This window comes from Micromonospora sp. WMMD812 (genome assembly GCF_027497215.1).
In the GTDB taxonomy this organism is placed as follows: domain Bacteria; phylum Actinomycetota; class Actinomycetes; order Mycobacteriales; family Micromonosporaceae; genus Micromonospora.
In genome coordinates this window covers 746417-804087 of sequence record NZ_CP114904.1, presented here as the reverse complement: position 1 = coordinate 804087, position 57671 = coordinate 746417, and the positions used below count along the sequence as shown (strand labels likewise).

Here is a 57671-nt window from a genome sequence, read left to right as displayed (position 1 = left end):
GCTGGGCGTAGAGGGCCGCTTCGGCCAGCGTGCTGCGCGATATCTGCCGGTCCTCGTCCGGGCCGCAGTACGCGGTGCGGAACCCGGCCGGCGAGCTGCGCAGGAGTGCGGCCACCGCTTCGGCGCAGCCGGAGCCGGCGGCCGGACCCCGGTACACCAGCGCCAACGGCCCGTCCCCGGAGACCGCCGACACCCCGGCCCACCCGAGGGCGGCCAGGGTGCCGGCGGCGCCGACGCCCACGAGGAGTCGCCGCCGACGGATGCGGGGCGCGTCGCCGATCAGCACGTGCACCTGCCCTGCCTCATGTCGCTCCCCTCCTGCTCGGTCGCGGCGTCATCCCGTCGGTGACGGCTCGACCGGGCGTTCGCCCGCGCGGGCCACCCGGCGAATACATCGACATCCCCACTCGGCCGCGGCTGCGCCGGCCGTTCCAGGTCGCCAGCCGACGAGCGCCGCGGGACAGCGCCGTCACGAGCCCTTCCAGTGGGCCCCGGCCAGCGGTGGCCCACCACGCGGCCGCGACCACCACGAAGACCACGACCTGTACGAGGAACCCGGTCACCGGCGTGGAGGAGTCGAGGTCCGAGTTGATGAACACGATGTGCGCGGTGTAGAGCGTCAGGGTCATGCCGCCGGCCGCCGCCAGGGGCACCAGCAGCACGGAGATCACCCGCCGCGGAAGGCTCCGTGCCACGCGGCCGGCGAGCAGCATGACGGCGATCAGGGCGATCGCGCTCCCGGTCGTGCCGAGCAGGTCGAGCGGCGTGCCGGTGTGCGGCGCGTCGACGGCGAGCCACCACCAGGTCGAGGTGGGCGTGGTGCCGTCCCCGCCGAGGGTGAGGAGCTCGGCTGTCCCCGCGGCGTCGAGTCCGCTCTTCGCCTGGGTGAGGGCGATCTGCTCCGCACCCCCGAAGCGGTCGAGCAGGACCCAGGACGCCACCGGCGCCGCGGCGGCGAGCGCGATTCCGGCGGTCAGCAGCCCGACGAGGACTCTCCTCCTGGTCAGCGTCAGCCGCCCGATGACCAGCCCGGCGCACAGGTACGCCAGCCACGTCACGGCCGGAAACTCCCCCGTGAGCGACAGTTCGGTGAGCAGCGGGACCGGATCGTCGACGAGCTGCGCGAAGGCCGCGTTGTCGTAGCTCGGTTCCGGCAGCTGCGGCAGGACGTGTAGGAGGGCGGACGCACCGGCGGCCACGACCACGCCGGTGAACGCCACCAGCCAGGTCGGCAGGAACACCAACGGGATCGCCAGCACGAACATCACCGCGTAGTAGGGCAGGATCACCGACGCCAGCGACCCGTCGGTGTAGCCCAGCGCCAACCCGATCGCGCCGATGGCCAGCGCCCGGACGACCAGCGCCGCCACCAGGCCCGAGCCGGCAGCCGGTCGGACCCGGCGACGGTCGGTCAAGAACGCGATACCGAGCCCGGCCAGCACCGCGAACAGGGCGGACGCCCGCCCGCCGAAGGCCGTGAACCACCAGGTGGGCCGCCCCGCAGCGTCGGACTCGGGCAACGAGTGCACGGCGATCATGCCGATCAACGCGACGCCGCGGGCGGCGTCCACGCCGAGCAGCCGGCTTCGCCCGACCGGCAGGTCCCGCGTCGGGGGTGCGCCTTCGGCGCCCCGGGCCACGGCGGCGCGCCTGTTCGCCTCGGCCGCTCGGTCCAGATCCTCCCACGTGAGGTTCGCTGTCTGGGTCATGGCCTCATCACGGTGTCAATCAGGTCGTGGCCGAGGTCCGCGCCGAGCCGATCGGCGGCGCGCAGCCCGGCGTCGATGTACCAGTCGTCGGTGGCTTCGGGGTGGGGGCCGACGACGCCGACCCGGCCCGCACCAAGGCGGGTGACCATCGCCGCGATCGTCCCGTTCGGGTACGTCGCGATGATGTCGGCTTCGGCGTTCGGCTGCAGCAGGAAGTGCGGGCCGTCCTGGAAGAAGAGCGTCCGCCGCCGGCCGCGCCAGGAGACCTGGACGACCGTGTTCTTCGCCGAGTCGACGCTGGCGGCGAACGAGGCGATGTACTGGTTGGTGTCTCCGGGCAGGAGGGCGAAGCCGGGGGTGGCCCCGGCGAGGTAGCCACCCAGGCAGATCCCCAGGTACCGCCCGCCGGACTTGACGAACTGCCGGATCTCGTCGCGGTGGCCCTTCAGGTGCCGGTAGCCCCGCCGGAGGGTGCCGCCACCGGGCTGGGCGTAGAGCGCGGCGCCGGCGAGCGCCCGATGGCTCAGCGGCACGTCCTCGTCCGGCCCGACGTACCGCACGTCGAAGCCCCACCGGCTGGACTTGAGCAGCGCCGCGACCGCCTCCGGGCAGCCGGGCAGTGTCGCCGGTCCTCGGTAGACCAGCGCCAACGGTGGTTCGGTTCGCTCGGGCAGCGGTGAACGGACCGTCAGGCCGTGGCCGGCGAGTGCCCTCCCGCCGGCGGCGAGGAGGCGACCGAATGGTCCCGACGCCATCACGATCTCGTCGGGAGTGGGTTGTCGAGGGTCAGCGCGGTGCAGCGCACCCCACCCCCGCCCTTGGCCAGTTCGGTCGTGTCGAGTTCGACGACCTGCAGGCCGCGGACGCGCAGCGCGGCGGCCAGCCGCGGCGCTCCCTTGGTCATGGTCACGGTGGCGCCGTCGCTGATCAGGTTGAGCGCGAAGCGGGACGCCTCCTCGACGGAGACCTCGATCAGGTCCAAGCCGAGTCCGCGCAGCCGTCGGCGGCTCGACTGATCGAGGGCCTCCGGGCAGTAGGCGAGTACCCGCCCGGGCTCGACGACGGCTACCGCCAGGTCGAGGTCGTACCACCGGGGGCTCACCGTCTGCAGTGGTACCACCTCGTAGTCCAACGCTCGCGCGAGAACCTGGTGCATCCTCCGGTCGGTCCGCTGGCCGTGGCCGGCCAGCAGCAGGTCGCCGCAGGCCAGAGCGTCGCCCTGACCGCTGAACGGGTACGGCGCCTCCACGACGTCGAAGTCGTGGTTGATCAGCCAGTCCTGGAAATAGGGCAGCTCGGCCTTGCGCTCCGGGGGCGGTGCGCCCAGAACCGCCCGGTCACCCCGCACCAGCGCGGCGTTCGCGGTGAACACCATGTCCGGGCACTCCGGCGCCGACGGCAGGTACTCGATGTGGCGGCCCGCCGCCCGGTGCGCGACGACGATGTTCAGATGCTCGACGACGGCGGCCGCGTGATCCGGCTGCACATCGGTGTGCATGTACGGGTTGATTTCGTAGTCGACCCGGAAGTAGGCGGCGTCGGAGACCAGGAGTGCCTTGTTCATTGAGCGGTTGTTCCTCTCGTGGATGGAGAATGACTGAATCGGTTGCGATCACGCGGCGTCAGGCCGCCCGTTGGTCGACGGGGCCGCGGGTGAGCACCCCTTGGGCGGGGATGCCGCGCCATCGGGTCCCGGGCGTGAGGTGCTCGCCCTTCATCAGCAGCGACAGCGACCCCAGGAAGACGTCGTGGCCGACAACGGCGTCGTAGAGCACGATCGCGCGGGTTCCGATGGTGGCGCCGGCGCCGACGGTGACGACGGACATCTTCATCACCCGGTCCTCGAACAGATGGGTCTGCAACGACACCTCGGCACCGACGGTCGCGTCGTCACCGATCTCGACCAGGTCGAACTCGGTGAGATAGGTGGTCCCGATCCAGGTGCGTCTGCCGACCCGGACTCCGAACCAGCGCAGTACCGGCGGCAGGAACGGCGTGCCGACGAGCAGCCCCACGCCGACGGGGACCGCCGCGGCCTCGAAGAGCCCCGTGACGAACTCGGTGCGCCGGACGAACGGGCTCCACAGCGGCTCGACCCGGGGTCGGTACTTGCCGATGATGTTCCGCTTGGTCGCCGCGCAGAAGAGGATCACTCCGACGCTCGACGCGATCGCGACGAAGGGCGACACCAGCGCCGGCACGAGCAGGCCTCGGCCGTTGGCGAGCCAGGACAGCGCCAGGAGGTAGAGGTAGAAGCTGACGCCGAGCACCGATGCGGGCAGGGTGGCACGGAAGAATTCGACGAACAACCGATGAGCCACCACCCTGCGCGGCGGGCGGAAGGTCTGCTCCTCCGAGAAGGATCCGCTGCTCTGGCGCACTGGCAGGTGGATCGCCGGTGAGCCCAACCAGGAGGTGCCCTCCGGGACCTGCTTGTCGGGCGGCAGCGTGCTGACGCCGAGCAGGCAACCGTCGCCCAGCACCGTGCCGGCCGGTACGAACGCGGCGTTGCCGACGAACGCCCGACTGCCGACCGTGGTGGGCAGGAACGCCACACGTCCGTTGGCGAACGTCGCGGCGCCGAGGCTGGCCATGTCGGCGACGAAACTCCCCGGGCCCAGGGTGAGCAGGTCGGGGTCCAGGTGCGCGGCGGTGGAGACCTCGGCGCCGGGACCCACACGGGCGCCGAGCATGCGCAGCCAGGGACCGGTGTAGAGGGTCGCGTAGAGCGAGTTGGTGTAGATCAGGCTGAACTCGAGCAGCTTGTCGACGATCCACTTGCGCACGCCGAGCATCGAGTGCACCCGGTGGTGGAAGCCGACGGGCGCCCGCGGCAGTACGAGACGCTTGCCGATGGCGACCACCGCGCAGACGGTGAGGACGTAGACGACCCCGGCGGGGATGGTCGCGACGAGTCCCGCCAGCAGACCCCGGGTCAACAGCACCCACCAGACCAGCGCCACGCTGGGCAGGACCATCGCGATGGCCCCCATTTCCAGGCCGAGCAGGCCGACCAGGGCGGCGACGGCGTGGTGCGGGCGCCAGCCGTGACGCAGCGGGCGGGAGGAGAGCAGGGATTCGACGGTGTCGGTGAGTCGGCTGGTCGGAGCCGGCGGTGAGCCGGCCCAACGCGCTCCGGCCGGCACCGCCTCGCCGTGCACCAGGACGGACTGCTCGCCGACGGCGGCATACGACCCGACGGAGGCGCCCGGTTCGAGAACCGCGTTCGCGCCGACGAAGGCGCCCCGGCCGATGGTGATCGGTCCGACGACGACCCAGCCGTCCTCCGCCCGCCACGCGCGCAGCGAGACGCCGTACCCGACCGAGGTGTCCCGCCCGACGGAGATCAGTGTCGGGAGGCTGATCGCGCTGGTCGCGATCACGGTGCGGCCGCCGATCCGGGCGCCGAGCAGGCGCAGGTAGGTCGCCATCAGCGGAGAGCCGCTGAGCACGGGCAGCGGGCCGATCGTCATCAGCGTGCTCAATGCCCAGAGCCGGACGTAGGTGAGGCCCCAGAGACGATATCGGCCGGGGCGGATACCCGCGGCCAACGGCCGGGCCAGCAGCACCGGCAGCACCCACCGCACGCCGAGGTAGCTGAGCAGGATCGCGACCATCAGTTCCGCGAGGACCCGCACGGACACGAAACCGTCGTTCCGGGTGTAGACGTAGGAGACGGGAATGGTGACGGCCAGCAACAGCAGGTAGATCACCGCGCCCTGGCCGAACCCGGCCAGCGCGATTCGGCGGCTGCGGTGCCGTAGCGGTTCGGGTCGCGGCGGCGCGGTCGGCCCGCCGACCCGGTCGGCGGCACCAAGGTGGACGGCCATGCCGCGGACGGTCGGGTGGGCGTACAGGTCCCGGACCGCGGGGTTCACGCCGACCTCGCGCGCGCGCAGCAGGGACACCACCCGCGCCGCGAGCAGCGAGTGTCCCCCGAGGTCGGTGAAGAAGTCTGCCTCGACCGAGAGCGCTTCGGGTTCGAGGCCGAACGCTTCCGCCCACGCCGCGCGTACCCGCTCCTCCAGCTCGCTCTCGGCGGCCACGAGCGGGCCGGTGTCGCGGGTGAGCCGGCGGACCGGCGCGGGTAGCCGTTTCCGGTCGACCTTTCCGCTGGGCATGGTCGGCAGTTCGGCGACGACGTCCAGGAAGGAGGGCACCATGTAGCCGGGCAGTCGAGTCTGCAGGGTCTGGCAGAGCCGGCCGCTCAGCTCCTCCCAGCCGTCCTCCGCGCCGTCGTGAGGAACGAGGTAGGCCGCCAGCTCACGGGGGGCGTCGGGGCCGTCGGCGACAGGGACGAGCGCCGCCACGGCCTCGGCCACGCCGTCGTCCTCCAGCAGCACGCTCTCGATCTCGCCGAGGTCCACTCGGTGCCCACGGATCTTGACCTCGGAGTCCGCCCGGCCGAGATACTCGATCTCGCCGTCGTCGGTGAGCCGGCCCAGGTCCCCGGTGCGGTAGAGCCGGCTGCCGGGCGGCGCCAACGGGTGCTCGATGAACCGGTCGGCGGTCAGTTCGGGGCGTCCGACGTAGCCGCGCGCCACCCCCGGACCGCCGATGCAGATCTCGCCGACCTCGCCGTCGGCGACCGGCTGCCGCTGCTCGTCCAGCAGCACCACCGAGTAGGTCGGCAGGGGACGTCCGATGGTGACGATCCGCCCGGGGCGCAGTTCGCCCCAGGTCGCCGTGACCGTGGCCTCGGTCGGCCCGTAGGTGTTGAGGATCCGCCGACCGGGCCGGCTCCACCGTTCGACGAGTTGTCCCGGGCACGCCTCACCGCCGACGAGCAGGTTTCGGATCCGGGGCAGATCGCGGGGAATCGTGGCAAGCAGGGTGGGGACGCAGTAGAAGACGGTGATGCCCGCCTCGTCCAGGAAGTCCGCCAGTTCCGCGCCGAGGCGGCGGGAGTCGGTCGGACCGGCCACCAGCGTCGCGCCGACCGACCAGGTCGGCCAGATCTCCTCGATCGCGAAGTCGAACGCGATCGTCATGCCCTGGTAGACCCGGTCGCCCGGGCGCACGTCGTACAGGCCGGGCACCACGTCGAGAAAATTGCAGATGCTCGACTGCGCGACCTCGACGCCCTTGGGCCGACCGCTGGATCCGGAGGTGTAGATCACGTAGGCGCTGGGGTCGTCGGCGCCGTCGAAGCCGAGCACCGGCCGGTCGGCGGGTGCCGTGGCGAGCTCGGCGACGCTTTCGTCGATGACGAGGGAGCGCTGGCCGCCCACCCGGTCGGCGAGTGCCGACGAGGTCAACACCAGGTCGACGTCCGAGTCCTCGGCGATGTAGGCGACCCGGTCGGCCGGAGACTCGGGGTCGATCGGCACGAAGGCCGCGCCGGCCTTTCCCACGCCCAGCAACGCCACGTACGTGTCGACCGAACGCTGGAGCAGGATGGCCACCCGAGCGCCGCCCGCGACGCCGAGGGCATGCAGGTGGTGGGCCAGCTGGTTCGCGCGCTCGTCCAGCTCTCGGTAGGTCAGCCGCTCGTTGCCGCACTCGAGCGCGATGGCCGACGGGTCGCGGTCACAGGCGGATTCGAACACGTGGTGCAGGCGCCGGGGCCGCGAACCGCCGCCCTCTTGCTGCGGCCCGCCCACCTGATCGACGATCGGCGAGCCGATGATGACGCGTGCCTCCGCATCCGGACGTCGCTCCGGTCGCAGGGGCTGTGTGGACGCACCGATGTACCCGACCTGCTCCACGGAAACGCGAACCTCCTGCGCTGACCACGCTCGAACCACCCGTGCCATGTGGCGACACCGTGTCGGACCTCGGGTCGACTGCCAGGAAGGCGGCACCGAGAGATCCGGCGGAGCGATGATCGCGGCATATATCGACAATGCGGTGTTTATGCCGTAACCCCGACAAGGCTTCACGAAGCTAGCAAAGCTCCCCGACCGGCATGGCCCGAACCGCCGAGATCCGCGCAAATCTGCTGACTGATGCAGCAGTCAGGTGACTGATCGGTCGATCAGCTGATCGGCGAGACAGTCAGACAGCAACCCGGACGCCGCGCCGTCGTTGCCTGTAAGGGCGTTCGTCGCCGCCCGGCTCGCGCGTCCCCTGGCGAAGGCTCGCGCGAGCGGCGGTCAGCGGCCACCGAGCAGGTCGTCGCGGGCAGCGGTGAACTCCTCGTCAGTCAACTCGCCGCGTTGGTGCTTCCGGATCAGCAGCGCCAGTTCGGCTGCCGGTCCGTCCGTCGGCGGGGCCGGCGCGGCGGCCGCACCGACCCACGCGCTCGACTCGGTCGTGCCGATCGGGATGGTCGGGGCCGTCCGGGCGGCCGAGGCCTGGGCGACGGTCAGCTCCACGAACGGGCGGAAGAAGCGGTTGGCCGCGGGGCGCGCGAGCAGCACGGCGACGACGATCAGGGCGAGCATCGCGGCGAGGCCCACGGCGGTGCTGAGGTGGCGGTAGGCCGGCGGGTACGCGTCCGGCAACGACTGGGCGAAGGTGAAGGTCCCGGACTCGTCGCTGCTGTAGGCGGACACCCGGGCGATGCCGCTGAAGGCGACCGTACCGGACGAGCCGAGGGCACCGAGGCCGCACACCAGGGACAGTCCCGTCGTGACCCACGCGAAGATGCGGCCCACGAAACTTCCCGCCCGCACCCACAACGCGACACCCAGGAGGATCACCGCCGCCACGGCGGTGATCCCCGCCGCGCCGTACGGCAGCACCGAGACCAGCGGTCGGAGCACCTCGACCGCGCGTGGGTCGATCTCTGCGGCGATCATGGCGTCGCGTACCCGGTCCGGATAAGCGGAGGCGCCGCTGAGGATCGCCGCCGCGTCGACCAGATACCCGACGGACACGATGGCCATCAGCGCCACGGCGACCGTCACCGACCGAGGCCGCCGCCCGAACTCCGCCCGATCCACCATCGACGCCCCCGATCCGGGTAGGTGCCGGCGACGCTAGCGGCACTTGTCAATCGCGGCGATCGGTCGAATCCCGTCGACCGGCGCCCACCGGCCGTCGAGGCCCGGCTACGCCACCGAGTTGGCGATCGCGATCGCCTCTCGCTGGGTGAGGTCGCCTTCGAGCCGGTAGCTCACGCCGGCCCTCTCCCAGATCAGGGTCGAGGTGGCGAGCCGCGCGGTCTCCGTGCGGGCCCGGCCGCTGCGATCGACGTACGTCAGGGTGTGGGGGCCGGCGACCCAGACCGCGAAGCCTGCGTCGACCTGGACCATTTCCGTACCTGGTCCGCTGGCCTGCTTCTGGAAGACCGGGTCGAGTCGGCCGTCGAAGGCGTCGATGCGCAGCGCTCCCCCGCGGTAGAGGAGGGTGGCCACCCGGTAGGCGCCCGCGTCGTCCGGGTCGGCCACCTCGATCCGCTCGGCCGGGCCCAGCCGCGCGGGGGTGAGGATCGGGAACAGCACCATCCGCTGCGCCTCGTGCAGGGCGACGGCCTGCTGCGACGGCAGCGGCGACGGCGTGCTGGTGGGCGGCGCCGGCGTGGGCGAGGTCGTGATGGTGACACCGGCGAACCGCAGCAGCCCGGCCACGACGTCGGCCACCGCGGCCCGCCCGGGCGGCAGCACCGCGACGACCAGCGCGACGAGCGTCGCGCCGAGGTAGTACCGCCATCGCCGCCGCCGCGGCGCCGGGCCGGCGGTCCGGAGGCGCCGCGGCATCGGGGCCGCGATCCGGGCGCGTACCCGGGCGGTGATCTCCGGCGGCTCGGGTGTCTCCAGCCACGAGGACAGGTCGCGCAGCTCGCGCTCGAGGTCATCCACCGTGGACCTCCTGGCGGTCGAGCAGGCCCCGCAGCTTCGCCAGCGCCCGGGACGTCCGCGACTTCACCGTCCCCCGGGGCCAGCCCAGCATCGTCACCGTCTCGTCCTCGCTGAGATCGAGGAAGAACCGGCACACGATGACCTCGCGGTCCTTCACCGGTAGCAGGCGCAGCGCCCGGACCAGCATGGCGCGACGTTCCGCGGCCAGCACGGCGCCGACGGCGCCGTCGTCGATGAACTCCGGGTCCGGGTTCACCGCCGCGGCCCGCAGGACGAGGCCGTCCCGCCGACCGCGCGACCGGTGCAGGTTGCGGGTCTCGTTCGCCACGATCGCGAGGATCCAGGAGCGGAAGGACGACTCGCCCCGGTAGCGGGAGAGCTTCCGGTAACCCTTCACGAACGCCTCCTGGGTGACGTCCTCCGCGTCCGAGCCCGCGCCGAGCAGCACCGCCGTCCGGTACGCGGACGCGGTGTGCCGGGCGACCAGGTACTCGTAGGCCTCCCGGTCGCCGGCCTGGGCGCGGGTGACGAACTCGTCGTCGTCCAGTGGTACCTCCGGTGACGTCACGCTCATGACACCGCTCACGGCGTGCGGGTTCCACCCCGGCGGGCGGAACTCCCCCGGGCCCGGCGGTGTCACCCCGACATGATGGCGAACATCTCGATCTCGCGCCGTACCGTCCTGACCGCGCTCGCCGGCGCCGGCGCGGCCGCGCTGGTCGGCTGCGATGCCGCACGGAGGCGGACCGCGGCCCCCGCGGTCGCCGTGCCCGACCCGCTGCTGGTGGAGCTGGAGGGTGGGCTCGGCGTGCTGCGGGGCGCCGGCCGGCAGACCATCCCGCGCTCCCTCGCGACCGCCGACGGGCGGGCGATCTACGGCACCGCGGCCGCCGGCGCCGACACGGCCTTCTTCCGGGTCGACACCGCCACCGGCCACGCCTCCCGGCGTGTCGCGCTGCCGGGCCGCTGGACACCGCAGGCCGTCTCGGCCGACGGCACCCTGGTGGCGCTCACCGCGGACGAGGTCGGTGTCACCGAGGGTCGCCCCGGCGGGCGGGCCGTGACGCCGGTGCTGATCGCCGACGCCGGCGGGGTCCGGCAGCGGCTGGAGCTGCCCGGCAACTTCGTGCCGGAGGCGTTCACCGATGATCGCGGTGGGCTGTTCGTCCTGGAGTGGCTTCCGCCGGCGGCGCCGGACCGCTACCGGGTCCGTGTCGTCGATCTCGCCACGACGGCGCCCGGCCCGCTGTCCACCCGCGCCAAGGTGCCGGTCCCGCCCGGCGCCGAGGAGGAGATGCGCGGCGACGGGCGGCAGGCCGTGCTCGCACCGGACCGGACCACCCTCTACACGCTCTACACCCACCAGGACGACCACCGGCACACCCGCGACCTGGTCAGTGGACGGCCGGGCAACGTGCACGCGTTCGTGCACACGCTGAACCTGGTGGAACGCTGGGCGTACTGCGTGGACCTGCCGCATCCGTTCGGGGCGGGGCCGGCGAGCTGCCACACGACAGCGGTCACTCCCGACGGACGTCGGTTGTTCGTGGCCGACGTGGCGTCGGGCACCGTCGCGGAGATCTCCGCCCAGGAGCTGACGGTACGCCGGACGGCCACCGTCGCCTCGGGCGCCGGCCTCGCCCACTCGGCCGCCGACCACGACCGCCTGTTCGTCGGCGCCGGCCCGACGGTGCGCACGGTGGACCTCGCGCGTCTGGGGGTGGCCGCCGAGTGGCCGGTTCCGGAGCGCGTGACCGGTCTCGTGCTGAGCCGCGACGGTGCCCGCCTGTACGTCGGCCAGCCCGGCGCCGTGAGCTGGCACGATCCCGCCACCGGGGCCGAACTCGGCCGCGCCGCCGTGACCGGCCTCGTGGGCCTGCGTGGCCTGGCCGGGACCGCCTGAGCCGCGGCGCGGGGCACGGCGGCCGCCCGCACGACGGCCGCCGCGCAGGGCCGCGCTACACCTGACCCGCCCGTTTCGGTGCCAGCGGAGCGCCGAGGAACGCGGCGATCGGGTCGACGAGCCGTGGGTGCGCGACGGCGATGGCGTCGTGGCGGCTGCGGGGGACGCGGAGCGTCCGGGCGCCGGGTATGACGCGGGCCAGCGCGTCGTTGTGCTCGGCGAAGTAGGCCGGCGCGTGGTCGCCGCAGGCCAGCAGAACCTCGGCCGTCACGCCCGCGTACTGCTCGGGCGGCCCGTCGTGGGCCACGATTTGCCGGGTCTCGAACAGCGTCATCGGCAGCAGGGCACCCATCGTGCGACCGACGGGCGTGCGCAGGAACGCCCGGGTGACGGCGGTGCGCACGCCGAGCGGCAGCCGCGCCGCGCCGGACTGGGTGTTGACGCCGGCGCCGACGATCGCCAGCGCCTTCGCGATGTCGCCGTCGCGGATCGCCTCGTCCGCGGCGTCGAGGTAGGCGAACGACGGGGTGCCGCCGAGGCAGAACGCGCCGTCGTAGAGGGCGAGCCGGTCAATCGGCAGGCGCAGCGCGGCCCGCAGGGCGACGAAGCCTCCGTAGCTGTGGCCGAGGACGTTGCGCGCGCCGGTGTGCTCCAGCACGGCGCCCAGGTCCTCGATCTCCTGCTCGACCGAGTAGGGCTCGCGCCTCGGCGGGGCGTCGGCGCGACCGCGCCGGTTGTACCGGTGCACCGTGAACCGCTCGGCGAGCCGGACGACCAGCCGCCGGTACTCGTGGATCGTGATCCCTCCGCCGTGCACCAGGACGACACCCGGGCCGGAGCCCGTGGTGTGCAGGACGATGACCGCCCCGTCGGGTGCCGTGATCCGCTCCATGACCCGCTCCCCTCCGATCCTCAAACCGCGAACGGTGTTTGCAGTTTAGCGCATCCGCGTGCCTCGTGGTCGTCGCCGCACCGGATGCCTCGGACGGGCCCGCCACTCCCGCCATCCACGGTGGAGGGGCATCCCGCTCCCGGAGGTGATCGACGGGACCGCCGACCGGACCTAGCATGTCAATGAATGGATCTTCGTCAGCCATCCCTGGCCGCCCGCGGCCACCAGCCCGAAGGAAGGGAGACGCGCGTGCGTCGACTCCCCTGTCTGGCACTACTCGGCGTCGGCCTGTCCGGCGCACTGGTCCTGAGCGGCGCCCCGGCACCGGCGGCCGCCCAGCCCTCGGCCGCACCCGGCATCGTGGTCCGTGACGGCATGACCCAGCCGGTGTTCTCGCTCGCCGACGCCGTCGAGGAGCGGGTGTACGTACAGACTCCCCTCGACACCGACCACGACGGGCGGCTCGATCGGGTGGCGATCGACATCTCCCGGCCCCGGGAGACCGCCACCCAGGGCTTCAAGGTGCCGGTCATCTTCGAGCACAGCCCCTACCGCAAGGACACCTGGGGCGACGTGCCCTACCCGAGCGTGCTGGTGGACGACCTGCCGCAGAACGGCCTGACCCGGCGCTCCGGTCTCCGGGCACTCGACCTCGGAGTCCAACGCGCGGAGGCCAAGGCGAACCTGCCCGGCTCGCTGGACGACTACTACGTGCCGCGGGGGTACGCGGTGGTGCTGGGCCAGAGTGTCGGCACCGGCGACTCGGACGGCTGCCCGACCAGCGGCGACCAGGCCGAGACGCTCGGCACCAAGGCGGTCATCGACTGGCTGAACGGCCGGGCGAAGGGCTACGACGCGAGCGGCGCACCGGTGACCGCCGGCTGGACCACCGGCGCGGTCGGCATGACCGGCGTCTCGTACAACGGCACGCTGCCCAACCAGGTGGCCACGACCGGGGTCCGGGGCCTCAAGACCATCGTGCCGGTCTCCGCGATCAGCAGCTGGTACGACTACTACCGGGCCAACGGCCTGGTCGTCGCGCCCGGGACGTACCAGGGCGAGGACACCGACATCCTGGCCCAGTTCACGGCCGGCCAGACGCGGGCCGAGGGGCGCTGCGCCGACGAGATCGCCGCGCTCACCGCGGAGCAGGACCGGGTGACCGGCGACTACTCGGAGTTCTGGCGGGACCGTGACTACCTCGACGCCAGGGATGTCGCGGCCAGCGTCTTCGTCGTGCACGGCCTCAACGACTGGAACGTGAAGACCGAGCACTTCGCCGGTTGGTGGGACGAGCTGGCCAAGCGTCACGTCCCGCGCAAGATCTGGCTGCACCAGGGCGGGCACGGCGGCCCGGGCAGCAACGCGTCGGTGACCCTGCCCGACGGGCGGACGTGGACCTACAAGCAGACCGAGAACCGCTGGTTCGACTACTGGCTGTGGGACGTCCGCAACGGGATCATGGACGAGCCGACCGCGGTGCTCCAGCGGGAGGACCGGGTCTACACCACATACGCCAACTGGCCCGACCCGGGCGCCCGTGAGGTCGCGCTGAAGCTGGCCGCGACCACCGCCACCGCCCCGGGCACGCTCACCTCCGGCCGTCCGCCAAAGGGCAAGGTCGAGCAGAGCTTCGTCGACGAGGGCCGGACCATCCACCCGGACACTCTGGTGGCCAACCCGGACACGGCGAGCGCGAACCGGCTCGCGTACGTCTCGCCGGCGCTCGGCCAGAACGTCCGCGTCTCGGGCCGCCCGGAGATGCGGCTGCGGATGGCGATCGACAACAAGCCGGACGCGAACCTCACCGTCTACCTGGTCGACTACGGCCCGGCCGGCTCGACCGCCGCGCCGACCGTGGTCACGCGGGGCTGGATGGACCCGCAGAACCGCAAGGGCCCGTCCCGCACCGAGCCGGTGCGGCAGGGCAAGCTGTACGACTACCGGTGGACCCTGGAGCCGAAGGACTACGTCTTCCAGGCCGGCCACCGGATCGGTGTGGTCGTGTTCTCCAGCGACCAGGAGTACACACTGCTGCCGCTCGGCGGCACCGCACTGCGGGTCGCGCCGCACGACAGCGAGCTACGGCTGCCGATGGTCGGCGGACGGGCCGTCCTCGGGTTCTGAGCCGGCCGCCCGGAGCCGGTCACCCCGCCGCGGGTGGGCCGAAGCACTGACGGGGTGGGGTGGCCTGACGCGTCGGGCCACCCCACCCACGTCCGGACGGCGGAGTCGAACGGCCACCCGGATCCGACGGAGCTTCGGACCGGGCCGTCAGCGGTCCAGCGTGAGCACCGCGTAGTCGGCGGCGGTGAGCGGTTCCCGGGTCAGGGATCCGTCCGCGCGGGGCACGTCCAACGGCTGTCCGGCGCGCCGGAAGGAGACCCTGTCCACGTCACCACGTGCGGTGAGCGTGCAGACGATCTGGCCGAAGGCGAGCACCCCGTCGTTGCGGCCCGTCTCGTCGCCGACCGCGCGAACGTCGACCTCAGCCACCCCGCCGTCGAGCCGGGCACCGGCCAGGGTGACCGTCCCCGTCAGGGCGCTGCTCAGGCCGTCGTCGCGTTCCTGCGCACCGGGCCCGGCCAACAGGTGTTGCAGGTGGACGTCCACACTCGGCAGGCTGTCGGTCCGCCGCAGGACCCGGACCATCCGGTCGTCCCGGACGAAGCAGAGCGTCTCGTCGACCCGGCCCTCGGACGTGGTCGGGCTGACGGTCACCGGCACCGGAAAGGGCCCGGGCGGCACCCGGACGGGACGGGGAACCTCGTCGGCCGGCACCCCACACCCGCCCAGCAGCACGGCCAGGGCCAACGGCAGGAATCGCGCCCTCACCGCAGGCTCCCGGGCAGCTCGACGAAGAACCGGGCGCCGCCCCCGGGCCGGTCGATCACGCCCGCGCGGCCACCGTGCGCGGCGGCGTGCTGTGCGACCAACGCCAGCCCGAGTCCCGTGCCGTCCGTGTCCGCGCGGGCGTGCGCCGCCCGACCACGCACGAAGCGGTCGAAGATGCCGACGCGGTCGCCGACGGGCACGCCGGGGCCCTCGTCGTCGACTTCGAGGACGGCCGTGTCGCGATCCCGCCACCCCAGGCGCACGGCCACCGGCCCACCGCCGTAGCGGACGGCGTTGTCGAGCAGGTTGCCCAGAATCTGCTCGACCCGACGTCGGTCGACCCACCAGCCGCCCGTCCCGATCGCCGTGGTGCGGACGAGACTGTCCGGCAGCGATCGGGCGCGGCAGACGTCACGTGCCAGCGCCGCCGCGTCGACGAGTTCCCGCTGGGCGGGCTGTTCGGTACGGGCCAACTGGATCAGGTCGTCGACCAGACGTTGGAAGCGGGTGATCTCGTCGGCGACCAGGCCGGCGGCGGTCGCGGTGCGGTCGTCGTGATGCTCACGCCGACGACTCAGGACGCTCGCGGCGGCCGCCAGGGTCTGCAGTGGTGAGCGCAGTTCGTGGCTGACGTCGGCGGCGAACCGCCGGTCCCGTTCGATGCGCTGCACAAGTTGGTCGACCATGTGGTTGAAGGACGTGGAGAGGCGGGTGAGATCCGGGTCGGTCGTGGCGGCCAGGCGGGTCCCGAAGTCGCCGGCCGCGATCCGCTCGGCCGCGTCGGCCACCGCGGTCAGCGGGCGCAGGCTGTGCCGGGTGGCGTACCAGCCGAGGGCTGCGCCCGATCCGGCGATCATGATGGCCACGGCGGTCAACGTCAGGGCCAACACCTGGAAGGTCCGCTCCACCTCGCGCAACGAGGTGAGTTCGTAGTAGGTGGCGCTGTCCGACAGCGGCACGCCGACGAGCAGCACCGGTTGCCCGTCGATCCGGACCCGTTGCACGGCCGGTGTGCCGGAGCGGACCAGACGTTGCAGGTCCACGGGGACCGAGCTGGCGCTGACTTCGGCATTGCGGGCGTGCCAGCGGCCGTTCAGGTGCAGCAGTGGCCGGCGGATGCTGCCGGTGTCCAGGGAGCGCAGCACCTCCACGACGTCCGGGGCGTCGGTGTCCAGGCCGGTCCGGACCACCGCGGCGTCGACGTACGCCGCGCGCACGGCGGTGCGTTCCCGCTCCTCGAGCAGGGAGCGTCGGGTGAGGTCGTAGGAGAACAGCGCCATCGACGCGGCGAGCAGCAGCGCGCCGACGGCGAAGCCCGCCGTGACCCGGGCCCGGAGGCCGAGACGGGTCATCGCTGCAGCTTGTAGCCGAGGCCGCGGAGCGTGACCAGGTGCCGCGGGTTGGCGGGGTCGTCCTCGATCTTCTGTCGTACCCGGCCGACGTGGACGTCGACGAGACGTTCGTCGCCGGTGTCGTAACCCCACACCCGTTGCAGCAGTTGCTGGCGGGACAGCACCCTGCCGGCGTGCTCGGCCAGTTCGCAGAGCAGTCGGAACTCGGTGCGGGTGACGGGGACGACATCTCCGGCCCGACGCACCTCCCCGGCGTCCGCGCTGATCTCCAGGTCACCGAAGATCTGGGCGGCGACCGGCCCGGCGGTGGCCCGGCCGCGACGGCGCAGTGCCCGCAGCCGCGCCGACAGTTCCTTGATCGCCACCGGCTTCACCACGTAGTCGTCGGCGCCGGCCTCCAGCGCCGCGACGATGTCATGGGTGTCGTCCCGCGCGCTGATCACCACGATCGGGACGTCGTCGTCGCGGCGGAGCTGCCGGATGCACTCGAAGCCGTCGATGCCCGGCAACATCAGGTCGACCAGCACGTTGTCCGCCGGCTCTGACCGCTGCCGCCGCAACCCCTCCTCGGCGGACGCCACGCCATACGCGTGGTAGCCCTCGTCCTCGAGCGCGAGCAGCATGGCCAGCCGGATCCGGTCGTCGTCCTCGATCACCAGTACGGCCGTCATACCGGCATCATCCCCGGCCGGTCCGGGGTTGCCCAATCGTGTCGGCCGCCCTTCGGATTTGTCACACAACCGTCATACAACCGCGCGACCACCTCCAAGATCGTCGCGGACCGTGATAGCCGACGCCGAACGCGGGAGACAGGAGGATCGATGAGCGGGGACGTGCTCGTCAGCGCGCTCGTCGTCGGGCTCATGGTCGGCGCCGCGGGTTGGCTGCCGGTGCCCGGGCGGACGGCCGTCCCGCTCTGGTTGACCCTCGCGCTCGGCGTGGCGGCGGCGCTGCTCGGTGCCATCGTCGTCCGTCTCGCGGGCGCGGGCGCCGACGACTTCACGGCTCTGTTGATCGCCCAGTCGTGCGGCGCCGGGACCGCGGTGCTCCTCGCCGTGCTGAGCGGCCGCCGGCGCACCGATCGCACGAGCGGACCCTGACCGGCCCCACCGCACAGCCGTCCGGGCCCGGGGCCGGTCCGCGGCCCACCGACCCGACAGCGACGAGTGAGAGGAGTGGCGATGACCGTCGTACCAGCGGATCAGTCGATGACCCTGATCTGCGACGGCTGCGGCGACACGATCACCGGCACCGCCTGCGTGCTGCCCGACGCGGAGGTCGTCTGGACGCTCGTGCTCGAGAACGGCTGGGCCGGCTCGCCCTTCGCCTCCGGGCCGCACCACTGCCCCCGGTGCGGCCTGGCTTTGCGGGCGGACGACGACACCGCCGAGGGCGACCGCAGGACGGACCGCGGTCGGACACAGGCCCTCGGGATCGACGATCTGGACGAGGTCGGCCACGAGCCGCCCGGAGGCGAGGCCGAGCCCGTCGAGCTCGTACGACGCGCACTGCGCGAAGCGATCGATCTCGGCGGTCGGTTGCTGGTCGACCTCACCGACGTCGAGGTCATCGATTCGGCGGGTCTGGGTCTGCTCGTTCGCGCCCATCAGGAGGCGCGACGGCGCGGCGGCGCGTTGTGCCTGGTCGCCCCGTCCCGGTTCGTGCTGACCGTGCTGCACACCATGCGCCTCGACGGTGTGTTCCCGATCGTGATGAGCCGCGCGGCCGCCCTTCGTGGCCTGGCCCGCCTGACGGCCGAGACAACCGCCACGCGGGCGGCCCCGCACGGGCGACCGTGAACCGTAGGCGCCGGAACCGACCCCGACCGAAGGACTCATCGTGATTTCCTGGCCACAGCCCGACGATCCCCGGTTCCATCCGGCGGACGACGCCCCCCTGCAGAACGAGGACCTGCGGCTCGCCGCGCTCGTGGCCCAGCGGCTCTGCGTCGACTGGACAACTCGACGCCAGCAGATCGCGGTCGCCGTACAGAACCGGGTGGTGATCCTCAGCGGGACCGTCGCGAGCCCGGAGGCCCGTCAGGTCGCCGGTGACCTCGCGTGGGACGTCCCCGGCGTCTTCGACGTGTGCAATCTGCTGCGACTTGCCCGTCCGCGCCGGGCGGCATGACCCGCCGCTCGATCACACCGATGACGGTGTCGGCGGGGCGGCCTGCTCGCCGGCCCTGACGACAGCCGTTTCGATGATCGTCGTACGGGTAGGATGGCGAGCGGTGTGCCGGGAAGTCTGGTCGGCGGACAATTCGCCGACCCCTCCGGAGGATCCCGATGGCCACGCCCCCCACCGACCGCACGCCGCTGCTCAGCCGCGGCAGTTGGCCGGAGGCACGCCGGATCGCCGACATCCTGCGTACCGAGACCGTGGGTGGTGTGCTGCTGCTGATCGCGGCGGTGCTGGCCCTCGCCTGGGCGAACTCACCGTGGTCCGGCGCGTACCGGTCGCTCGGCGACTTCACGGTCGGCCCGCCGGCGCTGCACCTCGACCTCTCGTTGGGGCAGTGGGCCGCCGACGGCCTGTTGGCGATCTTCTTCTTCGTCGCCGGGCTCGAGCTCAAGCGCGAGTTCGTCGCCGGTGACCTGCGCGAGCCCCGGCGGGCCGTCCTGCCGGTCGCCGCCGCGCTCGGCGGCATGACGGTGCCGGCCCTGATCTACGTGGCGTTCAACGCCGGTACCAGCGGCGGCGCCCTGGCGGGTTGGGCGATCCCCACCGCCACGGACATCGCGTTCGCCCTCGCCGTACTCGGCGTGATCAACACCCACCTGCCCGCGGCCATGCGGACCTTCCTGCTGACCCTCGCGGTGGTCGACGACCTGCTCGCGATCGTGATCATCGCCGTCTTCTACACGAGCGCGCTGCACTTCGGGCCGCTGCTGCTGGCACTGGTGCCGTTGGCGCTGTTCGGCCTGCTGGTGCAGCGCAGGGTGCGCTCCTGGTGGCTGCTGGTGCCGCTGGCCGTGACGACCTGGGCGCTCGTGCACGCCTCCGGGGTACACGCCACGGTCGCCGGGGTGGCGCTCGCCTTCACCGTGCCGGTGCTGCGCCGCAAACCCGGTCCCGGTCCGGGGCTTGCCGAGTACTTCGAACACCGGATCCGCCCCCTGTCGGCCGGGGTCGCCGTGCCGGTGTTCGCCTTCTTCGCCGCCGGAGTGTCGATCGCCGGCGCGGGTGGCCTCGGCCGCACCCTGACCGACTCGGTCGCCCTGGGAGTGACGGTCGGTCTGGTCGTCGGCAAGGCCGTGGGCGTTCTCGGCGCCACCTGGCTCGTGCAGCGGTTCACCCGGGCCCGACTGGCCGAGGGGATCGCGTGGTGGGACATGGTCGGGCTGGCGCTGCTGGCCGGGATCGGCTTCACGGTGTCGCTGTTGATCGGTGAGCTGGCGTTCGGGGCCGGCAGCGAACGCGACGACCACACCAAGGTCGGCGTCCTGCTCGGGTCGCTGGTGTCGGCCCTGCTGGCCACCGCCGTCCTGCGCGCGCGGAACCGCCACTACCAGGGGATCTGCGAGATCGAGGAGCGGGACAGCGACGCCGACGGTGTGCCGGACGTCTACCAGGAGCCACCGGCCCGGTCGGCCTGACCGCGGCCGGCCGGACGCCCTCGCCGTCCACACGCCGTCTCCGACGGTCTTCCGGAGGGCGGACCGCGGCGGGTAGGCTCCGCGGTGGAGTGCCGGGAAGTCTGGTCGGCGGTCACTGTCCGATGCCGACCGTGGAGGCCTCCATGGCTGTCCCTGCCATCCGCACTGCGTGTCTGACCAAACGCTACGGACCGGTGTGCGCGCTCGACTCGCTGGAGTTGACCGTGCCGGCCGGCGAGGTCTTCGGGTTCCTGGGTCCGAACGGCGCGGGTAAGTCCACCACCATCCGGCTGCTGCTCGGCCTGGCCCGCCCGACCGTGGGCCGCGCGTGGATCTTCGACACCGACGTCGCCGACGTCGCCGCGGCGCACCGGTCGATCGCGTACGTACCGGCCGACGTGGCGCTGTGGCCGGCCCTGACCGGGGCCGAGACGTTGGAGTTGCTGGGGCGGGTCGGCCCGGGGGTGGATCGGGCCTACCGGGACGAGTTGGTGGACCGGTTCGCGGTGGACCTGTCCCAGCCGGGGCGGGCCTACTCGACCGGAAACCGGCAGAAGGTGGCGCTGGTCGCGGCGTTCGCCACCCGGGCGCCGCTGCTGATCCTCGACGAGCCGACCAGCGGACTGGACCCGTTGATGGAGCGGGAGTTCCAGAAGGCGGTCGCGCAGGCCCGTGAACGGGGGCAGACCGTCTTCCTGAGCTCCCACCAGCTGGCCGAGGTCGAGGCGGTGTGCGACCAGGTGGCGATCCTGCGTGCGGGTCGCCTGGTCGAGGTCGCCGGGGTCGCCGACCTCCGCCGCCTGCACCGCAGCCAGGTCGAGGTCACCTTCGCCGGCTCCGCGCCGGAGCTGACCGGGGTGCCGGGGGTCGAGACGGTGGAGCAGGTCGGGCCGGCCCGACTGCGGTTCACGCTCAGCGGCTCGCCGGCGCCGGCGCTGCGCGCGCTGTCCCGGGCCGAGGTCACCGCGGTGCAGATCCACGAGCCGACCCTCGAGGAGATCTTCCTCGACTACTACGCGCCGGAGTCCCGGTGACCGCCGTCGCCGCTCCTGCCGAGCGCACTCCGGTCGACCCGTCCGTGGGGCTCGCCGGCGCCGCCGTCACCCGGCTCGCGCTGCGGCAGGTCCGGCGTGGCGCCCTGATCGTCGTCGCGCTGCTCGCCGGCATGTCCGCGATGGTCGCCGCCACCTACGCCAGCACCGTCGGCGACGCGCTCGACGCCGCCGCGCTGGAGGCGCTGGCCGAGAATCCGGCCATCCGTACGCTGTTCGGCCGGCCGGTCGCCCTGGACGGCGCGGGCGGGTTCACGGTGTGGCGTACCGGCACCGTACTGGCCGTGCTCGCCGGGGTGTGGGGGCTGCTGGCCGCCACCCGGATCACGCGTGGCGAGGAGGACGCCGGCCGGTGGGACCTGCTGGCCGCGGGTCCGGCCCCGATCACCTCGCTGGTGGCGCGGCACGCGGTCGTGCTCTGCGGTGCGACGGTGATCGCCGGACTCGCGGCGGGCGGTGCCCTCGCCGCCGTCGGCACCCCGCCCGCCGGGGCGCTGCTGCACGGGACCGGTCTCGCGCTGGTCGGGGTGTACTTCGTCGCCGCCGGCACGCTGACCGCACAGCTGTTTCCCACCCGGGCCGGGGCCACCGGCGCCGCAGTCGCGCTGCTCGGCGCCGGGCTGCTGGTGCGGATGGTCGGCGACGGCGTCGCCGCGCTCGGGTGGCTGCGCTGGCTGTCGCCGTTCGGGCTGGTCGCGCTCTCCCAGCCGTACGCGGCGAACCGCGTCCTCCCGCTGGCGGTTCTGGCGGTCGCCGCCGCCGCTCTGTTCGGCGCGGCGTTGGCGGCGGCCGGGCGTCGCGACGTACGCGGCGGCTGGTTCGGGCCGGCCGCGGGCCGAGCGCCCCGGCTGCGGCTGCTCCGCTCGGTGCCCGGGTTCGCCACCCGCCGGATGATGCGCCCGCTCGGCGGCTGGGCGGCCGGGGTGGGCGCGTACTTCCTCCTCATCGGCATGCTCGCCGTGTCGATGACCGAGTTCCTGACCGACAACCCACGGTTCGCCGACCTCGCCGCGCAGGCCGGGTTCGCCGGCCTCGGCTCGGTCGAGGGCTACGTGGCCGCGCTGTTCGCCCTGCTCGCGGTGCCGGTCGGCGTCTTCGCCGCCGTCCGCGTCGCCACGACCGCCGCCGACGAGGCCGACCGTCGGCTCACGCTGCTCTACGCCCAGCCGGTCACGCGGGTCCGACTCCTCGTCGCCGAGGCGGCAGTCACCTGCGGTGGCACGCTGGTCCTCGCCGTGGTCGCCGGCCTCGCCACGTGGGCCGGGGCCACCGCCGTGGACGCGCCGCTCGGGCTCGGCGCCGCGCTCGCCGGTGCCCTGAACACGCTCCCGATCGCGCTGCTCTGCCTGGGCGCCGCCGTGCTCTCGCTCGGTTGGCTACCCCGCGCGGTCGCCCTCGTCGGCGCCCTGCCCGCCGCGGGAGGCTTTCTGCTCCAGGTCGTGGCCGACAGCACCGGCGCGCCGGCCTGGGTCGGTCGGCTCTCCCCGTTCGCGCACCTTGCCCCGGTCCCCGACCGAGCACCGCACTGGCCTGCGGCCGGCGTCATGCTGACCGTCGCCGTGCTGCTCGCCGTGCTCGGCGCCGTCGGCTACCGTCGGCGGGACCTCCGCGGGTGATTCGCGGGTGCCGCGCCGGCCACGCCGTCCGCCGAACGTGGCGCGACGCGCCGTGACCTGCGATCATCACCGCCATGCCCGTCGCTCGTCGCACCCTGCTCGGGGCCGGCCTGGCCGCCGCCACCGCCACGCTCGGTGGCTGCGCCGCGGCGCCCGACGGCGGCTCCTCGCCGGCCACGGCGGGCCCCCAAGCCGCCGGGGCCACCGGCACCGGTCGGGCAACCGAGGCCTTCGGCGCCAACCCGTCCCGGCCGTCGGCGACCCCGGGCAGCGGCACCGTCGGGCAGGCGCCGTACGCCGGCGAGGTCACCCGGGTCCTCCGGCGCGGGCTGCCCGCCGGCTCGGACACGGTCAGGCACGCGGGCTACCCCGGGGCGGTCGCCCTCGTCCTGGTCGACGGCAGGGTCGCCGTGCACACCGCAGTCGGCGAGGCGCTGCGCTACGGCGCCGGCCCCACGCTCCTACCCGCCGGCCGGCGGGTCGCGATGCGCCCCGACTCGATCTTCGACCTCGCCTCGGTCACCAAGGTCTACACCGCGATCCTGCTGCTACAGCAGGTCGACAAGGGGCGCGTGCGACTCGACGCCCCCGTCACCGACTACCTGCCGGAGTTCGGCGGGGCCGGGAAGGACGACGTCACCGTCGCCATGCTCCTCACCCACACCAGCGGCCTGCCCGTCGGCGCCAGGGTCACCGGCCTGGGCAGCAACGCCGCCCGCTGGTCCGCCGTGCTCGCCACCCCGCTCGTGGCCGGCGCGACCCCCGGTGACACCTTCCGCTACTCCAGCGTCGGGCTGATGGTCGCCGGCAAGATCGTGGAGAAGGTCACCGGGCAACGCCTCGACCGGGCCCTGAGGAGCAACCTCACCGGTCCCCTCGGCCTGCGCGACACCGGCTTCAACCCCAACACCTGGCTCGGCGCCAACGCGCGGGCCAGCCGCCTCGTCGCCACCGACGCCCGCTCCTCCCGCGGCCTGCTGCGCGGCACCGTCCACGACGACGTCGCCAACCACCTCGGTGGCATCGCCGGCCACGCCGGTGTCTTCGCCAGCGCCGCCGACCTCGCCGCGATCGGCCAGCTCCTCCTCGACGGGGGCACCCACCGGGGCCGGCGCATCCTCGCCGAGGCCACCGTCAGGCGGATGCTCACCAACGCCAACGGCGGCAAGCCGGCGATCGACCCCGAACGCCCCAACCGCACCTCCGCCCACGGCCTCGGCGTCGTCCTCAACCAGCCCTGGTTCATGGGCCGGCTCTCCTCGGCCCGCACCTTCGGTCACACCGGCTTCGCCGGCCCGTCGCTCCTGGTCGATCCCGGCCGCGGACTCGTCCTGACGCTGCTCACCAACCGGGCGCACCCCAACTGGAGCTGGGCGAACCCGGATCCGACCCGGGTCGCCGTCGCCGACGCCCTCGCCCGCGCCGTCGGCTGACCGTCGCGGCCAGGTCACCGCCGGACACCGACCAGGGCCGCTGTCACCACCACCAGCGCACCGGCGGGAACCGCAGGATCCGGTCGTCGTCCGGAGCGGGAACGCCCCGGCCGTCGCGGTTGCTGGTCGTGACCCAGAGGGAGCCGTCCGGTGCGGCGACCACCGTGCGCAGCCGGCCGTACGCGCCGACGAGCTGCGCGGTCGGCGTGCCGACCCCGCCGGACCAGTGGAGCGGTACGACCCACAGCCGGGTGCCCCGCAGGGCCGCGACGTACAGGGTGTCGCCCACGATCGCCGCACCACTGGGCGACGCCTCGGCGGGTCGCCACGTCACAACCGGATCGCGGAAGCGCGGGTCGCCAGCGACGCCCTCGACGACCGGCCAGCCGTAGTTGCCCCCGGGAACGATCCGGTTGACCTCGTCCCAGGCGCCCGCGCCGAATTCAGTCGCGTAGAGCCGGCCACGCCGGTCCCAGTCGAGACCCTGGACGTTGCGGTGGCCGAGGCTGTACACCAGTGAACCGGCGATCGGGTTGGTCCGCGGCACGCCGCCGTCGGGCCGCATCCGCAGAATCTTGCCGTTGCGGCTCCCCGGGTCCTGAGCGGTGGCCGCCTGGCCGGCGTCGCCGACGCCCGCGTACAGCAGGCCGTCGGGGCCGAAGGCGATGCGGCCGCCGTTGTGGGCGCCGGCCCGGGCGAGGCCGGTGAGGATCGGCTCCTGAAGGTGCGGCGCGGTGAGCCGGAAGCGAACGATCCGGTTGTCGGCGCTCGACGTGAAGTAGGCGTACACGTATCGGTCGATGCGGTAGCGCGGCGAGACCGCCAGTCCGAGCAGGCCGCCCTCGCCGACGGCGGCGACGCCGGCGATCTGTGCGACCTGCTGCGGCGGGGATCCTCGGCGCACCCGCAGCACCCGCCCGCTGTCCCGCTCGCCGACGAGCGCGCTGCCGTCGGGCAGGAACGCCAGGCCCCACGGAACGTCGAGGCCGGTGGCGACGACCTCCGGTCGGGTCAGGTCGATCCCCCGCCAGCCGGACGCGCCGCGCTCCCCCGGCTGGTGCGCGCTCGCCCCGGCGGGCAACCCGGTGACGCCGACGCACGCGGCGAGCGTCACCGCGGCCACAACGACGCGTCGTCTCATGCCGCACTCCCCACGCTTTGGGGCGACGCCGGTCGGCACCGGCGCCCTGCCCACATCGTGGTCAGCGTCCACGCCCGGCCGTCACCGTGGCGTCACGCGCGCGTGCTCGGTGGAGACGCGGGTACGGGGCGGCCGATCCCGCCGGTGCGCGTCCGCGGAGTGGGATCGGCGCGCCCACCGGCCTACCGGGTCGCCGCCTCGGCGGCGCGCAGGGCGTTGCGGAACAGCATGGCCACGGTGGTGGGCCCGACCCCGCCGACCCGTGGGGTGATGGCGCCCGCCACCCGCGCGCAGGCCTCGTCGACGTCCGGCAGCAGCCGGCGGCCGGCGTAGCGGACGCCGGCGCCGATCACGACCGCGCCCGGCTTCACGTGCTCCGGCTGGATGATCCCGGGCACCCCGGCGGCGGCGACGAGGATGTCGGCGCGGCGGGTGTGCCGCTGCCAGTCGGGCACGCCCGAATGCACGACGGTGACGGCGGCGTCGGCGGTCGGACGCTTCTGCGACAGCAGCATCGCGAGCGGGCGGCCGAGGGTGGCGCCGCGGCCCAGGATGACGACGTCCCGTCCGGCGACCGGGATCTCGTGGTACGCCAGCAGCGCCTCGATGCCGGCCGGGGTGCAGGGCAGCGGTCCGGGCACGCCGACCGCGAGGCGACCCATGTTGAGCGGGTGCATCCCGTCGACGTCCATGTCGGGATCGATGAGTTGCAGCGCGGCGTCGTAGTCCAGGTGGGCGGGGATCGGGTACTGGACCAGCAGCCCGTGCACCGCCGGGTCGGCGTTGAAGCCGGCGATGACCCGGTGCAGGTCCTGCTGTGTGGCGCTGGCGGGCAGGTGCTCGTGCGGGGACTCGAACCCCAGCGCGGCGGCCTGACGCTGCTTGATGCGGATGTAGCCGGCGCTGGCGTCGTCGTCGCCGACCAGCACGGTCGCCAGGCTCGGTGTGACGCCGCGACCGCGCAGGCGGGCGACACCGGCGGCGACCTCGTCGAGCACCGCCTCGGCCACCGGCGCACCCGGCAGCAGCCGGGCCGTGCCGGACGGCTGGGTCTCAGGCAGTGGTGTGGTGGTGGACATGGGACTCCTCGGCGCGGGCGCCCAGGCGGTCGACTCCCGCGACAAGCTCCCCGATGGTTCGACCATCCCCGTGCCGCCAGTCGCTGCTGACTCGATGATGCCCCATGCGGGGGCCGCTCGTCCCACCGGGCACCGCTCCGCGGCGCGTCACGGGCGCGGCGCCACCGGCTCAGTGCAGCCGGCTCTTCCAGTGCTCCGGCACCCGACCCTGCGGACCGGGGGCGGGCTGGTCGAGCGGGCGCGAGTGCGGCTCGGCCAGCTCCGGCCCGTCGGCGTAGAACTGCTCGCTGGAGTAGTCCCAGAACCATGACTCGCCGGGCTCGAAGCTCTGGATGATCGGATGACCCGTCGCGGCGGCGTGGGCGGTCGCGTGCTGGCTCGGCGAGGAGTCGCAGCAGCCGACATGGCCGCAGGCCGCGCAGCGGCGCAGGTGGAACCACCACCCGCCGGAGGATTCGCACTCCACGCAGCCCGGGCCGCTCGGCGGCACGGCAGGGTCGATCGCCCCGGTCCCGGGCTGCGGCTCCAGCTTGGGCTTGGCCTGGTCACCCACGATGCGTACCTCCCGGCTCGCGGCCTCCGACGGTCGGGGCCGGTCCCCACCCGCGCCGGACCGCCCCGGCCTCGCAGTCTGGCACCTCGAACGCATCGGTCGGCGCCCCGCCCCACCGGGTGTGCCGGTCGGCACTCACCGACGGGTCCGGGGACCGGCGCGGTGTCGGAGGCCCGGCCGGGCACGGGGGTACGCGCGGCAGGTGAGAAGGGGATGGGGCGACCAATTCGTTTGCTTGACAACCGATATGGCGGTCAACACATGGAGCTAGACTGGGCCGCATGTCCGTCGCCACAGGTCCGTCCGACCGCCAGCGCGGTTCGAACTTCGGCTGGTCCCTCGGCATGGTGCTGCGCCGCTGGCACGAGTACGTCGAGGAGGCGCTGAAGGACCTCCCGCACGGCAGCCGCGGCTACCACATCCTGGCGGTGGTCGTCCACGAGGAGGTGCCGACACAGGGCGCTCTGGCGTCCCGCCTGGTGATCGACCGCAGCGTCCTGACGTACGTGATCGACGACCTGGAGAACGCGGGCCTCATCGAGCGGCGGTTGGACCCCCGCGATCGGCGGGCCCGCCGGATCGTGGCCACCGAGCGGGGGCGGCGGGCCCTCGCCGAGGCGGAGCAGCGGGTCGCGCACGCGGAGGATCACGTGCTGGGCGGCCTGCCCGAGGAGCAGCGGGCCGCCTTCCGCGACTTCGCCGAGCGCGCCGCCGAGGCGATCCACGTCGCCGCGCCGGGAACAGACCCCTGCGTCGCGGTGACGAGCGTTCTTCCGCCGGCGGACGAGTCCCGCTGATCCGCGGCCGACCCGTCCCCCGGCCGACCCGTCCCGCGGCGCGCTTCCTCGACGTCAGGCGTGGAGCCGGTACGAATCCCCGTCCCGCACCACGTACCCGGCGGTCGGGCCGGCGAAGTGCGTGCCGATGAGCAGTGACCGGTCGTCGGCCAGGGCCGACAGGAGTTCCCGGCGGGTGCGGACCGCCTGCGCGGCGTCGAGGTCGCCGTGGGACGTCCACTCGGGGTGGGCCAGTTGGGCGGGATGGTGGATGCAGTCGCCGGTGATGAGGGCGCGTTCGCCTCTGGACGTGATCTCGATGCTGACGTGCCCCGGGGTGTGCCCGGGCGTGGGTGCCAGGCGGACCCCGTCGCCGACCTGGTGACGGTTCCCGACCAGGTCGACCAGACCCGCCTCGACGACGGGCCGTACGGAGTCCGCGAAGGCGGCCGCGTACGCCCGTCGCATCCCGTCGGTCGCGGTCTCGGCATCCGCCCGCCAGTGGTCGAGCTCCTCCCGTACGACCAGGTGCCGGGCGTTCGTGAAGGTGGGCACCCAGTTCCCGTCCACGAGGCGCGTGTTCCAGCCCACGTGGTCCATGTGGAGGTGGGTGAACAGGACGGTGTCGATCGACTCCGCCGGGAAGCCGGCCTCCGCCAGGCGACGCAGGAACGGGGTGTCCAGGTTGTTCCACGCGTCGACCGGGCGGCCCTGCTTCTGGTTGCCGAGAGCCGTGTCCACGAGGATCCGGCGCTCCGGCGTCTCGATGACGAGGGAGTGGATGCTGGTCCTCAACCGGCCGTCCCGCGTCATGAAGTGTGGATACAGCCAGTCGATGCCCTCGACGGCCTCCGGGGTCGCGGCGGGGAGCATGAGTTCGGCGTCGCCGACACTCTCCAATTCGACGATCTTCGTGATGGTGGCGTCACCGACCTGCCACGTCTGCACGTGCTGACCTTCTTTCCGTTGTGCGGCCCGACGTCTCCGGCGAGCAGGTGAGCAGGCCGATCTCACGCGGCATCGTCGGTCTCCTCGATGCTCTCCTGAGCAGGCGCCGGCGGGATGGGGAAGTTGCGGTTGAAAATGTTGTCGGGGTCGTACGTGGCCTTGATGGCGCGCAGCCGGCGGAGCGTGGGCTCGGGAAAGGCGTCCCGCAGCCGTTCCGGGCCGGTGTCGGACTCGAAGCTGAGGTACATGCCGTCGAGGTGCGCGTACAGGTCGGCCCAGTGCTTGTCGAGTTGGGGCCGGCGCTCCGGCACGGTGGCGGCGAGCACCGAGAAGTTCTGGGCCCGGTGCGCGTACGCGGTCGCGTCGCGGGCGACGTCGTTGACGGCGCCGCCGACGGAGCGGAACTGCATGATCATCACGTCGCCGGAACGGATCATGATAGCCATCGCGTCCGCCGCCTCCGGCGTGACGTGGTGCAACAGACCACTGTGGCTGTCCACCAGGCCCTGGCCGCGATGCTGGTTTCCGGGCGGCGCGACGATCGCCGGGTAGGGCACGAGCTGAGCCTGCTGGTCGAGGATCGGCCCGATCTCCAGGAACGGGCTCAGGACTGACTGCGCCGCATCGACGTCGTCCCCGGCGTAGACGAGGGTCACCTGGGCCATCGGCGGGTTGCCCCGGCGGGCCGGGAACAGGGCGAGGAAGCTGGTGAGCTCCCGCGGCGCGTCCTCGACGAGGCGGCCCCAGTGCCGCAGCAGGCCGGCGGTGTCGCTCGCGTCGACGACGAGCTGGGCGTAGACGACGTCGTCGACCTCGTACGCCTCCAGTTCGAGGGCGGTGACGACACCGAAGTTGCCGCCGGCGCCCCGGATCGCCCAGAACAGGTCGGGGTGGTGGTCCTCGTCGACCCGGAGCAGGGCGCCGTCCGCGGTGACGATCTCGGCGGCGACGATGTGGTCGATGGTCAGGCCGTACCTGCGCACCAGGTAACCGATCCCGGCGGTGGTGGCGAGGCCGCCGACGCCCACGTCGCCGTAGTCACCCGAGCTCATGGCCAGGCCGTACGGGGCGAGCGCCCGCGCGACGTGTCCCCAACGGGCGCCCGGCTCCAGGCGGATCCGCCGGGTGGCCCGGTCGAGCACCTCGACCTTGTCCAACCGGGACAGGTCGAGGACGATCCCGCCGTCGTTCGTCGACCGGCCGCTGATGCCGTGGCCGCCGCTGCGCACGGAGATCGGCACGTTCTGGGCACGCGCGTAGGCGAGGGCGTCGGTCACCTCCGCGGGGCTCCCGGGTCGGATGACCAGCGCCGGCGACCCCTGCCAGCTGTAGCTGTGGCGTACCCGCTCGTACTCCGGGTCGCCGGGCTCGACGGCACCGGCGGCCAGCGACGCCGGCAACGCGTCGTAGTCGACGGCGGGCAGGCGCTTGGCCAACGCGATGGACGACCGGGCCGGTCCCGTCGCGGTCCCGCTCCCCCGGCGCTCGCCGGCGACGGCCTCCCGCAGCGCGGGGGCGATCTCCTGCCCGAAGACCTGGATGAGACGTGGGTCGTCACGGCCGATGAGGAAGGCGCTGAACCCCTCCTCGAGCACCAGCGGAAGGAGTTGGTCGACCCACTGCTCGGGCGGTCCCTGGAGGAAGCCGCGGTCGGTCGGCGAGACGTCGACCTGGAAGAGGTTGAGCAGCCGGCGGATCTGTCGGGGGTCGCGTCCCGCCGCGACCGCCGCCTCGTCGATGAGCCGGTTGGCGGTGACGCGGTCCGGCGACCGGAGGTATTCGAGGGTCGGCAGCCAGCCGTCGGCCTTCTGGCCGGTCAACGCCAGCATCCGGGGCTGGTAGGCGCCGAGCCAGATGTCGATGTCGTGGGCCGGCGTCGGGCCGCGCTGCATGCCCGGGATCGGGTAGTGCTCGCCGTCGCGCCGCAACGGGCCCGGCGCGGTGTCGTCCCAGACGCCGCGCAGGACGTCGATCGCCTCGCGCAGCGCCGCCACGCCCTGCCCGGCGGTCAGCCTGCGGCCACCCATGCCCTCGACGCCGTCCCGGAACGCCCCGGCGCCCAGGCCGAGTTCGAACCGGCCGTGGGAGAGCAGATCGAGGCTGGCCGCGGCGCGGGCCAGGACGGCCGGCGGCCGTAGCGGCAGGTTCAGGACGTTCGCGGAGACGCGCAGCCGCTCGGTGCGGGCGGCGACCCAGCTCAGCAGGGTCCAGGTGTCGAGGAACTCCGAGTTGTACGGGTGATCCTGGAAGGTGGCGAGATCCAGACCCGCCGCCTCGGTCAACTCGGCGAGCGCCAGCACCCGGTCGGAGTCCTGCGCACTCGGTGTGAGGAACGTCCCGAACAGGAGTTCGTGGCCGTAATCGGGCATCGCCCTACTCCCCATCTCACGATCGTTGGTCAAGAAAGAAGTCTATTCAGCAGATCTTTTGACCGACAACCTGTTCTGCCCGCAGGGCATTCCCACCGGCCGACACCTGGAGCGGCGCGTCACGCGGACGCCGGGCGAGGAAACCTCAGAGAGCTTCGGGCAACCAGGGTTCGAGCGCGGTCGGGTCGGCCACGGCGGACCGCACCTGTTCGCGCTCCTGGGCGGTCAGCCGGAGCTGCTGGAGCCGGGCGCCCCAGTCGGGTATGCGTTCCGGCTCCGCCAGTGCGCCCGACAGCTCGATCAGCCCGGCGAGCGCGTGCGCCTGCTCGAGCGGGGTCGCGGTGTCGCCGTGCCGGCGCAGCCCCGAGTTGAGCGCCCGGAAGGCCGCCCGGTCGTCGGTCTTGAACTCGCGCAGGATCCGCGCGTTGTCGAGGACCCGAGACAGTCCCTCCAGCCGCTTCGAGCCGCCGTAGTCCAGTTCCTCCGGCTCGTCCCGCTGAATGAAAATGATCGTGTTTCCGGACGGATCGACGATGCTGAAGCGCGACGCGCCGGGCCGGTAGCGGGTGATCCGGGGGCGGCCCTTGGCGAGCACCTTGCCATGGTTGCGGCGCATCGCCTCGGTGAACGCCGCGTGGTAGGGCGCCACCGCGTCGACCATCACCAGGCAGCCGCCGGTGTTCTCGGCCGCCGGATCCAGGCCGGCGGGCGCGCCGCCGTAGTGCAGCGCGAACCCGCTCCACTCGACGGCCAGGTACACGTACGGCCGGGTCTGCTCGTAGGTCACCGTGAATCCGAGCGACCGCCAGAACGCCAGGGTCTCCTCCGCCGACACACAGTGCAGCAACGGGACCGTCGTCTCGTTCGGCCGTACACCGGTCTCCGTCATCATCAACTCCCGGTCCGGTCGACGGCCCGGCCATTGTGTCAGGATCCGGCACACCTCCGCCCCGGTCGGGGCCGCCGCGGCACTGGACGACGAGGGAGCGGCGGTTCGTGACCACCGCGGAGGTGCGGCCGGCCGGCCCGCGCCCTCGGGTTCGGGGCGGTCGGGTCGAACCCGACCGCGCGTCATGCCAGCGGCGGCGCTTTCCGGAGGAGTGGCCCACGGACGGGCGGCCCGGCTGGTCGCCAGCCGGGCCGCCCGATCGGTCGTGGGGTCAGCCGCCGAGGCTCGCGGCGGCCGAGGCGATCGCCGAGGCGAAGTAGCTCACCTGGGTGTAGACACCCGGGTAGTTGGGCCGGGCGCAGCCGTTGCCCCAGCTGACGATGCCGACCTGGATCCAGGCGTTGTTCGCGTCGCGGCGGAACATCGGGCCACCCGAGTCGCCCTGGCAGGTGTCCACCCCACCGCTGGTGTACCCGGCGCAGATCTCCTCGGCGGGGATGACGTCTCCGCCGTAGTTGGCGTCGCAGGTGGAGTCGTTGACGAGCGGGACCGTCGCCTTGAGCAGGTACCGCTGCTGCGGGCCGCCCTCGCGTGCGGCGCCCCAGCCCGCGACGGTGAAGGTGCCGTTGTCGTACGCGGTCGTGTTGGCGATCTTCAACGTGCTCAGGCCGGTGACCGGGGTGGCCAGCCGGATCAGCGCCCAGTCCTTGCCGTTGCCGTTGTAGCCGGGGGCCCGGTAGACGTAGTTCGACCGGACGGTGATCCGGCTGGACGACTGGAGGTCGACCACGCCGAGCGTCGCGGTGATGCTGGTGTTGGCGCCGGTGGAGCCCACGCAGTGCGCCGCCGTGAGGACCAGCCGCGAGCTGTACAGGGCCCCGCCGCAGCCCATCGAGAGCCGCACCATGAAGGGGAACTCGCCCTGCGCGGCACGGGTGCCACCGACGACGTACGGCGTCATCGTTCCGCCGTCCGCGGCCGCGGGCGCCGCGAGGGTGATGCCGCCCGCGGTCACCGCGGCCAACGCGGCGGCCAACAGGCCGGTGAGGGTGCGCCAGCGAACCATACGTTCCTCCGCATCAGGACTGGCACGCCTCGTGAGCGCACCTTGTTCACGATTGCGGCCATCATATTGAGATCAATGAATCGCTCGGCACATACCCTCTGGGTCGTACCCCCGCGTTATGGATCGCGGCGGTCGAAAGTCGGTTGCTCCGCGCGGCGGACTCCGCGAAGGTGATGCCATGACGTTCTGACGGACCGCATCCCGCCTCCGAGGCCCCGCCGCGCCGATCGGCGCCCTCGTGCCGTCCGCCCATCCTTCTCAGCGAAAAGCGAGCGTCGTTGTCTCAGCACCTCTCCCGGCGGGAGCCTGCGCCGCAGCCCGCCCCGGCCACCGTCACCGTGTTCGCGTCCCCCACCAGCTGGATCGAGTCCGAGGCCCTGGCGCAGTGTCGGCAGGTCGCCGCTCTCGACGGCATGATCCACGTCGCCGGCATGCCTGACCTGCACCCGGGCAAGGGCGCCCCCATCGGGGCCGCCATGGCGTCGACCGTGTTGTACCCGTTCCTGGTGGGCTCCGACATCGGGTGCGGCATCGCCGTGTTCCCGGTCCGGCTCAAGCGCGCCGTACCCGAGAAACTCGCCGCCCGTTTCCCCGATCTCGACCGCGCGCTGGACCCCGAGCGGGACGCCGACGACCCGGCCTGGGCCGTCCTGGACGGCGACGTGCCCGCCGGTCACCTCGAAGGACTGGGGACGGTCGGTCGGGGCAACCACTTCGTCGAGTTGGCGCGGGTCGAGGCGGTCTTCGAGCCGGCCCACGCGAGCCGACTCGGGCTCACCGACGGCGACCTGGTGCTCATCGTCCACAGCGGTTCCCGCGGGTTGGGCGAGCGGATCCTGCGGGCGCACACCGAGGTCCACGGCGCGGGCCCGGCCGCGGATCCCGCGGCCTACCTGGCCCAGCACGACGAGGCCGTGCGGTGGGGCTCGCTCAACCGTCGGCTGCTGGCCGCCCGGGTCGCCCACACCCTGGGCTTCGCGCCCACCGAGCCGATCGTGGACCAGTGCCACAACCTGGTCGAGGTCCGCGACGGGGTCTACCTGCATCGCAAGGGCGCGGCCCCGGGCGACGGCCGCGACGTGCTCATCGCCGGCACCCGGGGTACCCCGTCCTACCTCGTGGCCGCCCACGCGGGCCGGGAGGCCAACCACTCCGTGGCGCACGGCGCGGGCCGCAAGATGTCCCGTGCGGACGCCCTGCGCCGGGGTCGGGCCAAGCACACCGTCGAGGAACTGCGTCGCACGCCGCTGGGCTCGCTGGTGGTCTGCGGCGACCGCCAACTCCTCTTCGAAGAGGCGCCGACGGCCTACAAGCGCATCGAGCACGTGATCACCGACCTGGTCGACCACGAATTGGCCACGCCCGTGGCGACCACGGTGCCCCTGGTCACCTACAAGACACCCGATCTCGGCTCCACGCCCCGCTCGGACCGCCGGGACGACCGTCGCGGGCGGGGTCGGCGATGAACGTCCACCTGCTCCTGTCGGCCGGGCGGGGGCCTCAGGAATGCGCCTGGGCGCTGGCCCGCCTGCTGCGCCGGCTGGAGGCCGACGCCACCCGGCAGGGTCTGACCACCGCCCGCGCCGAGACGGTGCCCGGTGACCGGACCGGCACCTACCGGTCGGTCCTCGTGCGGATCGCCGGTGTCCACGCCGACGCGTTCGCCGCCTCGTGGACCGGGACGCTGTGCTGGCAGGCGCCCAGCCCGTACCGGGCGGGCAGCGGACGGAAGAACTGGTACGTCACCGCCCGGCCGTGCGAGGTCGACAGCCCGACGACGACGTTCGCGGAGGCGGATGTCGACGTGGTCGCCTGCCGGACCGGTGGCCCCGGCGGTCAGCACCGGAACAAGGCCAGCACGGCGGTCCGGGCGACGCACCGCCCCTCGGGCATCGTCGTCGTGGTCGACACCGAACGGCAGTCCAGCCTCAACCGCCGCATCGCCCTGCAGTTGCTGCGTCAGCGCCTCGCGCACACCGACGAGGCCGCCCGGCGCGCGGTCACCACCGCGCGCTGGCATCTTCACGACGAACTCGTCCGCGGCAACCCCGTCCGGACCGAACGTCCCCGATCGGCACGGTAACCGGGAGGAAGGCGGTACTTCTACGCACCGCGCGGCTGATATTCGCCGGGCGGACTCCCGATCGGAGCCCGAACGATTCTTCTTCTCGGATTTCTCCGGATCGACACAAACACCCGCCCGCCCCGCCGTTACCCGATGCATATCCCACCGGACGGGAATCGGGCCGACCCAGCCGATAGATTGACCGCTCACCTATGTGTTCGCCCAGGTCGAGCGCGCTCTTCGGATCGGCGAATAGGTTGTCCGGGAAACGACATCCACCCGCAGCCGTCGGATAACCGTCACTGTCCCCAATGCCACCATCGACCGTCATCGGTCGCGTTTTGGCCCGACGGAATCCGATTCGGTGCGGGCTCTGCACATTTGCCATCGTCTACATGTCGCCAACCGGTCAAAGGCTTTGTCGAGCGACGCCGAATACGCATGCTCTCCGGGGGCCCAAACAGCGGCCCGGTCGACACAGGGCCGGACGACGGCCCGACGTTGGGGGGAGGAAATCAATGTTCGGTACGAAGGCCACCAGGCCCGCGAGAACGGCGCTCGCCGTGATCGTGCCGGGCGTCATGGTGGCACTCGCGGGGGGCGCCGGTCCGGCGTACGCCGCGGATCCGGACGAGTCCACGAAGGCGCGCACCACACCCGCCTACCAGCTGGCTCGGGGCGAGACGTGCGGGCTGCGCCCGTCGGCCGGCAAGAGCCTGAAGGACGAGACGCTGAGCTGCCTGGGCGTCGAGACGAAGCTCGACCGCACGCCCGCGGTGGGCGAGACGGCGACGCTGCGGGTGACCGTCCGCGGCGAGGGGAAGATCGGACCGAGCGACATCAGCGTCACCCTCCCGGCCGAGCTGGAGTGGGTGCGGGCGCCGGCCGAGCTGGGCGTCCAGGCGCAGCGGAGCGTGCAGCCCGAACGGGCCGGCGCGGTCTCCGTCGCGCGGACGACCCGCGCGCTGCGGGCCGGTGAGAGCGTCGCGTTCAACGGCGTGGTTCGCGCGGTCAAGGCCGGCCAGGTGCAGATCCAGGCGCGCGCGACCGCGCCGTACGGCAAGGACGTCCAGGCCGGTCAGGATGACGTCTTCCTGACCATCGGGGAGAAGGCCGGACTGTCCCGGCTCGGCCACGCGACCCCGACGGGCGACAACGCGACCAGGACCGTGCCCACCTCGGCGCGGGTGCCGCGGCCCTCCGGGCAGACGCCGAAGAGCGTCGGTCCGCAGAGCGTGGCCGGCGAGGCGCGGGCGGAGGCGACCGCCAAGGGGTTGACGGTGATCAGCCCGCAGGCGCCGTGCGACACCCGGGTCGCCGGGAACTGGAGCTTCCAGGACCAGGGCGGCGGCTGGCACAACCAGATGAACATGCAGGTGCAGGTCTGGGACGACGACACCTTCGGCGACGCCCTGCTCGCCACCGGGGTGACCGACGGGCTCGGCAACTACAACATCTGCTTCGACTCCCAGGTCGAGGGGTGGCCGGACAGCGGCACCGCCGACATCTACGTCCGCTTCATCAGCTCGAACTCGCTGTGGCGGGTGCAGCGCGGCGGCAACCCGTTGACGTTCCAGACCGGGACGACCAACGACGTGGCCACCGGCAGCACACTGAACCTCGGTCCGCTCACCGCCGCCGACGGGGCGCTGCAGCGCGGCCTGCACGCGTACGACTCCGCCAACGACGCCTGGCTGTGGGTGCCGAAGCCGACCAACCTGTGCTGGGACCAGGACGACGCGAGCTGCCGGCAGGTGGTCGTCAACTGGGCGCCGGACTCGACCGACGGCACGTACTACAATCTGGGCAGCAACCAGGTCCACCTCGCCGCCGACGACCCGAACGCGCCGATGACCGTGGTGCACGAGATCGGCCACGCGGTGATGGACGACCTGTACAACGACAGCTTCCCCGCCGCGCCGAACTGCAACCCGCACAGCGTCACCGGCACCAGCTCCGCGGGCTGCGCGTGGACCGAGGGCTGGGCGGAGTGGTTCCCGGCGACGGTCTACAACGACCCGTTCTTCCGGTGGCCGAGCGGCGCCTCGCTCAACCTTGAGAATGCGAGCTGGGGCAACGGCTGGGGCGAGGGCGACACCACCGAGGGGCGGGTCGCCGCGGCGCTGATCGACATCACCGACTCCGCGAACGAGGGCACCTGGGACCGGTACGGCGAGGGTCCGTTCAACATCTGGACCACGTCCCGCCGGCACAACTCCGCCACCTTCGCCGCCTTCTGGAACGACCGCGCCGCCGACGGTTTCAACGTGGCCGACTCCGGCGCACGGGCCTCGGTCTACCAGAACACCATCGACTACCAGTTCCGGGACCCGCTGGGCAACTACGCCCCGCTGACCCGCCCGACACCGACGCCGCCGCACAACTTCGGCTACTCGACCTCGTCGCCCTACTGGTCGGTCGTGGCGCTCAAGCCCAACTCGGGCGACCTGGACCTCCAGCTCTACGACGACCGGGCACAGGGCGTCTACCTGACCGGCAGCGCCTGGGGCGGCACGGCCATCGACTTCGTGGCGGTGGACTCCAACCGCCGGGCGCTGGGTGACTACTACCCGCGCGTGACCAACTGGTCCGGCGGCGGTGGCTACCGGGCCGAGCTGGCCCAGGGTTCCACCGTGCTGAACGCCGGCAGCAGCACGATCGCGATGGGCACGAACAACGTGGTCACCGTGCGGGACGCGTACCTGACCGCCGGGGTGCCGGTCACCATCTCGGTGGCAACCACCAACGTCGGTCAGGATTCCGAGCTGTTCGTGCTGGACAGCGACCCGGCCAACTCGGCCACCTGGATCCGCTCCCGATCGGGGGCCGTCGCCGCGGCGACCGGCGGCGGCGCCGGGGCGACCGAGACGGTCACCTTCACCCCGGTCCGCACCGCCTGGTACGGAGTCGTGGTGATCAACAAGGCCGGTTCCGGGAACTACACCCTCAGCCGGGCCTGACCATCCGTGAATCCGGACGACCGGTCCGGGGGCGCCAGCGCGGCGTCCCCGGACCGCCGTCCGTCCCGATGACGCCGGTGCCGGAGATCGTCCGACCCGCCTGGGTGGAACCGGCCACATGGCTCCGGCGTCCGACCGGCGTACCCGTGACGTGGGAGGCGACGATGCACCGAGGCCGAGCGGCCGCCCTGCTGGCCCTGTTGGCAACAACGGCCACGGTCGGTGGCTGCGCCACCCCCGGTGACAGCGGTCCGCGGCCACCGACCGGCACGGACTCGCTGGTGCTGCGGCTCAGCGAGTTGCCCGGCATGCTGCCTCCCGGCGGCGCGGCCGCCGTACCCCCGAGGTTCTCGCTGTTCGGTGACGGCCGGCTGATCAGCGTTCCGACCGGGCCCGCCGGCGGCTGGCCGCGACTGCGCGAGGACCCGGTCCCGCCGGACGGCGTACGCGAACTGCTCCGCCGGGCCGCCGCGGTGCCGGAGCGGGCGACGGCCAACGACCCCGACGGGCCCGTCGTCCGGGTCGTCATCGGCTCGACCGACGGGCAGCGGACCGTCACGCTCCCCCGGGCCGACCCGGCGGCCACGCGGCTGGGGGAGTCCCTCGCCCGGTACGCCGCCCGCCCGCCGGTGCCCTACCGGCCGAACGCCGTCGCGATCGTCGCCACCCCGGTCGACACCCCCGAGCCGGCGCGGCCCTGGCCGTTGCCGGCGCTGGCCGGCGAGCCGCTGGCCGGCACCGCGGCCGGTTCCACCTGCCTCGTGCTGTACGGCGCCGACCTGGACGCGGTCCAGCGGGCGGCCGCCACCGCCGACGCCGCCACGCCCTGGCGCAGCGGCGGACGGCTGTGGCAGGTGACGCCGCGACCGCTGCTGCCGGACGAGGCCGGCTGCGCGGACCTGTGAGTCGGCCATCTACTCGTTGCGGGCCGCCTCCGGCCCGGTGAGCCGGCGCAGCAGCGGCAGCGTCGAGGCGATGATTCCCAGCGACACCGCCAGACCGCCGACGACCAGCACGTAGTACGACAGGTGCGGCGCCAGCAGCGTGTAGCCCAGCTGGGCCCGGAGGAACAGATGCGCGGCCAGGAAGCCCATCCCGCTGGCCACCACCGCGACGAGCAGCAGCGGCGCGACGGTCTCCAGGGCGACCACGCGACGCAGCGTCCGCAGCCGAACCCCGGTGAGCCGCAGCATGCTGAACGGGCGCTTGCGGTCGCTCAGCCCACCGGCGACACTCACCGCCAGGCTGCACCCCGCGATCGGCAGGCTGGCCAGCATGACCACGTTGGCCAACTGCTGGAACTGCCTCAGCAGGCGCGCGGAGGTCGACTCCCACTCGGCGGTGCTGATCGGAAACCGCCCCGCCGGAAACGTGTCGATCAGGATCGTCCGGGCCCGCTCGAACGCCGACCGGTTGGTCGTGTTGACCACCACCGACAGGATCGGCTGCCGGTCGACCTCCGCGGGATCGACGTCGGCCGCCTCCCAGACGTACGTGTCGTTGGTCAGGTCGAACGCGCGCAGGCCGATGAGGTCGTCGGTCACGGCAACGACCTGCGTGCCGGTGGGGCAGCTGCCGTACACCGCGAGGCGGTCCAGCTCGGCGCAGGTGATCACGCCCCCCCAACCGTCCGGGTCGGGGTTCCGGTGCACCAAGGCCACGCTGCGCACCCCGGGAATCGTCGCGAGCTCGGCGGGGATCTGGTCCGCCGTCGGCGGCGGCCCGTCCTCGGGCCGGAACCACTTCGACAGTGACGTGGCGGCAATCGAGTCGGTGCGCGGCTCGCCGCGGTTGGCGACGTACGTCGTGATCGTGCCGGTCGCCACGCTGGTCACGAACAGCGCCACGATCAGCCCGCTCACGGATCGGAACCCGGCCTGCGGGTTGTCCGACAGACGCCGCGCGGCGATGAGGGTCGCGGGGCGGCCCGCCCGCCCGGCCAGCAGCCGCGCGGCGATCATGGTCAGCCAGGGCCCCGCCAGCAGCAACCCGGTCAGGATCAGCAGGAACCCGGAGAGGTACGCGGCGAGCTGGCCGTTGGTCGTGGGAGGGCGTCGGCCGATGAAGTACGTCAGCTCCGCGAGCCCGACGACCAGCGGGACCAGCCGCCAGACGCGCGGCGGCTTCGGGGTCACCCGCCGGCTCACGCCCAGCGGCGAGATCTGCACCCGCCGCAGGGCCAGCCACGAGGCCACGACGGCGCCGAGCGGGATGCCGAGCGCGACCAGCAGAACGTCGACGGCCGTGAGAGACAAATCGGCGGTGAAGAACGGCTCGCCGGTGAACGGAATCCCGGCGAGACCGGGCCGGACGGCGAGGAACAGGCCGAACCCGGCGACCGTGCCGACCGTGGCGGCCATGGTCGACTCGACCGCCGAGATGACGGAGATCTGCCGCGGGGTGGCGCCGACCAACCGCATCGCGGCGAAGCGCTGCTCCCGGCGGGTCGCGGCCAGCCGGGTCGCCGTGCCGATGAAGATGAGGACGGGGAAGAGCAGCGCGGCCGCGACGACGGAGAGCACGAGCGCCATCCCGTCGCGGTTGATCCCGACGAAGCAGCCCTTGCTGCAGTCGCTCGGCGACGTGGTCATGATCTGGCTGACCCACTGGGCCCCCAGCCGCTCCAGCTCGGCCGGGGCGCGGCCGACGACGACCAGCAGCGAGTCGGGGGACGGCAGGCCTGCCCGTCCGATCGTGCCGACCTCCCGGCCGGGGAACCGGTCCCCGAGCTCCGCGGCCGGCGCGCTGTCCAGCAGCTCACCGAGGGCGGGCGAGACGTAGAACTCCCCCGGCCCGGGCAGGCGCGGGATGCCCGGTGGCACGGGTGCGTCCGGGCCCAGCGCCGCCACCTCGACCCGGCCGATGGAGTCGCCGTGGTAGTAGTCCTCGCGGACGAGCCACCACATCGCGTCGGCCGACGCGTCGGAGGAGGTCGGGGCGACGGCCGTGTTCAGCCAGGAGTACCGCTGGTTCTGCGCGTCGACCGCGTTCATCCCGGCGAGCGTCGCCAGGAGCATGCCGACGCCGAGCGCCACCGCGGTGGCGATGATGACGAGCCGGGCGGCGGCCTCCCGGCCGCCGGACAGGGACAGCCGCAGCGCGAATCGGATCACGAGTGCACCAGCGCGTTCACCTTGCCGTCGCGCACGATGACCTGCCGGTCGGCGTACGCGGCGACGCGGGCGTCGTGGGTGACGAGCACGACCGTCGTGCCCTGATCACGAGCCGAGCTGACGAGGAGGTCCATGACCTGCTCGCCGGTCAGCGAGTCGAGTGCCCCGGTCGGCTCGTCGGCGAACAGCGCCCCGGGCCGGGCGACCAGCCCCCGGGCCAGCGCGACCCGCTGCGCCTGCCCGCCGGACAACTCGCCGGACCGGCGCTGTTCCAGCCCGGCGAGGCCGAGCCGCTCGAACCACGGGCGCGCCGCACGGAGGGCGGCCGCCCGCTTGACGCCGCTGAGCAGCAGCGGGAGCGCGACGTTCTCCTCCACGGTCAGCTCCGGCACGAGCTGTCCGAACTGGAACACGAACCCGAACCGGTCCCGGCGCAGGGCGCTGCGCCGCTGCTCGCTCAGGGTGTCGATCCGGTGGCCGTCGAAGTAGATCTCGCCGGCATCGGGTACGAGGATCCCGGCCAGGCAGTGCAGCAGAGTGGACTTGCCGGAGCCGCTCGGACCCATGATGGCGACGATCTCGCCCGGGGCCACCGAGACACTGGCGCCGCGCAGCGCCGGGGTCTCGCCGAAGGACAGGACGACGTCGCGCGCTTCGACGGCCTTCATCCGCGCGCCACCACCTTGCGCAGGGCGTCCAGCCGGGCGACGGTGGCGTCGATCCAGTGCAGGTCGGCCTCCAGGTGGAACAGGCCGTGGTCGGCCAGCAGGGTGTCGACCAGGTCGCCGCCGCGCTTAATCTCGGTGAGTTCCGTCATCCGCCGCAGGTGGGTGGCGCGCTGGACGTCGAGGTACTCCTCGGCGGCACGGCCGAGCATGAGGGCCAGCACGACCTTGGTGAAGAGCACCGTCTGCAGGTTGGGTTCGGCCTCGACCGGCTCGGTCAGCCACGACTCGACCTCGGTCGCGCCGCGTTCGGTGATGACGTAGCGCTTGCGCTCGGGCCCGGCGCCCGGCTCGACCTCGCCGACCACGATCTTTCCGTCCCGGACGAGGCGGCCCAGGGTCGAGTAGACCTGGCCGAACGGCAGCGGCTTACCGCGGCTGAAGAAGGTGTCGTAGTCGCGCTTCAGGTCGTAGCCGTGGCTGGGCTCTCGTTCGAGCAGGCCGAGGAGGGTCATGGGAACGCTCATGCCGCGACCATACCCCGGATGTATACCTCGCGTATATACCTTCGGTGTACGTCGCCCCGCTTCGTCGCTGTCCGCGCCCCGGTCCGCCGCCGACCCGCCGGCCCGATGGGACGGTGTAACAGGCACCCGGGCTGATCGCGCCTGTACCGGTGTGAAGTCGACCCTGGATGACGGCACGGTCGCGCCCGATCTTTCGTGGATCGCGCGTGAGCGGGCAGCGCTGGTGACCATCGCGGACGCGATCGCGGCCGCGTCGGTCGGTAAGGGCCAACGGGTGGCGGTGGCCTGTCCGAACTCCCACCTCGGCGTGGTCGATCACCTGGCGCAGGCGTTGCACGCCCGTGGCCGGGCCTGCCGCTGCCTGCTCACCGAGCCGAACCTGGTGGACGGTGGCGATCCGCCACCGGAGCGGCGGACGGGCTCGTCCGTCGTCGTCATCACCAGCGGACTCCTGACCGAGACCGATCGTGGCATGAAGCGCGTGACCATCGCCGTGACGGCCGGCCCCCCCAACGGCGGACGATGGCGCATCTGGCCGACGGCACACGAACGCGGCGCCCTCAGGATTGGTCGACGCGCCCGACATCCTCCTCGACTACCACGGCCCGGGCGGGCCTCTGATCCGCTACATGGCGCCCCACCTGTCAACGGGCCGCCGACGGTAGGCAACGCCGACGCGCTTCCTGCCCGCTGTCCGACGCAGCGGCCCGGTCACGCGCACGACGTCGCCGCCGTCGGCCAGCCGCCTCAGCGGTCGGCCGGGTCCACGTGGTCGCGCCAGGAGTGCCGAGGCTCGTAGCCCAGAACCCGCCGGGCCTTGTCGATGCTGAGCAGGGTCTCGTGCTCGCCGAGGTCCTTGCGGACCTCGACGTCCGGATACACCTCGGCCATGAGACTGGCGCTGGACCGGCTCATGACGGTGTCGGCGTTGGCGATGATGAAGACGTCGGCGCCGGGCCGCTCGTGCGCGAGTGCCCGCTCGACCGCCTGGGCCCCGTCGCGGGCGTCGATGTACCCCCACAGGTTCCACCGGCGCAGCCGCGGGTCGGCGTCGAACGACGGGAACGGCGCGTAGTCCTCGACGTCCATGACGTTGGAGAACCGCAGGCCCACCATGACCAGGTCGGGGTCCCACCGGCAGAAGTGCCGCGCCATCTCCTCCTCCAGCACCTTGTTCAGCGAGTAGGTCGACTCCGGGCGCGGTGCGTACTCCTCGTCGACCGGCGCGTACGGCGGCGGGGTGTCGAACGGCAGGCCCAGCACGGTCTCGCTCGACGCCCACACCACCCGCTTGATTCCCGCGGCCCGGGCCGCGGCGAAGACGTTGTACGTCGCCGCGGAGTTGTTGGCGAAGGTGGTCGCGTTGGGCAGCAGCCCGGGGGCCGGGACCGCGGCCAGGTGCACGACCGCGTCGACCCGCCCGCCGTGCTCGTCGGCGCTCCCGGTGAGGGCCTCCACCACCTGCCCGTAGTCGGTGAGGTCCAGGAGGAGGAACTCGCCGTCGACGTCTCGGGGGTCGCGCCCCGCGGCGCGGTCCACGGCCAGCACGTCGACACCCACGGCGCGCAGGTGCGCGACCACCGCGCGACCGAGCTTGCCGTTGGCTCCGGTGACGACGACGCGCCCGGGCAGTGCTGGCGGGGGAACAGAACCGGTCATGGCCACATCCTGTCCTGCGCCGCCCCGCACCGCGCACGGGGGTCCGCGGCCCGCCTCAGGTGGCGGCGGACTCCCCCGGGACGGTCGCGGGCCGGGTGCCGACGCGGGTCACCAGGTAGCCGAAGGCGGCAGCGGTGAAGAACATGACGATGCCGTAGACGGCTCCCGGGATGGCCATCTGCGTGCTGTCGAGCAGCGCCGGGCTCAGCGCGATCGTGATGGCCAGCGTGCTGTTGTGGATGCCGATCTCGAACCCGGCCGCCGTCGCCGCGCCCCGGTCGACCCCGGCCAGCCGCGGCACCCCGTACCCGATCGCGAGGCTCAGCAGGTTGAACGCGAGCACGGCCAGGCCGACCGAGACGAAGTAGTCGGCGATGTTCTCGCGCTCGCCGAGCACGGCGCCGACGACCACCGCGACGAGCACGACGACGGACAGGGTCCGGACGGGACGGTGCAGGCGTTCGGCGACCCGGGGCGCCCGGGCCCGGACCAGCATGCCGATCGCGACCGGGACGAGCACGATGGCGAACACCTGCAGCACCTTGTCGAACTGCAGGCCGATGTTCCGTCCGTCGGCCAGGAAGTGCGCCGCCGACAGGTTGACCACGACCGGCAGGACGAACACGGCGAGCACCGAGTTGATGGCGGTCAGCGTGATGTTCAGGGCCACGTGGCCGCCGAACAGGTGGCTGTAGAGGTTGGCGGTGGTGCCACCGGGGGACGCGGCCAGCAGCATCATCCCCACGGCCAGCTCCGGCGCCAGGTCGAAGGCGACGACCAGGCCGAAGCAGAGCGCCGGCAGGATCAGCATCTGGCACACGAGCGCGATGGCGGCGGCCTTCGGGTGTCGGCCCACCCGGCGGAAGTCCGCAAAGGTCAGCCCGAGACCCAGGCCGAGCATGATGATGCCGAGGGCGATGGGAAGTCCGATAAGGGTCACGGCGGAGTCCATGACACCACATCGTTACCACCCGGTAACGCCCTCACAATCCTCCATCTGGGCGGCGCCGCCGGCCGCGCCGGCGGTGGGCGACGCCGCCCCCACCGCCGACGCCTGCTCAACGGACGAGCGCGGTGCTGCGGGGCGGGGTGGCGGTTCCGTGGACCCGCTTGGCGTGCTTGGCGTAGAGGCGCGGACCGATGACCGGCATGAGCAGCCGGGCCGGCAGCGGCGCGTGCGCGAGTACCGCCTTGACCACCGCCGGGTCCGCCTCGTACATGGCGATGCCGAAGGCCAGCGGAAGGGCCTTCTTCGGGGCCTTGCTCATCCCGTGCTCGCCGAGCCCCTTCCACTCGTCGGCCGTGACGTACTTCTCGGCCAGCGGCAGGATCTCCCGCTCCTCCAGCGCCATGTGTTCGACCAGCGCGTCGTACAGGCCGTCGAGGGCGACGGCGAGTTCCTCGCCGCCCCGTCCGGTGGCGCGCCAGACGGGGAGAAGGCCCACCACCGTGTCGTGGGCCCTCTCGATGGCGTGATGCTGTGCCTCCATCGTCGGGACGACGGCCGCGGCCTCCGCGCCCCCACGTTCCTGCAACCGTGGCCAGAGCAGCAGGTCCTCGCCCTCATGGTGCATGTGCAGGATGAGGCAGAGCAGTTCGGCGTGGGCGCCGACGACCTCCGCGCGTCTGGTGTCACCCGACCTGACGTCCCGGACGAGCTGCGGCAGCAGCCCGAATTCGCGCATGGCGGCGTGGGCCATGTACATGTCTCGGACGTCGGCCATGCGTTCGTTGTGGTTCTGGTTCACTGCGACCTTTCGGAACATCGGAGCGAGGGGCTGTCTGCTCGCGGATCGGTGCGGCGAGAAGCTCCGGAGGAGTGGCGGCTGCCACGTCCACCTGACCGGCCCGGGCGGCGCTGCCCAGACCCGCGCGGCCGCGCGCGGCACGCGGTGTGCCAGCCTTCCAGGCACCCCTAGCGAACGACTTGGAATCCGCCAACCGCACGCCGGCGGCCCGCCCGGTCAGCCGGTGAGCGCGCGCTCCGCCTCGGCCAGCCAGTGCGGCGCGCCCCACCGGCGGGCCACCCGCACCGCGAGCGCGAAGTGTCGCGCCGTCTCCTCGGTGTCGCCCGTGAGGCGGAACAGCTCGCCGAGCGTCAACGCGACCGGGCGCAGGGCGACGGTGGTGCTGGAGAAGCCGGCGAGTTGGTCCCGCACCGGCAGCAGCGCGTCGATCAGGGGCGGGGCCAGGTCCCTGCGGTCCAGGGCGACGGCGACCATGGCCCGCACCGTGAGCAGGGCCGACTGGAAATAGTCGGGGCGGTGGACATGTCCCCCGACGGGCAGGGCCCGCGCCTCGTCGAGGCGGCCGCTCTGGATGAGCGCCAGCGCCAGGAAGTCGTCGACCAGCGGGCCCAGCGCCCGCCGGACCAGCCGGCTCGGCTCCAGGTGCTCGGCCATCCGCCCCTCGGTGACCAGCAGCGTCGCGGTGGCGAAGTAGTGGAACGCGTCGGCGTGCAGGGAGCCCTGGCGCCGCATCCGGTCGGCGGACTCGTCGTAGCGGCGCTGCGCCGTCACGAGATCGCCGGCGATGTGGGCGAGGGCGGCCTCGGCGCCGAGGCCGATCACCCGCGCCTCGTTGAGCCGGTAGGTGTCGGCCATCGCCAGCTGCCGGTCGACGCTGGCGCGGACCTCGTCCGGCTGGTTGAGCGCGGCGGCGACCTGGCTGAGGACCTGCTCGGCGAGCCAGCGGTAGGTCACGAAGCCGTGCGTGGTGGCGAGGTCGCGCAGCTCCGCCGCCAGCTCCCCGCGTTGGCGCGCCTCGCGGTCGAAGCGCAGGGTGCGCAGGCGGGCCGCCAGTCCGAGGGCGAGCAGCTCGGGGTCGCCGAGGTCGCGCGAGATGGCGAGGGCCTCCCGCCCGGCTTCCGGGCCGCGCGGGTCCGCCTCGCCGTCGATCTCGTGGGTCAACGTCTCCAGCAGTCGGCACCGGTCGACCGGGACCAGGCCAGGGGTGCGCAGCAGCCGCGTGAGCAGGTCGACGACCCGGTGGTCCACCACGCCGTACGCGCGGATCGACCACGGCGTGGGGACGGTCCACGCGGTGAACGCCGCGATGAGCAGGTCGTCGCGACCCGACGTCACGGCCACGTCGATCGCGCGGGCGCGGGTCTCCCGGGCGGCGGCCACCGCGCCGGCCCGGGCCTGCGCCCGCAAGAGCCGTCCCAGCAGGTCGACCCGGAGCGCCGCACTGTCCCCGGCGACCGGACCGGCGGCGTCCAGCGCGTTGGTGAGCAGTTCGACCGCGGCGTCGTGCGCGTAGCGCCGCTCGGCCAGCTCGGCGGCCCGGATCGCGTAGTCGACGGCCAACCGGACGGTCTCGGAGGAAGCGGCGCGGGCGTAGTGGTGGGCCAGCGCGGGATAGTCGTCGGGGCGCAGCCGGCGGACGCAGGCGGCGACGCGGGCGTGCAGGCGGGCCCGGCGCGGGTGGGAGATGTCGGTGTAGACGGTGTCGTGGACCAGACCGTGCGTGAATCGGACCCGCCCGGGAGCGGGTTCGGTGAGGAGGCCGGCGATCAGCCCGGCGTCCAGCGCGTCGAGAACGGCGCCCTCGTCGGTGCCGGCGGCCTCGACGAGCGTCTCGACGTCCGCCTCCCGACCGACGACGGCGGTCAGCCGCAGCAGCACGACCGCCGGTGCCGGCAGCCGGGACAGGCGCCGGCGCAGCACGTCGCGTACGCCCGCAGGCACCTCGGAGACGGCGACGAGCGCGCCCTCGGAAGCGAGCAGCTTGGCCGACTCGCGGACGTAGAACGGGTTGCCGCCGGTGCGGGCGGCGAGCGCGGCGACCGTGTCCGGGTCGACGGCCCGGCGGGCGAAGGCGCCGACGAGCCGCTCGACGTCGGCCGCCGGCAGGCCCTCCAGGTGCAGCCGCCGGGGTGACCGGCGGGCCAGCGCGGCCAGGGTGCCGGCGAGCCGCTCCCGGTTGTCCCCCGGCCGCAGCGCCACCACGAACAGGACCGCCGCGTCGGTCAACTCGGTGGCGCTGGTCAGCAGGAGCAGTGTCTCGGTGTCCGCGGCGTGCAGGTCGTCGAGGAGGACGGCGAGCGGCCGGTCCGCCGCGGCGGCGCGCAGCCAGGCCAGGACGGCGCGGTGCAGGTGGAACCTTCCGGCCGCGACGTCCGCGCGCGGGTGACGCGCGCTGTCGTCGAGCAGCGGGGCGAGCGCCGGGGCGAGGTCCCTGGGGGGCGCGGTCACGGCGAGCCGCCGGAGGACCTCGACCCAGGCCCAGGCCGGTGGGGCGCCCTCGACCTCGGGGCAGCGGCCGGCGACCACCGTCCAGCCCTGGGCGGCCAGGTCGTGCCGCAGTCGGCTCAGCAGGCTGGACTTGCCGGCGCCGGCCTCGCCGGAGACGACCGCGACGCGTGGACCGTCGGCGACCGCCTCGGCGGCGGCCGCCGCGAGGGCGGCCAACTCGGCCTCCCGGCCGACGAACAACGACCGCTTCGGCAGCGCCGCCGCTGCGCAGGGTCGCGTCCAGGAGCAGCTCCCGGGCGACGAAACGCAGCTCCTCCAGCCGCGTCACCTCGGGTCGGGCCCACGGCTCCTCGGCGAACTCGGCGTACGCCTCGCCGCGCCACAGTTCGAGCCCGGCGCGCAGGAGCGCGTGGGCGCGGCCCGGGTCGTCGCCGCCGACGGCGCGCGCCTCGGCGAGCGACTTCTCGAACCGCCAGGCGTCGACGGCTTCCGCGGGCAGCCGGATCGCGTAGCCGGGTGGCGCGGTGACCAGCAGGCGGGCCGGGGCCCGGGGCTCGCGGGCCGGCTCCAGGAGCCGGCGCAGGTTGGAGACGTACGCCTGGAGGGAGGCGATGGCCCGGGGCGGCGGCTCGCCCCGCCAGAGCTGGTCGATCATCCGGTCCACGGAGACGACGTCGCCGCGGGCGAGCAGCAGCAGCGCGAGCACGGCACGTTGCCGGGGCCCGCCGAGGCCGACCTTGCCTCCGTCGACCTCGGCCTCGAAGGGTCCAAGCACCCGCAGCAGCATGACCGGGCAATGGTAGCCGCGCCGACCGTACCCGGACCGGTCGTCGCCGACATGGCACCGCACGCCTCCGACCTGGGGAAACGTCCGCGTCGACGATCCGCCTGCCCGGCAGTGACCGGCGGCGATGCGGGCGTGACCGGTCAGCCCTTGACCGCAGAACGTGATCGGCTTAGCTTCATCAATCAGGAAAGTCTCCTTACTAATTTCCCTCCACCGACGTGGGAGTGCCGATGCGACCATTCCGCCACCGCCGCCTCACCGCTCTCGTCGCCCTGACGACCATGCTCGTCACCGTCGCCCCGCCGACCGCCGCGAGCGCGGGTGGCCGCCCGGACCACCGCGACGGCTACCACCGGGTCGGCTACTTCACCCAGTGGGGCATCTACGGCCGGGCCTTCCCGGTCAAGAAGCTCGACACCTCCGGAGCGGCGAGCCGCCTCACCCACGTCAACTACGCCTTCGGCAACGTGAGCGAGGACGGACGCTGCTATGTGGACGGCGGGCCGGGCGAGGGTGACGCCTGGGCCGACTACCAGCGTCCCGTCCCGGCGCAGGAGAGCGTCGACGGCGTCGCCGACACCTGGGGTGAGCCGCTCAACGGCAACTTCGGCCAGCTCGCCAAGCTCAAGGCCAAGCATCCCGACCTGAAGGTGTTGATCTCGCTCGGCGGCTGGAGCTGGTCCACGTACTTCTCGAACGCGGCCCGCACCGACGCCTCCCGCAAGGCGTTCGTCGCCTCCTGCATCGACCTCTACCTCAAGGGGAACCTCCCGAACCTGGACGGCGGCAGCGGCGGCCCGGGTTCGGCCGCCGGCGTCTTCGACGGAATCGATCTCGACTGGGAGTGGCCGAACTGGCCGGGCGAGCCGGGCAACGTGATCCGCCCGGAGGACCGGGAGAACTTCACCAAGCTGCTCGCCGAGTTCCGCAAGCAGCTCGACGCGTACGGCCGGCAGACCCGTAAGCACCACCCGCTGACCGCCTTCCTGCCGGCCAACCCGGCAGCCATGGACGCCGGGTTCGAGGGTCGCAAGATCTTCAAGTACCTGGACTTCGCGACGGTCCAGGGGTACGACTTCCACGGCTCCTGGGACGCGGTGACCAACCAGCAGTCGGCGCTGCGGGTGCCGGCGGGTGCGCCGGACGACCCGGACTTCTCCGTCGAGGTGGCGATCGACGGCTGGATCGCCCGCGGCGCGCCGCGCGGCAAGCTGGTCCTGGGCATCCCCTACTACGGGCAGGGCTGGACCGGCGTCACCGGCGGTGGGGACGGCCTCTTCCAGCCCGCCGCCGGGCCCGCGCCGGCCACCCACGCTCCCGGATACGAGGACTACAAGCAGCTCAAGACCCTCGCCGGCAACGGCTACACCGTCCACCGCGACCTCCGCGCCGGGCACGCCTGGTTGTTCGACGGCACGACGCTCTGGACGTACGACGACCCGGCGGTCGTGCTGCAGAAGACGCTCTACATCCGGCGGGCGGGTCTGGCCGGCGCGATGATCTGGTCGTTGGACGGCGACGACGACAACGCCACCCTGACCAAGACGATCGGCCTCGGGCTCACGACCCGGTAGCCCAACCTCGTAGCACTGCAGACCGGCCCGTCCCCGAGCGACTCCTCGCCCGGGGAGGGGCCGGTCTTCGTGCGCGCGAGGTGGGCGGCATCTCAGCTGTCGAAAATCATCTATGCGTTCTTCGCCGGGCGGACACACGCCGGGTGTCCGGGACCACGATGATCCATCACGGTCTATCGATTCCGGACGCAGGAGTGCACCATGCTCGACAGAAGCAGCAAGGCCCGGCGATCCCGGGTGGCGAGGGCCCTCACCGCCGCGGCCGCCACGGCGGCACTGGCGGCGGCGCCGCTCGCCGCGCCGACGCCCGCGAGCGCCGTCGTCAGCCGGGCCGACCTCGCCCTCCGCTGGGCGCCCATCCACTACCAGGACGTCGACGCCACCGGAGCCCACTCGCTCGGCGGCCAGTCCGACTACATCGCCAAGGTCGACTTCGACGGCGACCTGAACGGACGCAACAACTGGGACCGGGCCGGCCAGGCCGGGACCTCGCTCGCGGCGCACGCGTACTACTCGGTCGTCGAGACCAGCTCCCACTGGTACATCACGTACCTGTTCTTCCACCCCCGGGACTGGACGGACCACCCGTTCTTCGAGACCGAGCACGAGAACGACGGCGAGGGCGTGCTGTTCGCGATCGAGCGCGACGGCTCCACGTACGGCGTCCTGCGCGCGGCCGTCACCGTCGCGCACAGCGACTTCTACTCGTACACCCCGGCCGGCAGCACCTGGACGGGCGGCACCGAGAGCGTGGACGGCACGCTGCAGTTCCAGTCGTCACCCCACGACGCGTTCACCCACCCGGTGACGGCGCAGGAGGCGCAGGGTCACGGTCTGAAGGCGTACCCGCAGTACGCGATCAACGGCGACGGGTTGGTCTACTACCCGTCGACCGTCGCCGAGACGCCCAGCAACGGCAACGACCGCGACGTGCGGTACCGGCTGGTCGACATGTTCGCCGCCGACGGCCTGTGGGCGCAGCGGTCGAACGGGAGCCTCTTCGCCAGCCTCGGCACCTTCGCCGGCGACACCTCCGGCGACTGCGGCTCCGGCACCTGGAGCTGCTCGACCAACTCGGCCAACGCGCCCTGGGGCTGGGACGACGGCAACGACGTGCCCGCCCGCGGCGAGCTGGCGAGCAACCCCGCGAAGTTGTCGGCCGAGTACTTCACGATCCCGGCCGGCCTGGCCCGCACCTACACCTACAACCCGTACGCCGGCGCGGCCGCGGCGCTCGTCGAGGCGGCCCGGACCGCACCGCCGACCATCGACTGACCGGACGCCGGGGTGCGGCCGGCGCGGTCGGGTCGGTCGCACCCCGGCGCGGTACGGGATTGGGGCCAGCCCGCGTCAGGGCACGGCGGTGAGGCGGGCCAGGCGGGCCGGCGTGGGCCAGCGCACGTCGTACGCCATGCCGGCCTTCTCGAGGAGCCAGATGACCCGCGCGGAGATGTCGACCTGGCCGGGACGCACGCCGTGCCGGGCGCACGTCGGATCGGCGTGGTGCAGGTTGTGCCACGCCTCCCCCATGCTCAGCACGGCCAGCGGCCAGAAGTTCGCCGACTTGTCCCGGGCGGCGAACGGCCGCTCGCCGATCATGTGGCAGATCGAGTTCACCGACCAGGTCACGTGGTGCAGCACGGCGACCCGGACCAGCCCGGCCCAGAAGAACGCGGTCACCGCGCCCCACCACGACCAGGTGATGAGCCCGCCCATCACCGCCGGCGCCACCAGCGTCAGCGCCGTGCACGGGCCGAAGAGGCGGTGGACGACCAGCATGTCCCGGTCGGCCAGCATGTCCGGGATGAACCGCTCCTGGTTGGTGAGCTTCCGGTCGAGGATCCAGCCGAGGTGCGCGTGCCAGAAGCCCCGCGCCAGGGCGACCGGCGAGGTGCCGAACAGCCAGGGCGAGTGCGGGTCACCCTCGCGGTCGGAGAAGGCATGATGCCGGCGGTGGTCCGCCACCCAGTGCAGGATCGGGCCCTGCACGGCCATGCTCCCCACGAGCGCCAACATGATCCGTGTGCCGCGCCGCGCCTTGAAGGAGCCGTGGGTGAAGTAGCGGTGGAAGCCGACGGTCACCCCCAGACAGGTGAAGGTGTACCAGCCGGCCGCCAGGGCGATGTCCACCCAGCTGAGGCCCCAACCCCAAGCAAACGGGATCGCGGCGATCAGCCCCAGGAACGGCACGATCACGAAGAGGTAGACCATCAGGTGCGCCGGCAGCGGGCGGCGGCCGCCGAAGAGGTTCTTCGACATGCGCCCGGGGCGCTGGCGCCGTGGGTCCCCCGTGGTAGCAGTGGCCATGGCAGGTCCTCGCTTCGGTTCGCTTCATGAGGCCAAGGCAGCCGAGGTGACAGCGTCTCGGCAAGCCCGTTGGCGGAGACCACCCTCGGGATGGACGGTAGCCCAGGTGAGAGACCGGGAACCCGCCAGCGGGCGAACCGCTCCCGCACGCCGGATTAACCAGGTAAGCTGATCAGTCGCGCGGGCCCCCGTCGGCCGTTCGCCGGACGACCCATCTCACCTGCCGCGCAGGCGTTCGAGCCCGTCCAGGATCAGGTCGAGGGTGAACTCGAATTCGACCTGACCGTCGCACCACCCGAGGGTGGGATCGCCGGCGTCGTGGACCTCGGCCGCCACCATCGCCGTCACGTGCGGCAGCGCGTCGGCCATGGCGGCAAGATCCGCCTCCGCGGCGTCGGTGTCCGTGCTCCCGCCGGCCGACGTCGGACTGAAGATCTCCTGCGTGAACCCGAGCGGCAGGCTCCCGAACGCGTGCAACGCCCGGTGCGCCAGGCGGTGGCTGAAGCCGGCGCCGACGAGCGTTCCCACGATCGCGTCGTAGTACGCGTACACGCCGGGCGGGATGGTCCGGCGCGAGCTCAACAACCCGGGCGCCCACGGGTGGCGCAGCATGACCTGACGCGCCGCGAGGAACCGCCGCCGCAACCGCGTACGCCAGTCGCCGTCGACGTCGAGGTGGCGGGGCGCGGCACCGATCTCGGCGACCACGGTCTCCGCGACACCGTCGAGGAGACCTTCCTTGCCGGGCAGGTGGTGGTAGAGCGACATGGCCTCGACGCCGAGGTCGGCGCCGAGGCGACGCATGGTGAGCGCGGGTATTCCCTCCGCGTCCGCCAGGGCGACCGCCGCCGCCAGCACGCGTTCACGGCTGAGCGGCCGCCGGGGAGCCCGCGCGGTCACTGGTCCGTCCACACGCGTCGGAGTCTTGACATCACCTGGTTACCTTACAACGTAAGGTAGGTGGTCGGATCGCGATCACCTCGATGATCCGGCACGCCCGCAGAGGAGGCGCCATGCCCGCGCTGATCCGTACCGCCCGCACCGCCGGGCTGCTCTATCTCGGCCTCGCCATCGCCGGCGCGGTCGGTTTCCTGCTCATCCGGCCGCAGCTGTTCGTTGCCGACGATCCCGGCGCTACGCTCGCAAACCTGGTCGAGCACGAGTCACTCGCCCGCGCCGGCGTCGCCTTCGAACTGCTCATCGTCGTCACCCAGGCGCTCGCCGCGGCCTGGTTCTACCGCCTGTTCCGCGCCGTCGACCCGCTCGGCGCCGGCGGCGTCGCCGCCTTCGGCCTCGTCAACGCGATCGCGGTCCTCGTCAGCGCGGCACTGCTCGCCACCGCCGTCGAGGTCGCGCGCGACCCGGTCGGCGACACGGCCGCCACCGTCCAGCTCCTCTACCTGGTGAGCGGCAACCTGTGGGGTGTGGGGGCGCTGTTCTTCGGCCTGTGGCTCATTCCCATGGGTGGTTGTGTGCTCCGCTCGGGCTGGATGCCGCGCCCGCTGGGCTGGGTCCTGATCGGCGGCGGGATCGGCTACCTGCTCGGCGCCTTCCTCGGCTACCTGGTCCCCGACGCCCCGGCGGTGGCCGACGCGCTCGCGTTCCCGGCCACCGTGGGCGAATTCTGGATGATCGGGTACCTGTTGGTCCGCGGCGTCCGTCGCCACGCGCTTCCCGAAGCGCCGTCGGATCGACCGAGTCCCGCACCGGCTCCCGCGGCCTAGTGGACGCGGCACGGGGACCGGTCCGCGAGACCGGTCCCCGTGGCCGGCGCTAGGCGGTCTCCGGTTGGCCGGTCACCAGGTCGTGCCCGTACCTCGGCGGGTGGGCGGCCTGGCGCGTCTGCTTCGCACGGTAGAGACGCTGGTCGGCGACCCGCATCAGGTCGTCGAGCGTGCACCCGTCCTTCGGCGCGGTCGCCGATCCGATGCTGGCCGAGGTGTGCTGCCGGACCGCGGCCGCGATACGGCCGGCCACCGCGCGCGCGACGCTGTCGTCGGCGTCGGTCAGGACGATGACGAACTCGTCCCCGCCGCTGCGCGCGATCGCGTCCTCGGGGCGCAGCACACTCTGCGCCGCGGCCACCGTCCGCCGCAGCATCTCGTCGCCCGCGAAATGCCCGAGGCGGTCGTTGACGAGTTTGAAATCGTCCAGGTCCAGGCAGAGCACGGACACGGCGGGACGGCGGCAGCCCTGGAACAGATCTTCGGCGAACTCCGCCAGGCCGCGCCGGTTCAGGGCGCCGGTCAGCGGATCCCGCGCCGCCAGGGATCGCAGTTGGGAACGCTGCCGCACCATGATCCGCGCCTGCGTGGCGCACACCGAGGTCAACACCAGCATGCCGGCGACGTAAACGAAGACGTGACCGGGCCGGGTCTGCTGCCCGACGCCGGCCACGGCGAGGTACGACCCGACGGTGAGCGCCTCGAGCCCGATCATCAGCCGCAGGTGCGGGGTGTAGCTGGCGACGAACACGGCCGTGGTCACGAACCCGAGCGTGGTCGGCGAGGCGGCGCCGCCGTCCCAGTAGGCGCCGGCCGCCACCACCGTGAGCGTGACGAGCAGGGTGGTGAACGAGATCAGGTAACCCGAGGCCTTCGTGGTCACCATTCGCGCCGCCCGCAGGCCGACCAGGCCGGCCGCCATCCCACAGCCGAAACCAGCGACCATGAGCACCCGGTTCGGCTCGCCGAAGGTCATGAGGCAGTAGCCGATGGCGACGCCGTGCGAGACGACATGCAGCCCCGCGCTGAGCGCCATCCTCCGCCGGCGCTCGCTCACCCCATGGTCCACCGCACCCACGGCCTCCTAACGACGAGTTCGGGCGACGGCGAGAGACGGTCGGTGGGCGCGGCCCCGCCGCTGTCCGACCTCTCTGACCAGGCATCGTCGCATTCGGACATTGAATGTTGCGGAACAGAACACCGTCAATGGCTGCCCACCGCCACCGTCCGAACGGGCCACGAATTCACACCGGGAGTGACGGTCGACGCGACGGCGCGTGGCGGCGGCCCTCCGTTCGGCGACGGTGATTCCGGCCGGGCCGGTAGCGTGTCCAGGATGCGGCTCACGGTTCTCGGCGGGTGCGGTGTCTGGCCCGAGGCGGGCCAGGCATGCAGCGGCTACCTCGTCGAACACGACGGGTTCCGGTTGCTGGTTGACTGCGGTTACGCCACCGTTCCGCGGCTGCTGGCACACCTCAGCGTCGACGACGTCGACGCGGTGTTCATCAGCCACGGTCACCCTGACCACTGCGCCGACCTCAATCCCCTGCTGCGCGCCCGCGCGCTGCGCGACGACCGGCCTCCACCACTACCCGTGTACGCGCTACCCGGCGCGCTGGACGCGGTGTTGGCGCTGGACCGCCCCGGCATGCTGGACGCCGCCTACGCCCTGAACGAGGTCAGCGCCCGCGACCTCGACATCGGCCCGTTCCGCGCCGAGACCCGGCTGCTGCCGCACTGGGTGCCGAACGCGGGCGTGCGGCTGGCCGCGGGCGGCCGGGTGCTGGCGTACACCGGTGACAGCGGCCCGAACGCGGACGTGGTCGCCCTGGCGCGCGACGCCGACCTGCTGGTGGCCGAGGCCACCTACGTGCGGGAGGTGCCTGAGGACTCGGTGGGCTACCAGTCGAGCGCCCGCGACGCGGGTCGGCAGGCCGCGGCGGCCCGTGCCGCACAGCTTCTCCTGACCCACCTTCAGCCGGGTACGGATCACGAGGCCGCACGGGCCACGGCCCGCGGCGAGTACGACGGTGTGGTCGGGGTCGCCGCCGCCGACGTGGTGGTCGAGCTCTCCTAGCCACGTGACGCCGTCACGCCCGGTCCGGAGGCGCGGCCGGCGGTCCGGGTGCGCCGACAAGGGTGGGGCGAGCGGTGAGTCGACCCGGTCAGCTCTCGGCTGCGGCGCGTTGCCGGCCGCGCCGCTTGGCGACGTACGGCAGCGCGAACAGGTACAGCCCGGTGATCAGGAGCAGTGCGAGCGGAAGCAGCGGCACGTAGGACACCCAGAGGACCGGCTCTTCCTGTGCCAGCGCCACGAACGTGACGATGACGGTCACCGTGAAGGTGACGGCCAGCCAGCGGTGGAACTGCCGAGCCCACTTGTTCCAGTTCAACGGGACCTCCTCGGAGTGACGGGCGACCCGGCGACCTGCCGGGCGGGATGTCGGATATCGACGACGGCCACGCTAACTGCGGCGCGACGACCGGCGCTTCTCGATTCCTGACCGGTCTGACCGGCCGACTCGGGTCACCATCACGACCCCGGCCACCCCGCGGCGACCACGACGAAGGTGCCGGCGGGGAGTTTCCGGCGTTCAGGTGTGCGCGACCGGTCCGGCGGGCGCGGTGGTGCGCCCGTCCGTTGATCTGCCATCGGCTGGTCCGGCCGCCGCCGGTGCGGCGGTGCGCGCGGGAGACACCGCCTCAAGCCGGCGGACGTCGCGGCTGGTCAGCATGCCGAGGACGGACAGCACCACCAGTGCCGCGAGGATCAGCAACGTGTTGCGGTTACCGATCGCGACGGCGGCGGGCCCGACCGCCACCTGGCCGACGGGGATGGCGACCCAGGAGCCCACCATGTCGTACGAGTAGACACGGGCGAGTCGGTCGGCCGGGATGTGCTGCGCGATCGACGTCTCCCAGGCCACTGCGAACTGTTCGACGGCCACGCCCACGGCCAGTCCCGCCGCGACCAGCACGACGACGCTCGGCACCAGGGCGAGCCCCAGCAGCAGGAACGACTCGGCGGACATGCAGACAACGCCCAGCAGCAGCAGCCGGCGTACGCGGATCCGCAGGGCGACCAACGCACCGACGACCATTCCGGCGGTCTGCGCCGCCAGCACGACACCCCAGGC

At 72.9% G+C, this 57671-nt stretch carries 51 protein-coding genes (2 of these 51 running past the window's edge); 20 read left to right on the top strand and 31 right to left on the bottom strand.

Going from position 1 to position 57671, the window contains the following annotated elements:
• From O7603_RS03630 to O7603_RS03595, 8 genes are all read right to left on the bottom strand, one after another.
• Nucleotides 1–292, bottom strand: partial view of a BPL-N domain-containing protein gene (locus O7603_RS03630; RefSeq protein WP_281574259.1) — the beginning only. 512 nt of this gene lie to the left of the window's left edge; the window shows 292 of its 804 coding nt (coding positions 1–292); its start codon is at nt 290–292; the stop codon falls past the left edge of the window.
• A gap of 10 nt (nt 293–302) precedes the next feature.
• Nucleotides 303–1709, bottom strand: coding sequence for a heparan-alpha-glucosaminide N-acetyltransferase domain-containing protein (locus O7603_RS03625; protein WP_281574258.1), 1407 nt, complete (start codon nt 1707–1709; stop codon nt 303–305).
• On the bottom strand, nt 1706–2464 hold the full coding sequence (locus tag O7603_RS03620) for a BPL-N domain-containing protein (RefSeq protein WP_281574257.1): 759 nt from the start codon (nt 2462–2464) through the stop codon (nt 1706–1708). The genes O7603_RS03625 and O7603_RS03620 overlap by 4 nt, the downstream gene beginning before the upstream one ends.
• Nucleotides 2464–3273, bottom strand: coding sequence for an arginine deiminase-related protein (locus O7603_RS03615; protein WP_281574256.1), 810 nt, complete (start codon nt 3271–3273; stop codon nt 2464–2466). Before O7603_RS03615 ends, O7603_RS03620 begins: the two co-directional genes overlap by 1 nt.
• A 58-nt stretch (nt 3274–3331) precedes the next feature.
• Nucleotides 3332–7258 (bottom strand): Pls/PosA family non-ribosomal peptide synthetase, encoded by a 3927-nt coding sequence (locus O7603_RS03610; protein ID WP_281574255.1) that lies wholly within the window; start codon nt 7256–7258, stop codon nt 3332–3334.
• Between the two features lie 546 nt (nt 7259–7804).
• Entirely contained in the window at nt 7805–8560 is a 756-nt protein-coding gene (locus tag O7603_RS03605; RefSeq protein WP_281574254.1) for an SHOCT domain-containing protein, read from the bottom strand.
• Nucleotides 8561–8704: 144 nt separating this feature from the next.
• The gene (locus tag O7603_RS03600; protein WP_281574253.1) at nt 8705–9454 is read right to left on the bottom strand and encodes a hypothetical protein; all 750 of its coding nucleotides are present in this window, start codon (nt 9452–9454) and stop codon (nt 8705–8707) included.
• On the bottom strand, nt 9447–10028 hold the full coding sequence (locus O7603_RS03595) for an RNA polymerase sigma factor (protein ID WP_281574252.1): 582 nt from the start codon (nt 10026–10028) through the stop codon (nt 9447–9449). Before O7603_RS03595 ends, O7603_RS03600 begins: the two co-directional genes overlap by 8 nt.
• A gap of 75 nt (nt 10029–10103) precedes the next feature.
• Between O7603_RS03595 and O7603_RS03590 the strand changes: the two genes are divergently transcribed.
• Nucleotides 10104–11357 carry a hypothetical protein gene (locus tag O7603_RS03590; protein WP_281574251.1) on the top strand — a complete coding sequence of 418 codons (1254 nt, stop codon included), beginning with the start codon at nt 10104–10106 and terminating at the stop codon, nt 11355–11357.
• A 55-nt stretch (nt 11358–11412) separates the two neighbouring features.
• Here O7603_RS03590 and O7603_RS03585 read toward each other — a convergent pair whose 3' ends face one another.
• Complete coding sequence (locus O7603_RS03585; RefSeq protein ID WP_281574250.1) at nt 11413–12249, bottom strand: alpha/beta fold hydrolase; 837 nt, start codon at nt 12247–12249, stop codon at nt 11413–11415.
• A gap of 249 nt (nt 12250–12498) precedes the next feature.
• Here O7603_RS03585 and O7603_RS03580 point away from each other — a divergent pair, with 249 nt between their 5' ends.
• Nucleotides 12499–14376: a Xaa-Pro dipeptidyl-peptidase gene (locus tag O7603_RS03580; RefSeq protein WP_281574249.1), complete on the top strand. Its 1878-nt coding sequence runs from the start codon at nt 12499–12501 to the stop codon at nt 14374–14376.
• A 147-nt stretch (nt 14377–14523) separates the two neighbouring features.
• Here O7603_RS03580 and O7603_RS03575 read toward each other — a convergent pair whose 3' ends face one another.
• The 3 genes from O7603_RS03575 to O7603_RS03565 are packed head-to-tail and all read right to left on the bottom strand — an operon-like array spanning nt 14524 to nt 17107.
• Entirely contained in the window at nt 14524–15084 is a 561-nt protein-coding gene (locus tag O7603_RS03575; protein WP_281574248.1) for a GerMN domain-containing protein, read from the bottom strand.
• Nucleotides 15081–16436, bottom strand: coding sequence for a HAMP domain-containing sensor histidine kinase (locus O7603_RS03570; protein WP_281574247.1), 1356 nt, complete (start codon nt 16434–16436; stop codon nt 15081–15083). Before O7603_RS03570 ends, O7603_RS03575 begins: the two co-directional genes overlap by 4 nt.
• Entirely contained in the window at nt 16433–17107 is a 675-nt protein-coding gene (locus O7603_RS03565) for a response regulator transcription factor (protein ID WP_281574246.1), read from the bottom strand. Before O7603_RS03565 ends, O7603_RS03570 begins: the two co-directional genes overlap by 4 nt.
• A gap of 150 nt (nt 17108–17257) precedes the next feature.
• Here O7603_RS03565 and O7603_RS03560 point away from each other — a divergent pair, with 150 nt between their 5' ends.
• From O7603_RS03560 to O7603_RS03530, 7 genes are all read left to right on the top strand, one after another.
• Nucleotides 17258–17536 carry a hypothetical protein gene (locus O7603_RS03560; protein ID WP_281574245.1) on the top strand — a complete coding sequence of 93 codons (279 nt, stop codon included), beginning with the start codon at nt 17258–17260 and terminating at the stop codon, nt 17534–17536.
• 81 nt (nt 17537–17617) lie between these two features.
• Nucleotides 17618–18235, top strand: a complete 618-nt coding sequence (locus tag O7603_RS03555; protein ID WP_281574244.1) for an STAS domain-containing protein — start codon at nt 17618–17620, stop codon at nt 18233–18235.
• 37 nt (nt 18236–18272) lie between these two features.
• On the top strand, nt 18273–18566 hold the full coding sequence (locus O7603_RS03550) for a BON domain-containing protein (protein WP_281576583.1): 294 nt from the start codon (nt 18273–18275) through the stop codon (nt 18564–18566).
• A 158-nt stretch (nt 18567–18724) separates the two neighbouring features.
• A complete protein-coding gene (gene nhaA, locus O7603_RS03545) occupies nt 18725–20035 on the top strand; it encodes a Na+/H+ antiporter NhaA (protein ID WP_281574243.1) in 1311 nt (436 codons plus the stop codon).
• A 143-nt stretch (nt 20036–20178) separates the two neighbouring features.
• A complete protein-coding gene (locus tag O7603_RS03540; RefSeq protein WP_281574242.1) occupies nt 20179–21069 on the top strand; it encodes an ABC transporter ATP-binding protein in 891 nt (296 codons plus the stop codon).
• The gene (locus O7603_RS03535) at nt 21066–22703 is read left to right on the top strand and encodes a hypothetical protein (RefSeq protein ID WP_281574241.1); all 1638 of its coding nucleotides are present in this window, start codon (nt 21066–21068) and stop codon (nt 22701–22703) included. Before O7603_RS03540 ends, O7603_RS03535 begins: the two co-directional genes overlap by 4 nt.
• 74 nt (nt 22704–22777) lie before the next feature.
• Entirely contained in the window at nt 22778–24136 is a 1359-nt protein-coding gene (locus O7603_RS03530; protein WP_281574240.1) for a serine hydrolase domain-containing protein, read from the top strand.
• A gap of 43 nt (nt 24137–24179) precedes the next feature.
• On the opposite strand, the gene O7603_RS03525 is transcribed toward O7603_RS03530, so the two are convergent.
• From O7603_RS03525 to O7603_RS03515, 3 genes are all read right to left on the bottom strand, one after another.
• Nucleotides 24180–25277: a PQQ-dependent sugar dehydrogenase gene (locus O7603_RS03525; RefSeq protein ID WP_281574239.1), complete on the bottom strand. Its 1098-nt coding sequence runs from the start codon at nt 25275–25277 to the stop codon at nt 24180–24182.
• 182 nt (nt 25278–25459) lie between these two features.
• Nucleotides 25460–26356: a bifunctional 5,10-methylenetetrahydrofolate dehydrogenase/5,10-methenyltetrahydrofolate cyclohydrolase gene (locus tag O7603_RS03520; protein WP_281574238.1), complete on the bottom strand. Its 897-nt coding sequence runs from the start codon at nt 26354–26356 to the stop codon at nt 25460–25462.
• A gap of 169 nt (nt 26357–26525) precedes the next feature.
• Nucleotides 26526–26909 (bottom strand): UBP-type zinc finger domain-containing protein, encoded by a 384-nt coding sequence (locus tag O7603_RS03515; RefSeq protein ID WP_281574237.1) that lies wholly within the window; start codon nt 26907–26909, stop codon nt 26526–26528.
• A gap of 281 nt (nt 26910–27190) precedes the next feature.
• On the opposite strand from O7603_RS03515, the gene O7603_RS03510 reads away from it, so the two are divergent.
• On the top strand, nt 27191–27706 hold the full coding sequence (locus tag O7603_RS03510; RefSeq protein ID WP_281574236.1) for a MarR family transcriptional regulator: 516 nt from the start codon (nt 27191–27193) through the stop codon (nt 27704–27706).
• A gap of 54 nt (nt 27707–27760) precedes the next feature.
• Here O7603_RS03510 and O7603_RS03505 read toward each other — a convergent pair whose 3' ends face one another.
• The 4 genes from O7603_RS03505 to O7603_RS03490 form a co-directional block, all read right to left on the bottom strand.
• The gene (locus O7603_RS03505; RefSeq protein WP_281574235.1) at nt 27761–28633 is read right to left on the bottom strand and encodes an MBL fold metallo-hydrolase; all 873 of its coding nucleotides are present in this window, start codon (nt 28631–28633) and stop codon (nt 27761–27763) included.
• A 62-nt stretch (nt 28634–28695) separates the two neighbouring features.
• A complete protein-coding gene (locus O7603_RS03500) occupies nt 28696–31035 on the bottom strand; it encodes an LLM class flavin-dependent oxidoreductase (RefSeq protein WP_281574234.1) in 2340 nt (779 codons plus the stop codon).
• A 112-nt stretch (nt 31036–31147) separates the two neighbouring features.
• On the bottom strand, nt 31148–31891 hold the full coding sequence (locus O7603_RS03495; protein ID WP_281574233.1) for a glyoxalase: 744 nt from the start codon (nt 31889–31891) through the stop codon (nt 31148–31150).
• Between the two features lie 271 nt (nt 31892–32162).
• The gene (locus tag O7603_RS03490) at nt 32163–32957 is read right to left on the bottom strand and encodes a serine protease (protein WP_281574232.1); all 795 of its coding nucleotides are present in this window, start codon (nt 32955–32957) and stop codon (nt 32163–32165) included.
• A gap of 278 nt (nt 32958–33235) precedes the next feature.
• Here O7603_RS03490 and O7603_RS03485 point away from each other — a divergent pair, with 278 nt between their 5' ends.
• From O7603_RS03485 to O7603_RS03470, 4 genes are all read left to right on the top strand, one after another.
• Nucleotides 33236–34423, top strand: a complete 1188-nt coding sequence (locus O7603_RS03485; RefSeq protein WP_281574231.1) for an RNA ligase RtcB family protein — start codon at nt 33236–33238, stop codon at nt 34421–34423.
• The gene (gene prfH / locus O7603_RS03480) at nt 34420–35040 is read left to right on the top strand and encodes a peptide chain release factor H (protein WP_281574230.1); all 621 of its coding nucleotides are present in this window, start codon (nt 34420–34422) and stop codon (nt 35038–35040) included. Before O7603_RS03485 ends, prfH begins: the two co-directional genes overlap by 4 nt.
• A gap of 500 nt (nt 35041–35540) precedes the next feature.
• The gene (locus O7603_RS03475) at nt 35541–37982 is read left to right on the top strand and encodes a hypothetical protein (protein ID WP_281574229.1); all 2442 of its coding nucleotides are present in this window, start codon (nt 35541–35543) and stop codon (nt 37980–37982) included.
• A 164-nt stretch (nt 37983–38146) separates the two neighbouring features.
• Nucleotides 38147–38887, top strand: coding sequence for a hypothetical protein (locus O7603_RS03470; protein WP_281574228.1), 741 nt, complete (start codon nt 38147–38149; stop codon nt 38885–38887).
• Between the two features lie 9 nt (nt 38888–38896).
• On the opposite strand, the gene O7603_RS03465 is transcribed toward O7603_RS03470, so the two are convergent.
• The 3 genes from O7603_RS03465 to O7603_RS03455 are packed head-to-tail and all read right to left on the bottom strand — an operon-like array spanning nt 38897 to nt 42287.
• Nucleotides 38897–41095, bottom strand: coding sequence for an FtsX-like permease family protein (locus O7603_RS03465; protein WP_281574227.1), 2199 nt, complete (start codon nt 41093–41095; stop codon nt 38897–38899).
• Nucleotides 41092–41763, bottom strand: coding sequence for an ABC transporter ATP-binding protein (locus O7603_RS03460; RefSeq protein WP_281574226.1), 672 nt, complete (start codon nt 41761–41763; stop codon nt 41092–41094). Before O7603_RS03460 ends, O7603_RS03465 begins: the two co-directional genes overlap by 4 nt.
• Entirely contained in the window at nt 41760–42287 is a 528-nt protein-coding gene (locus O7603_RS03455; RefSeq protein ID WP_281574225.1) for a PadR family transcriptional regulator, read from the bottom strand. The genes O7603_RS03460 and O7603_RS03455 overlap by 4 nt, the downstream gene beginning before the upstream one ends.
• Before the next feature lie 151 nt (nt 42288–42438).
• On the opposite strand from O7603_RS03455, the gene O7603_RS03450 reads away from it, so the two are divergent.
• On the top strand, nt 42439–43086 hold the full coding sequence (locus tag O7603_RS03450) for a hypothetical protein (protein WP_281574224.1): 648 nt from the start codon (nt 42439–42441) through the stop codon (nt 43084–43086).
• On the opposite strand, the gene O7603_RS03445 is transcribed toward O7603_RS03450, so the two are convergent.
• The 4 genes from O7603_RS03445 to O7603_RS03430 all read right to left on the bottom strand — a co-directional run bounded on the left by O7603_RS03445 (nt 43035) and on the right by O7603_RS03430 (nt 48382).
• Nucleotides 43035–43946 (bottom strand): NAD(P)-dependent oxidoreductase, encoded by a 912-nt coding sequence (locus O7603_RS03445; protein WP_281574223.1) that lies wholly within the window; start codon nt 43944–43946, stop codon nt 43035–43037. The two genes, O7603_RS03450 and O7603_RS03445, sit on opposite strands and share 52 nt — an antisense overlap.
• Nucleotides 43947–44001: 55 nt before the next feature.
• Nucleotides 44002–44898, bottom strand: coding sequence for a bile acid:sodium symporter family protein (locus tag O7603_RS03440; RefSeq protein WP_281574222.1), 897 nt, complete (start codon nt 44896–44898; stop codon nt 44002–44004).
• A gap of 106 nt (nt 44899–45004) precedes the next feature.
• Nucleotides 45005–45670 carry a hemerythrin domain-containing protein gene (locus O7603_RS03435; RefSeq protein ID WP_281574221.1) on the bottom strand — a complete coding sequence of 222 codons (666 nt, stop codon included), beginning with the start codon at nt 45668–45670 and terminating at the stop codon, nt 45005–45007.
• Nucleotides 45671–45910: 240 nt separating this feature from the next.
• Complete coding sequence (locus O7603_RS03430; RefSeq protein WP_281574220.1) at nt 45911–48382, bottom strand: AAA family ATPase; 2472 nt, start codon at nt 48380–48382, stop codon at nt 45911–45913.
• A 169-nt stretch (nt 48383–48551) separates the two neighbouring features.
• Here O7603_RS03430 and O7603_RS03425 point away from each other — a divergent pair, with 169 nt between their 5' ends.
• From O7603_RS03425 to O7603_RS03415, 3 genes are all read left to right on the top strand, one after another.
• The gene (locus O7603_RS03425; protein ID WP_281574219.1) at nt 48552–49205 is read left to right on the top strand and encodes a hypothetical protein; all 654 of its coding nucleotides are present in this window, start codon (nt 48552–48554) and stop codon (nt 49203–49205) included.
• Nucleotides 49160–50503 (top strand): glycoside hydrolase family 18 protein, encoded by a 1344-nt coding sequence (locus tag O7603_RS03420; protein WP_281574218.1) that lies wholly within the window; start codon nt 49160–49162, stop codon nt 50501–50503. The genes O7603_RS03425 and O7603_RS03420 overlap by 46 nt, the downstream gene beginning before the upstream one ends.
• Nucleotides 50504–50704: 201 nt before the next feature.
• Complete coding sequence (locus O7603_RS03415) at nt 50705–51778, top strand: hypothetical protein (RefSeq protein WP_281574217.1); 1074 nt, start codon at nt 50705–50707, stop codon at nt 51776–51778.
• 75 nt (nt 51779–51853) lie between these two features.
• Here O7603_RS03415 and O7603_RS03410 read toward each other — a convergent pair whose 3' ends face one another.
• Both O7603_RS03410 and O7603_RS03405 read right to left on the bottom strand, forming a co-directional pair.
• Complete coding sequence (locus O7603_RS03410) at nt 51854–52762, bottom strand: acyl-CoA desaturase (RefSeq protein WP_281576582.1); 909 nt, start codon at nt 52760–52762, stop codon at nt 51854–51856.
• Nucleotides 52763–53026: 264 nt separating this feature from the next.
• On the bottom strand, nt 53027–53710 hold the full coding sequence (locus O7603_RS03405) for a TetR/AcrR family transcriptional regulator C-terminal domain-containing protein (protein ID WP_281574216.1): 684 nt from the start codon (nt 53708–53710) through the stop codon (nt 53027–53029).
• Nucleotides 53711–53823: 113 nt separating this feature from the next.
• On the opposite strand from O7603_RS03405, the gene O7603_RS03400 reads away from it, so the two are divergent.
• Nucleotides 53824–54534 (top strand): DUF4386 domain-containing protein, encoded by a 711-nt coding sequence (locus O7603_RS03400; protein WP_281574215.1) that lies wholly within the window; start codon nt 53824–53826, stop codon nt 54532–54534.
• Between the two features lie 49 nt (nt 54535–54583).
• Here the strand turns inward: O7603_RS03400 and O7603_RS03395 are convergent, their stop codons facing one another.
• On the bottom strand, nt 54584–55591 hold the full coding sequence (locus O7603_RS03395; RefSeq protein ID WP_281574214.1) for a GGDEF domain-containing protein: 1008 nt from the start codon (nt 55589–55591) through the stop codon (nt 54584–54586).
• A gap of 279 nt (nt 55592–55870) precedes the next feature.
• Here O7603_RS03395 and O7603_RS03390 point away from each other — a divergent pair, with 279 nt between their 5' ends.
• Nucleotides 55871–56611, top strand: a complete 741-nt coding sequence (locus O7603_RS03390; protein WP_281574213.1) for an MBL fold metallo-hydrolase — start codon at nt 55871–55873, stop codon at nt 56609–56611.
• Between the two features lie 88 nt (nt 56612–56699).
• On the opposite strand, the gene O7603_RS03385 is transcribed toward O7603_RS03390, so the two are convergent.
• Both O7603_RS03385 and O7603_RS03380 read right to left on the bottom strand, forming a co-directional pair.
• On the bottom strand, nt 56700–56927 hold the full coding sequence (locus O7603_RS03385; RefSeq protein ID WP_281574212.1) for a hypothetical protein: 228 nt from the start codon (nt 56925–56927) through the stop codon (nt 56700–56702).
• 201 nt (nt 56928–57128) lie between these two features.
• On the bottom strand, nt 57129–57671 hold the end of the coding sequence (locus O7603_RS03380) for an MFS transporter (RefSeq protein WP_281574211.1). 753 nt of this gene lie beyond the right edge of the window; only the last 543 of its 1296 coding nucleotides appear in the window; its start codon lies beyond the right edge, outside the window; it ends in the stop codon at nt 57129–57131.

Bases quoted from the DNA above. Each gene is read 5' to 3' on its own strand.
- O7603_RS03560 (WP_281574245.1), top strand. From the start codon at position 17,258: ATGAGCGGGGACGTGCTCGTCAGCGCGCTCGTCGTCGGGCTCATGGTC.
- O7603_RS03570 (WP_281574247.1), bottom strand. From the start codon at position 16,436: ATGACCCGTCTCGGCCTCCGGGCCCGGGTCACGGCGGGCTTCGCCGTC.
- O7603_RS03590 (WP_281574251.1), top strand. From the start codon at position 10,104: ATGGCGAACATCTCGATCTCGCGCCGTACCGTCCTGACCGCGCTCGCC.
- O7603_RS03390 (WP_281574213.1), top strand. From the start codon at position 55,871: ATGCGGCTCACGGTTCTCGGCGGGTGCGGTGTCTGGCCCGAGGCGGGC.
- O7603_RS03530 (WP_281574240.1), top strand. From the start codon at position 22,778: ATGCCCGTCGCTCGTCGCACCCTGCTCGGGGCCGGCCTGGCCGCCGCC.
- O7603_RS03470 (WP_281574228.1), top strand. From the start codon at position 38,147: ATGCACCGAGGCCGAGCGGCCGCCCTGCTGGCCCTGTTGGCAACAACG.
- O7603_RS03520 (WP_281574238.1), bottom strand. From the start codon at position 26,356: ATGTCCACCACCACACCACTGCCTGAGACCCAGCCGTCCGGCACGGCC.
- prfH (WP_281574230.1), top strand. From the start codon at position 34,420: ATGAACGTCCACCTGCTCCTGTCGGCCGGGCGGGGGCCTCAGGAATGC.
- O7603_RS03475 (WP_281574229.1), top strand. From the start codon at position 35,541: ATGTTCGGTACGAAGGCCACCAGGCCCGCGAGAACGGCGCTCGCCGTG.
- O7603_RS03495 (WP_281574233.1), bottom strand. From the start codon at position 31,891: ATGACGGAGACCGGTGTACGGCCGAACGAGACGACGGTCCCGTTGCTG.
- nhaA (WP_281574243.1), top strand. From the start codon at position 18,725: ATGGCCACGCCCCCCACCGACCGCACGCCGCTGCTCAGCCGCGGCAGT.
- O7603_RS03595 (WP_281574252.1), bottom strand. From the start codon at position 10,028: ATGAGCGTGACGTCACCGGAGGTACCACTGGACGACGACGAGTTCGTC.
- O7603_RS03455 (WP_281574225.1), bottom strand. From the start codon at position 42,287: ATGAGCGTTCCCATGACCCTCCTCGGCCTGCTCGAACGAGAGCCCAGC.
- O7603_RS03510 (WP_281574236.1), top strand. From the start codon at position 27,191: ATGTCCGTCGCCACAGGTCCGTCCGACCGCCAGCGCGGTTCGAACTTC.
- O7603_RS03565 (WP_281574246.1), bottom strand. From the start codon at position 17,107: ATGACGGCCGTACTGGTGATCGAGGACGACGACCGGATCCGGCTGGCC.
- O7603_RS03490 (WP_281574232.1), bottom strand. From the start codon at position 32,957: ATGGTTCGCTGGCGCACCCTCACCGGCCTGTTGGCCGCCGCGTTGGCC.
- O7603_RS03445 (WP_281574223.1), bottom strand. From the start codon at position 43,946: ATGACCGGTTCTGTTCCCCCGCCAGCACTGCCCGGGCGCGTCGTCGTC.
- O7603_RS03440 (WP_281574222.1), bottom strand. From the start codon at position 44,898: ATGGACTCCGCCGTGACCCTTATCGGACTTCCCATCGCCCTCGGCATC.
- O7603_RS03435 (WP_281574221.1), bottom strand. From the start codon at position 45,670: ATGGCCGACGTCCGAGACATGTACATGGCCCACGCCGCCATGCGCGAA.
- O7603_RS03420 (WP_281574218.1), top strand. From the start codon at position 49,160: ATGCGACCATTCCGCCACCGCCGCCTCACCGCTCTCGTCGCCCTGACG.
- O7603_RS03540 (WP_281574242.1), top strand. From the start codon at position 20,179: ATGGCTGTCCCTGCCATCCGCACTGCGTGTCTGACCAAACGCTACGGA.
- O7603_RS03525 (WP_281574239.1), bottom strand. From the start codon at position 25,277: ATGAGACGACGCGTCGTTGTGGCCGCGGTGACGCTCGCCGCGTGCGTC.
- O7603_RS03400 (WP_281574215.1), top strand. From the start codon at position 53,824: ATGCCCGCGCTGATCCGTACCGCCCGCACCGCCGGGCTGCTCTATCTC.
- O7603_RS03625 (WP_281574258.1), bottom strand. From the start codon at position 1,709: ATGACCCAGACAGCGAACCTCACGTGGGAGGATCTGGACCGAGCGGCC.
- O7603_RS03585 (WP_281574250.1), bottom strand. From the start codon at position 12,249: ATGGAGCGGATCACGGCACCCGACGGGGCGGTCATCGTCCTGCACACC.
- O7603_RS03415 (WP_281574217.1), top strand. From the start codon at position 50,705: ATGCTCGACAGAAGCAGCAAGGCCCGGCGATCCCGGGTGGCGAGGGCC.
- O7603_RS03615 (WP_281574256.1), bottom strand. From the start codon at position 3,273: ATGAACAAGGCACTCCTGGTCTCCGACGCCGCCTACTTCCGGGTCGAC.
- O7603_RS03410 (WP_281576582.1), bottom strand. From the start codon at position 52,762: ATGTCGAAGAACCTCTTCGGCGGCCGCCGCCCGCTGCCGGCGCACCTG.
- O7603_RS03620 (WP_281574257.1), bottom strand. From the start codon at position 2,464: ATGGCGTCGGGACCATTCGGTCGCCTCCTCGCCGCCGGCGGGAGGGCA.
- O7603_RS03460 (WP_281574226.1), bottom strand. From the start codon at position 41,763: ATGAAGGCCGTCGAAGCGCGCGACGTCGTCCTGTCCTTCGGCGAGACC.
- O7603_RS03555 (WP_281574244.1), top strand. From the start codon at position 17,618: ATGACCGTCGTACCAGCGGATCAGTCGATGACCCTGATCTGCGACGGC.